Annotated in this window: 49 protein-coding genes and 1 pseudogene; 25 read left to right on the top strand and 25 right to left on the bottom strand. The window is 65.2% G+C overall.

Annotated elements, in window-relative coordinates; genetic code table 11:
• Positions 1-834 precede the first annotated feature (834 nt).
• Positions 835-1,467 (bottom strand): metal-dependent hydrolase, encoded by a 633-nt coding sequence (locus ACJYUO_RS05690; protein ID WP_494344409.1) that lies wholly within the window; start codon positions 1,465-1,467, stop codon positions 835-837.
• A gap of 221 nt (positions 1,468-1,688) precedes the next feature.
• Between ACJYUO_RS05690 and ACJYUO_RS05685 the strand changes: the two genes are divergently transcribed.
• The 4 genes from ACJYUO_RS05685 (at position 1,689) to ACJYUO_RS05670 (ending at position 4,031) form a co-directional block, all read left to right on the top strand.
• Positions 1,689-1,910 carry a hypothetical protein gene (locus ACJYUO_RS05685; protein WP_494344408.1) on the top strand — a complete coding sequence of 74 codons (222 nt, stop codon included), beginning with the start codon at positions 1,689-1,691 and terminating at the stop codon, positions 1,908-1,910.
• Between the two features lie 43 nt (positions 1,911-1,953).
• Complete coding sequence (hisD, locus tag ACJYUO_RS05680) at positions 1,954-3,249, top strand: histidinol dehydrogenase (RefSeq protein ID WP_494344407.1); 1,296 nt, start codon at positions 1,954-1,956, stop codon at positions 3,247-3,249.
• A gap of 89 nt (positions 3,250-3,338) precedes the next feature.
• Complete coding sequence (locus ACJYUO_RS05675) at positions 3,339-3,560, top strand: hypothetical protein (protein ID WP_494344406.1); 222 nt, start codon at positions 3,339-3,341, stop codon at positions 3,558-3,560.
• Between the two features lie 96 nt (positions 3,561-3,656).
• Positions 3,657-4,031, top strand: a complete 375-nt coding sequence (locus tag ACJYUO_RS05670; RefSeq protein WP_138245200.1) for a HesB/IscA family protein — start codon at positions 3,657-3,659, stop codon at positions 4,029-4,031.
• 145 nt (positions 4,032-4,176) lie between these two features.
• Here ACJYUO_RS05670 and ACJYUO_RS05665 read toward each other — a convergent pair whose 3' ends face one another.
• The 4 genes from ACJYUO_RS05665 to ACJYUO_RS05650 all read right to left on the bottom strand — a co-directional run bounded on the left by ACJYUO_RS05665 (position 4,177) and on the right by ACJYUO_RS05650 (position 6,813).
• On the bottom strand, positions 4,177-4,377 hold the full coding sequence (locus ACJYUO_RS05665) for a dodecin (protein WP_006180927.1): 201 nt from the start codon (positions 4,375-4,377) through the stop codon (positions 4,177-4,179).
• 86 nt (positions 4,378-4,463) lie between these two features.
• A complete protein-coding gene (locus tag ACJYUO_RS05660) occupies positions 4,464-5,123 on the bottom strand; it encodes a DUF2238 domain-containing protein (RefSeq protein ID WP_494344405.1) in 660 nt (219 codons plus the stop codon).
• Positions 5,116-5,733 carry a hypothetical protein gene (locus ACJYUO_RS05655; protein WP_494344404.1) on the bottom strand — a complete coding sequence of 206 codons (618 nt, stop codon included), beginning with the start codon at positions 5,731-5,733 and terminating at the stop codon, positions 5,116-5,118. Before ACJYUO_RS05655 ends, ACJYUO_RS05660 begins: the two co-directional genes overlap by 8 nt.
• Before the next feature lie 84 nt (positions 5,734-5,817).
• On the bottom strand, positions 5,818-6,813 hold the full coding sequence (locus ACJYUO_RS05650) for a metal-dependent hydrolase (protein ID WP_494344403.1): 996 nt from the start codon (positions 6,811-6,813) through the stop codon (positions 5,818-5,820).
• Positions 6,814-6,950: 137 nt separating this feature from the next.
• On the opposite strand from ACJYUO_RS05650, the gene ACJYUO_RS05645 reads away from it, so the two are divergent.
• Positions 6,951-8,162 (top strand): pyridoxal-phosphate-dependent aminotransferase family protein, encoded by a 1,212-nt coding sequence (locus ACJYUO_RS05645; RefSeq protein ID WP_494344402.1) that lies wholly within the window; start codon positions 6,951-6,953, stop codon positions 8,160-8,162.
• 57 nt (positions 8,163-8,219) lie between these two features.
• Here ACJYUO_RS05645 and ACJYUO_RS05640 read toward each other — a convergent pair whose 3' ends face one another.
• Together ACJYUO_RS05640 and ACJYUO_RS05635 are read right to left on the bottom strand one after the other, a co-directional pair.
• On the bottom strand, positions 8,220-8,528 hold the full coding sequence (locus ACJYUO_RS05640; RefSeq protein ID WP_494344439.1) for a DUF7116 family protein: 309 nt from the start codon (positions 8,526-8,528) through the stop codon (positions 8,220-8,222).
• A 209-nt stretch (positions 8,529-8,737) separates the two neighbouring features.
• Positions 8,738-8,977: a DUF5816 domain-containing protein gene (locus ACJYUO_RS05635; RefSeq protein ID WP_006430164.1), complete on the bottom strand. Its 240-nt coding sequence runs from the start codon at positions 8,975-8,977 to the stop codon at positions 8,738-8,740.
• A 192-nt stretch (positions 8,978-9,169) separates the two neighbouring features.
• On the opposite strand from ACJYUO_RS05635, the gene ACJYUO_RS05630 reads away from it, so the two are divergent.
• Positions 9,170-9,580 (top strand): universal stress protein, encoded by a 411-nt coding sequence (locus ACJYUO_RS05630; RefSeq protein ID WP_494344401.1) that lies wholly within the window; start codon positions 9,170-9,172, stop codon positions 9,578-9,580.
• A 29-nt stretch (positions 9,581-9,609) separates the two neighbouring features.
• Here ACJYUO_RS05630 and ACJYUO_RS05625 read toward each other — a convergent pair whose 3' ends face one another.
• Both ACJYUO_RS05625 and ACJYUO_RS05620 read right to left on the bottom strand, forming a co-directional pair.
• The gene (locus ACJYUO_RS05625) at positions 9,610-10,053 is read right to left on the bottom strand and encodes a universal stress protein (protein WP_494344400.1); all 444 of its coding nucleotides are present in this window, start codon (positions 10,051-10,053) and stop codon (positions 9,610-9,612) included.
• A 159-nt stretch (positions 10,054-10,212) separates the two neighbouring features.
• The gene (locus tag ACJYUO_RS05620; RefSeq protein WP_494344399.1) at positions 10,213-11,223 is read right to left on the bottom strand and encodes a mechanosensitive ion channel family protein; all 1,011 of its coding nucleotides are present in this window, start codon (positions 11,221-11,223) and stop codon (positions 10,213-10,215) included.
• A gap of 140 nt (positions 11,224-11,363) precedes the next feature.
• Between ACJYUO_RS05620 and trmB the strand changes: the two genes are divergently transcribed.
• The 8 genes from trmB to ACJYUO_RS05580 all read left to right on the top strand — a co-directional run bounded on the left by trmB (position 11,364) and on the right by ACJYUO_RS05580 (position 20,162).
• Positions 11,364-12,431 (top strand): HTH-type sugar sensing transcriptional regulator TrmB, encoded by a 1,068-nt coding sequence (gene trmB, locus ACJYUO_RS05615; RefSeq protein ID WP_006430160.1) that lies wholly within the window; start codon positions 11,364-11,366, stop codon positions 12,429-12,431.
• Between the two features lie 277 nt (positions 12,432-12,708).
• Positions 12,709-14,175, top strand: a complete 1,467-nt coding sequence (locus ACJYUO_RS05610; RefSeq protein ID WP_494344398.1) for an extracellular solute-binding protein — start codon at positions 12,709-12,711, stop codon at positions 14,173-14,175.
• Positions 14,165-15,253, top strand: coding sequence for a carbohydrate ABC transporter permease (locus ACJYUO_RS05605; protein ID WP_494344397.1), 1,089 nt, complete (start codon positions 14,165-14,167; stop codon positions 15,251-15,253). The genes ACJYUO_RS05610 and ACJYUO_RS05605 overlap by 11 nt, the downstream gene beginning before the upstream one ends.
• A complete protein-coding gene (locus tag ACJYUO_RS05600) occupies positions 15,253-16,287 on the top strand; it encodes a carbohydrate ABC transporter permease (RefSeq protein WP_494344396.1) in 1,035 nt (344 codons plus the stop codon). Before ACJYUO_RS05605 ends, ACJYUO_RS05600 begins: the two co-directional genes overlap by 1 nt.
• 6 nt (positions 16,288-16,293) lie before the next feature.
• The gene (locus tag ACJYUO_RS05595; RefSeq protein WP_494344395.1) at positions 16,294-17,481 is read left to right on the top strand and encodes an ABC transporter ATP-binding protein; all 1,188 of its coding nucleotides are present in this window, start codon (positions 16,294-16,296) and stop codon (positions 17,479-17,481) included.
• A gap of 160 nt (positions 17,482-17,641) precedes the next feature.
• On the top strand, positions 17,642-18,709 hold the full coding sequence (locus tag ACJYUO_RS05590; protein WP_494344394.1) for a Gfo/Idh/MocA family protein: 1,068 nt from the start codon (positions 17,642-17,644) through the stop codon (positions 18,707-18,709).
• A 94-nt stretch (positions 18,710-18,803) separates the two neighbouring features.
• Positions 18,804-19,049 (top strand): DUF7127 family protein, encoded by a 246-nt coding sequence (locus ACJYUO_RS05585; protein ID WP_494344393.1) that lies wholly within the window; start codon positions 18,804-18,806, stop codon positions 19,047-19,049.
• A gap of 144 nt (positions 19,050-19,193) precedes the next feature.
• On the top strand, positions 19,194-20,162 hold the full coding sequence (locus ACJYUO_RS05580; RefSeq protein ID WP_494344392.1) for a sugar phosphate isomerase/epimerase family protein: 969 nt from the start codon (positions 19,194-19,196) through the stop codon (positions 20,160-20,162).
• A gap of 36 nt (positions 20,163-20,198) precedes the next feature.
• Here ACJYUO_RS05580 and ACJYUO_RS05575 read toward each other — a convergent pair whose 3' ends face one another.
• Together ACJYUO_RS05575 and ACJYUO_RS05570 are read right to left on the bottom strand one after the other, a co-directional pair.
• Complete coding sequence (locus tag ACJYUO_RS05575; protein ID WP_494344391.1) at positions 20,199-20,474, bottom strand: HalOD1 output domain-containing protein; 276 nt, start codon at positions 20,472-20,474, stop codon at positions 20,199-20,201.
• A 165-nt stretch (positions 20,475-20,639) separates the two neighbouring features.
• Complete coding sequence (locus tag ACJYUO_RS05570; protein ID WP_494344390.1) at positions 20,640-22,046, bottom strand: cryptochrome/photolyase family protein; 1,407 nt, start codon at positions 22,044-22,046, stop codon at positions 20,640-20,642.
• 312 nt (positions 22,047-22,358) lie between these two features.
• Between ACJYUO_RS05570 and ACJYUO_RS05565 the strand changes: the two genes are divergently transcribed.
• Entirely contained in the window at positions 22,359-23,519 is a 1,161-nt protein-coding gene (locus ACJYUO_RS05565) for a tubulin/FtsZ family protein (protein ID WP_494344389.1), read from the top strand.
• 144 nt (positions 23,520-23,663) lie between these two features.
• Here ACJYUO_RS05565 and ACJYUO_RS05560 read toward each other — a convergent pair whose 3' ends face one another.
• Positions 23,664-24,104 (bottom strand): hypothetical protein, encoded by a 441-nt coding sequence (locus ACJYUO_RS05560; RefSeq protein WP_494344388.1) that lies wholly within the window; start codon positions 24,102-24,104, stop codon positions 23,664-23,666.
• A gap of 272 nt (positions 24,105-24,376) precedes the next feature.
• Here ACJYUO_RS05560 and ACJYUO_RS05555 point away from each other — a divergent pair, with 272 nt between their 5' ends.
• Positions 24,377-24,562: a hypothetical protein gene (locus tag ACJYUO_RS05555; RefSeq protein ID WP_494344387.1), complete on the top strand. Its 186-nt coding sequence runs from the start codon at positions 24,377-24,379 to the stop codon at positions 24,560-24,562.
• Positions 24,563-24,599: 37 nt separating this feature from the next.
• Here ACJYUO_RS05555 and ACJYUO_RS05550 read toward each other — a convergent pair whose 3' ends face one another.
• The 4 genes from ACJYUO_RS05550 to ACJYUO_RS05535 all read right to left on the bottom strand — a co-directional run bounded on the left by ACJYUO_RS05550 (position 24,600) and on the right by ACJYUO_RS05535 (position 29,550).
• Positions 24,600-25,307: a 6-hydroxymethylpterin diphosphokinase MptE-like protein gene (locus tag ACJYUO_RS05550; RefSeq protein WP_494344386.1), complete on the bottom strand. Its 708-nt coding sequence runs from the start codon at positions 25,305-25,307 to the stop codon at positions 24,600-24,602.
• 298 nt (positions 25,308-25,605) lie between these two features.
• Positions 25,606-26,799 carry a dihydropteroate synthase gene (gene folP / locus ACJYUO_RS05545; protein WP_494344385.1) on the bottom strand — a complete coding sequence of 398 codons (1,194 nt, stop codon included), beginning with the start codon at positions 26,797-26,799 and terminating at the stop codon, positions 25,606-25,608.
• A gap of 66 nt (positions 26,800-26,865) precedes the next feature.
• On the bottom strand, positions 26,866-28,119 hold the full coding sequence (locus tag ACJYUO_RS05540) for an AMP-binding protein (RefSeq protein ID WP_494344384.1): 1,254 nt from the start codon (positions 28,117-28,119) through the stop codon (positions 26,866-26,868).
• 195 nt (positions 28,120-28,314) lie between these two features.
• The gene (locus ACJYUO_RS05535) at positions 28,315-29,550 is read right to left on the bottom strand and encodes a Cdc6/Cdc18 family protein (RefSeq protein ID WP_494344383.1); all 1,236 of its coding nucleotides are present in this window, start codon (positions 29,548-29,550) and stop codon (positions 28,315-28,317) included.
• Between the two features lie 890 nt (positions 29,551-30,440).
• Between ACJYUO_RS05535 and ACJYUO_RS05530 the strand changes: the two genes are divergently transcribed.
• Positions 30,441-31,208 (top strand): RNA methyltransferase, encoded by a 768-nt coding sequence (locus ACJYUO_RS05530; protein ID WP_494344382.1) that lies wholly within the window; start codon positions 30,441-30,443, stop codon positions 31,206-31,208.
• An 85-nt stretch (positions 31,209-31,293) separates the two neighbouring features.
• Positions 31,294-32,246: pseudogene (locus ACJYUO_RS05525) on the top strand (hypothetical protein).
• Positions 32,247-32,303: 57 nt separating this feature from the next.
• Here ACJYUO_RS05525 and ACJYUO_RS05520 read toward each other — a convergent pair.
• On the bottom strand, positions 32,304-32,969 hold the full coding sequence (locus ACJYUO_RS05520; RefSeq protein ID WP_494344381.1) for an HTH domain-containing protein: 666 nt from the start codon (positions 32,967-32,969) through the stop codon (positions 32,304-32,306).
• A 155-nt stretch (positions 32,970-33,124) separates the two neighbouring features.
• Complete coding sequence (locus ACJYUO_RS05515) at positions 33,125-34,075, bottom strand: DMT family transporter (protein ID WP_494344380.1); 951 nt, start codon at positions 34,073-34,075, stop codon at positions 33,125-33,127.
• 180 nt (positions 34,076-34,255) lie between these two features.
• On the opposite strand from ACJYUO_RS05515, the gene ACJYUO_RS05510 reads away from it, so the two are divergent.
• Positions 34,256-34,738 carry an Lrp/AsnC family transcriptional regulator gene (locus tag ACJYUO_RS05510; protein ID WP_494344379.1) on the top strand — a complete coding sequence of 161 codons (483 nt, stop codon included), beginning with the start codon at positions 34,256-34,258 and terminating at the stop codon, positions 34,736-34,738.
• A 30-nt stretch (positions 34,739-34,768) separates the two neighbouring features.
• On the opposite strand, the gene gatE is transcribed toward ACJYUO_RS05510, so the two are convergent.
• From gatE to btuC, 3 genes are all read right to left on the bottom strand, one after another.
• The gene (gene gatE, locus ACJYUO_RS05505; protein WP_494344378.1) at positions 34,769-36,685 is read right to left on the bottom strand and encodes a Glu-tRNA(Gln) amidotransferase subunit GatE; all 1,917 of its coding nucleotides are present in this window, start codon (positions 36,683-36,685) and stop codon (positions 34,769-34,771) included.
• Between the two features lie 67 nt (positions 36,686-36,752).
• Positions 36,753-38,117, bottom strand: a complete 1,365-nt coding sequence (locus ACJYUO_RS05500; RefSeq protein WP_494344377.1) for an ATP-binding cassette domain-containing protein — start codon at positions 38,115-38,117, stop codon at positions 36,753-36,755.
• Complete coding sequence (btuC, locus tag ACJYUO_RS05495; protein ID WP_494344376.1) at positions 38,114-39,211, bottom strand: vitamin B12 ABC transporter permease BtuC; 1,098 nt, start codon at positions 39,209-39,211, stop codon at positions 38,114-38,116. The genes ACJYUO_RS05500 and btuC overlap by 4 nt, the downstream gene beginning before the upstream one ends.
• 60 nt (positions 39,212-39,271) lie before the next feature.
• Here btuC and ACJYUO_RS05490 point away from each other — a divergent pair, with 60 nt between their 5' ends.
• The 4 genes from ACJYUO_RS05490 to ACJYUO_RS05475 all read left to right on the top strand — a co-directional run bounded on the left by ACJYUO_RS05490 (position 39,272) and on the right by ACJYUO_RS05475 (position 42,152).
• Positions 39,272-40,333 carry a PGF-CTERM-anchored ABC transporter substrate-binding protein gene (locus ACJYUO_RS05490; RefSeq protein ID WP_494344375.1) on the top strand — a complete coding sequence of 354 codons (1,062 nt, stop codon included), beginning with the start codon at positions 39,272-39,274 and terminating at the stop codon, positions 40,331-40,333.
• 115 nt (positions 40,334-40,448) lie between these two features.
• Positions 40,449-40,727 (top strand): signal recognition particle subunit SRP19, encoded by a 279-nt coding sequence (srp19, locus tag ACJYUO_RS05485; RefSeq protein ID WP_494344374.1) that lies wholly within the window; start codon positions 40,449-40,451, stop codon positions 40,725-40,727.
• Positions 40,727-40,981: an H/ACA ribonucleoprotein complex subunit GAR1 gene (locus tag ACJYUO_RS05480; protein ID WP_494344373.1), complete on the top strand. Its 255-nt coding sequence runs from the start codon at positions 40,727-40,729 to the stop codon at positions 40,979-40,981. The genes srp19 and ACJYUO_RS05480 overlap by 1 nt, the downstream gene beginning before the upstream one ends.
• Positions 40,982-41,105: 124 nt before the next feature.
• Complete coding sequence (locus ACJYUO_RS05475; protein WP_494344372.1) at positions 41,106-42,152, top strand: presenilin family intramembrane aspartyl protease PSH; 1,047 nt, start codon at positions 41,106-41,108, stop codon at positions 42,150-42,152.
• Positions 42,153-42,198: 46 nt separating this feature from the next.
• Here ACJYUO_RS05475 and ACJYUO_RS05470 read toward each other — a convergent pair whose 3' ends face one another.
• The 3 genes from ACJYUO_RS05470 to cysS all read right to left on the bottom strand — a co-directional run bounded on the left by ACJYUO_RS05470 (position 42,199) and on the right by cysS (position 45,705).
• Positions 42,199-42,906: a DUF6517 family protein gene (locus ACJYUO_RS05470; RefSeq protein ID WP_494344371.1), complete on the bottom strand. Its 708-nt coding sequence runs from the start codon at positions 42,904-42,906 to the stop codon at positions 42,199-42,201.
• A gap of 89 nt (positions 42,907-42,995) precedes the next feature.
• Entirely contained in the window at positions 42,996-44,129 is a 1,134-nt protein-coding gene (locus ACJYUO_RS05465; RefSeq protein ID WP_494344438.1) for a PAS domain-containing sensor histidine kinase, read from the bottom strand.
• Positions 44,130-44,190: 61 nt separating this feature from the next.
• Positions 44,191-45,705, bottom strand: a complete 1,515-nt coding sequence (gene cysS / locus ACJYUO_RS05460; protein ID WP_494344370.1) for a cysteine--tRNA ligase — start codon at positions 45,703-45,705, stop codon at positions 44,191-44,193.
• A 359-nt stretch (positions 45,706-46,064) separates the two neighbouring features.
• Here cysS and ACJYUO_RS05455 point away from each other — a divergent pair, with 359 nt between their 5' ends.
• Positions 46,065-46,457: a helix-turn-helix domain-containing protein gene (locus tag ACJYUO_RS05455; RefSeq protein WP_494344369.1), complete on the top strand. Its 393-nt coding sequence runs from the start codon at positions 46,065-46,067 to the stop codon at positions 46,455-46,457.
• A 12-nt stretch (positions 46,458-46,469) separates the two neighbouring features.
• Here the strand turns inward: ACJYUO_RS05455 and ACJYUO_RS05450 are convergent, their stop codons facing one another.
• Positions 46,470-47,030, bottom strand: coding sequence for a DUF7523 family protein (locus tag ACJYUO_RS05450; RefSeq protein WP_494344437.1), 561 nt, complete (start codon positions 47,028-47,030; stop codon positions 46,470-46,472).
• A gap of 106 nt (positions 47,031-47,136) precedes the next feature.
• On the opposite strand from ACJYUO_RS05450, the gene ACJYUO_RS05445 reads away from it, so the two are divergent.
• On the top strand, positions 47,137-47,460 hold the full coding sequence (locus ACJYUO_RS05445) for a NifU family protein (protein WP_494344368.1): 324 nt from the start codon (positions 47,137-47,139) through the stop codon (positions 47,458-47,460).
• The last annotated feature ends 9 nt before the right edge of the window (positions 47,461-47,469 follow it).

Below are 47,469 nucleotides of genomic sequence, written 5' to 3'. Positions count from 1 at the left end.
CGAGCGGGCGTCACCGAACTACCAAGGCTAACATCAGATCCCATCTGTACGGCGGACCGCAGGGGTGGAATCCTCATCTCGTGCGGATGTATTCGTAGGCCGTCTGGGGTACATAACCCCTTCGGACCGGAACCATCCGGGATGACGGGACGAGTTGAACGTCCCGTCGATCACATCTTCTTTCGCGTCTGTATCCAACTGCCCTCGTACATATAAGGGCGTCGGATCAAGACCACGCCGAAAACCGCATCCGGCGAGGACTTTCGCGTGATTCACAGTACGAGCCCAGATCATATAAGGGCATCGTACTGCAACGCCGTCGTCCGGCGTCGGTCACGACGATCCGAGTACCCTCGAGAGAGGATATCCGAACCGAATCGGGTCCTCGACGAGAGATGGATACAGTGCCTACCCCCGCGCCGGGTTGCGGCCGGAGGGAACGTGGCGGCGAGCGCCACGTCGTTCGCATTACTGTCGAAAGCCGGGTGAACACATAAGGCCGTCGTCTCGGCTGCGCATTGCTCTACGTTGGGCATTCACGTGAGGGTGAGCTCCTACACGATGACCACGAGTGGGTGCTGTCGTCAGAGTGTGCTCGAGCGGGACGCTCGAGCGCTACCAGCCGCTGATAGAAAGTCCCGTGCGCAGCTGTCCTCTTCGTTCGACGTTTTCGGTGCCACCATGGATGAAAAGAGACGGGTAAAACGAGGTTCCGGATTCGCGAGACGAAGCTAACCCCGGACGACTCGTAACTGCCGGGCCCCAATGAGCAAAACGACGTCTGCTGGCTCTCAATGGGTGGATGGGTGAGAAGGGTGTAGCGAACTCGCTGTCCTATCGTCGATTCGGCTCGTTCTCCCTCGAGGCGGTCGTCTCTCGTCCCAATAGTCCACTGATGGCTTGGTGACTCACTTGCAGGCACTCACGGAGGACCGGTGCTCCATCGAGGAGCCAGACCAGCGCGGTGAAGCCGGCGAGGCCGATCTGGATCCACAGGTACGTCGAGAGGTTTCCCGCGACGATGTCGTCGGCGTAGCGGCCGAACAGCAACAAAAAGGCCTCGATGACCCCGGGCCCGGGCGGCTGTCCCTCGACCGTTTCGATCGGCCAGAGCGCGAGTTCGATCAGGAGATAGCCCTGCCGGAACGCGGTATCAGCGATGTCGGCGGGGATGTGCGACAGGTATCCCAGTCCGAAGGCGAGGCCCGCTCGCGGCCGTGCGCCCGCGTGTGCGATCGTTCCGATGAGGATCACCAGCGGGACTGCGAAAAAGATCGAGTGACCGATCCCGTAGCCGACGTCGAAGACGCCATACTCCCACGCGAGCGGCTTGTCGATCAGGTCGGGGAGGACGGCAGCGAAGACGACGGCGAATGCCTCGAGGCCGCCCGGCGACTCGCGGAAAACGGTGTGACAGCAAAGCGAGTAGGCAAGATAACCGACGATAGCGTGTTCCCACGGCCACATACTCGAAGACTCCGGCGTCGGACGAATAGTTATGACTTGCTTGCACCGTCGACAGCGGAACAGACCGGCCTCTCGGTCTCTGATCGCTATCTCTGTGCCCGGTAGCAATCGATTACACCACGGTTTCGACGGTCGTCGGTCGTTGCACAGTCGGGGACGGCAATCGATACCGGCGAGGCGACGACCGACACGACTTATGTACCGTAGTCGTAGGAGTAGCCATGGATCGATCGGGATTCGTCAAGCTCGCGGTCATCGCGTTCGCGCTCGTGATCGTGAGCTTCTTCGTACGCGGGATCGGCCGGATCGTTCTCGGGACGGAAACCGCAGAGATGCTGCAGGCACCGCTTGCGGTCATCGGCTTCGCACTGCTCGTCTACCTGTTCGTCAGGGCGACCCTCGACGCCGCCGGGATCTGGAACGTCGAGGACCCCGATACGTGAGCGGAAGGAAACCGTTTTTCGCCCGCCGCTCGAATCTCGAGGCATGACAATCGACGTGCAGACGATCGCCGACCTCGGGCCGGACGACCGCGTGGCCTTCTTCGAGCGCGACGCCGGCATCGAGGCGGTGCGAGGAGACGTTCGCGAGATCGTCGACCGCGTCCGCAAGGAGGGCGACGTCGCCGTCCGCGAGTTCACGAGCGAGTTCGACGACGTCGAGGTCGGGAACCTCGAGATCACCGACGAGTGCGAGCGGGCCTACGAGGAGATCGACGCCGAGATCCGGGACGCAATCGAGACGGCCGCGGTGAACGTCCGCGAGTTCCACGAGGCCCAACTCCCCGAGGATTGGCGGCGGGAGTTCGAGACGGGACGGGAACTCGGCCGCCGCTTTCGGCCGCTCGAGCGCGTCGGCGTTTACGTCCCCGGCGGCTCGGCGGCCTATCCCTCGAGTGCGATCATGGGCGTCGTGCCGGCGGTCGTGGCTGGCGTCGACCACGTTTCGGTCGTCACGCCGCCGGCCGAGGAGCTGAATCCGGTGACGCTGGCGGCGATCCACGCCGCGGGCGCGGACGCGGTCTTCAGCGTCGGCGGCGCGCAGGCGATTTCGGGACTGGCCTACGGTACCGAGACGATCACCCGCGTTCAGAAGATCGTCGGCCCCGGAAACAAGTGGGTAACCGCGGCCAAGGCCGAGGTTCGAGGTGACGTCGAGATCGATTTCCTCGCGGGACCGAGCGAAGTGGTCGTCGTCGCCGACGAGAGCGCGGCCCCCGACCTCGTCGCGTCGGAACTCGTCGCGCAGGCCGAACACGACCCCAACGCGTCGGTCGTGGCTGTCACCGACGACGAAGACACCGCAAAGGCCGTGGCCGCAGCCGTCGACGAACAGGCAAGCGCACGCGAGCGCGAAGACGTGATCCGGGAGGCGCTCGCGAACGACGCGAGCGGCGTCCTCCGCGCTCGGTCGATGAGCGAGGCGATCCTCTTCACCGAGGAATACGCGCCGGAGCACCTCTCGATCATCGCCGACGACGATGAGTCGATCCTCGCGCGCATCGACAGCGCGGGCAGCGTCTTCCTCGGGCCGAACACTCCCGTTGCGGCCGGCGATTACGCCAGCGGAACCAACCACGTCCTGCCGACCAACGGCGGCGCGCGCGTCGCCGGCGGGCTGTCGGTCGAGACGTTCCTCCGATCGACGACGGTCCAGCGCCTTTCGAACGAGGGACTCGCCGATTTAGGCGAGACGATTACCACGCTCGCGGACGCCGAAGGACTCGAGGCCCACGCCGAGAGCGTTCGAACCCGACTCGGGGACGGAACGGGACAGCAGTAATCACCAACGAAACCGTCATTCGCCGGCAGTTTCAGGTTCCGGAGTCGCGAATTGGTTTTACGTAGCTGGAGGACGCAGTGACTACTGAGATGGAACCGCGTGTCGACCCGATGGACCGGCGCGTCCTCGAGCGCAACTACGACTACGCACAGCGGAACGTGCGGCTCCTCTCGATGTGGTACGACTGCGACCTCGAGCGGATGCTCGAACTCCTCGCGAAACACGACATCGAGCTTTCGCGAAACGACGAACAGCAGTTCGGGACGTATTACCGGTCGCGTCGCGGCCGCTCGAGTTGCTACGGCGAGTGAATCTACGCGGCCGAGACGGCGTGTAACCGGATTCAGCTAGTCCGTTCGGGACCGAATGGCGTCACAGTTAACATCGTCGCGCCGAAATGAGTGGGTATGAGCACGGACAGTATGGATGGCGGGGAGGCTGACACGCGTCCGAAGATCGAAGTCACCGAAGACGCGGCCGAGCAGGCGCTGTCCCTGCTCGAGGGCGAGAATCTCGACGTAACGGAGGCCGGCCTGCGGCTGTTCGTCCAGCAGGGCGGCTGTGCCGGTCTCTCCTACGGAATGCGGTTCGACGACGAGCCCGACGAGGACGACACCATCTACGAGCACCACGATCTGCGGGTGTTCGTCGATCCGGCGAGCTTGAAGTACATCGAGGGCAGCGTTCTCGATTACGAGGACGGCCTGCAGGCCGAAGGGTTCCACGTGGACAACCCGAACGTCGTCAGCGAGTGTGGCTGCGGCGAATCGTTCCGAACGTAACGCGCCGAAGGCTCGGGCGCGCCTCACCGCCGTCGCCGTCATCGGTTTTCGCTGTTGTGGCTCGTCACTCCGTAGTCACGACTCGCGAGCGACGGGTTCGAAAAAGTTGAGCCGTGGGTCTCGAGTCGACACGGAGACCGTTTGCCTACTCCTCGAGTTCGAAGGCGACGGTGACCTCGGCTTGGTACTCCCGGTCGTCGGCGCTGGCGACTTCGACACCCAGTTCGTCGACTTCGATCCACTGGACGTTCTGGAGGGTCGCTTCCGCGCGGTCGATGGCGTCGTCGGCCGCGGCGTCGAAGCTTTCGGGACTGGTACCGATGAGCGTGATCTTCTTGAATACCATGGCTCCCGATCCTACGTACTGTGGGAACGTAAAACACGGCGTCCGTTCGGGCCGAAATCGCGACGATTGCCCACGAGACGTGACGATCAGTCGGACCGCGTCTCGAGACGATCCCGGATCGCACCGGTGACGTCGGTAAGGTAGGCACCGCCCCACAGCGCCACGACGAGGCCACCGATCGAGTTGAAGACGAAATCGAGCATCGTGTCGGCGAGTCCGTACTGTGTGAGCACCGCCCTGATCCCCAGTGCCTGCGCCGACAGCGCGATGGCGAACTCGAGGATCTCCCAGAGGACGCCGAAGGCGATGACGAACAGGAGGATGAACACCGCGATGAACTTCCCCGGGAGGTGGACGCCATCGGCGTGTTCGTCGAACGCGCGGACCGTGGCGTACCCCACGCCGGCGACCAGCGACGCCGACAGCGCGTGGGTCATGTGATCCCACCACCAGACCTGACTGTAGAGCGTTCGGGTGGCACCCGGCATGCCGACGGTTCCGAACGCGTGGAGGAAGACGGCGGTGGTGATCCAGAGGGTGAGCCGCGGATCCATCGGAATCTCGTAGTCGCGCTCGAGGATCGGGGGGAGTTGGGTGACGGCCAGCGCCACCGCGGTGTTGATCACGATCCCGCCGTTGCCGCGCTCGATGCCGACGAACAGCATGCCGATCAGTCCGATCTCCATGAGGTAGGTGAGTTGGCGCTGGCGGTGCTGGGACGGGAGTCGGCTCGCGAGGTTACGCATCGTCCACCTCCGCGGGCGGCTGGATGTCCTCGGGAAGACGGTGTTCGGGGCGGACGAACCGTCTGAAGTACAGTTCGAAGACTACGCCGGCGCCGAGCCCAGCGAGGGCGGAGTAGACGAACTCCCACATCACCGCGTCGTGATCGGCCGTAAACGGGATGCCGAGCAGCTGGGCGGCGCTCCACCGCAGCAGCGCCCACAGCCCCGCGGCGGCCGTCGTCGTCACGACGACGAAAACGATGGCGAAGCCGGGGGTCATCTCCACGGGCGTAAACGACTGCAGTTCGACGGCGAGGACGAGCGCGATGGCCGCGACCGAGAGGTACGACGCGAAGTGGCCGGTCAATCGGCTCGCGCCGATGGCCATGCCGAGTACGGGCAGCGCGGCCAACAACAGCACTTCCCAGGGAAGCATCGCCAGCGACGACCGGAAGGCGATCGGCGGGAGCAACGCGAGGGCGACGAGGACAGCCGCGAACGTCGCCCACAGAACGCCACCGGTTACGAGTTCGCCGACGCCGATAGCCGCGATCGCGACGACCAAGAGCCACGCGACCGCCGCGTTCGTTCGGCCGTCGGCGATCAGTTCCTCGAGTGAAGTCTGAGACACAGTGACTGGTATCGCCCGTTCTCACTAAAACGTATGTAGTCGACGGATGAGATACCGCTGTCGCCGACCGAAACGCGCCGCCGCTCACGCGGGAACGACGAACAGGTAGACCAGGGCGTACGCCGCGAGCGCGACGGTCACGGCAGTCACCGCGGTGAGCGCGACCTCGAGCGTCGAGTCGATCGACGGACGCGGGAGCGTTCGGGACCACAAGTCGGGGTAGGTCGGCGCGGATGGCCCTCGAACGACACCACAGAGGAGGCCGACCCCGAGGATGGAGAAGACGAAGTGATAGGAGACCTCGAGGGTCGGCGGCGTCACCGCGAGCGCGGCGACCCCGTAAGCCGCGCCGACCGCGGCTCGGCGGTCGACGACCGCGGGAAGCGACCGGTCGGTGAGCCGGCAAATCGTGACGAGCGCGAGCCAGATCGCGGCGAGTTCGATCGCGAACGCGCCGAGCAGGTGCAGCGTCGGGTCGGCGTGGAGAACGACCCGCGACTCGAGGACGGGCGAGGGGAATGGGAAGAACAGTTCCGGCGGCGAACCGGTGACGAGATCGCCCCACGGATGCGACCAGAGCCCCCAGAGCGCCGCGACGCCGACCGTCGCCGGCGACACACTCGAGCGACGGGCGATCAGACGAGCGATAACACTGCCGCTGATGATGAACAGACTCGTAACGAGTGCGGCGATAGGGCCGCCCCAGACGAACGCGATGGCGACGAGCGCCACGAGGACGGCGACCCCGACGGATCGAACGAGCCGTGTTCGACGGGAGTAGCCGCGGACACCGAGCAGGCCGAACGCCGGCGCAGCGATCGCGCCGACGACCAGCGAGTGGGTGACCGAGCGGTGGACGCCCCGGCTGGCGTCCCAGAACGCCGTCGACGCGCCGAGCGCGCCGTCGCCGGCCTGCCACTCGAGGAGGCCGACGAGGGCGTACGTAACGTCGATATCCGGAATCGTCGCGAACGCGCCCGCGATGGCTCCGACAAGAAGCGCCTGTCGGCGCTCCCAGCCGCGCCAGTCGGCGACCAGTGCTGCGAGGGCGAACGCGAGCAGGGCGTGACCAATAAACACGACGTATCGGCTACGTGATGGGTGGTCTTATACTGATCGCTGCCTCGAGTGAGTGTACCACACAGTCGGCGGCAGTCGCGGGCCGATACTTCGCCGCTGCCGGTAGGTCTTTGCGAGTGGCACTCGAGCACACGCCCATGGCACAGGAAGCGCCGAACGAGACGGCTCGCGCGCCATCCGTTGGCGAACTCACTCCGCCGGACCGAACCCTGATGGGGCCCGGTCCGAGCGACGTGAATCCGCGCGTGCTTCGGGCGATGAGCACGCCGCTCGTCGGGCATCTCGACCCCTCGTTCATCGAGATCATGGACGAGGTCCAAGAGTTGCTGCGGTATACCTTCCGGACGGACAACCAGTGGACGATCCCCGTCTCGGGGACCGGATCGGCGGCGATGGAGGCCGCGATCGGAAATGTCGTCGAACCCGGCGACACGATGCTCGTCCCGACGAACGGCTACTTCGGCGGCCGGATGACCTCGATGGCCGAACGCGCAGGCGGCGAGGTCGTCGAGATCGACGCGCCGTGGGGCGAACCGCTCGACCCCGACGATGTCGCGGACGCGCTGGCCGAACACGACCCCGACGTCTTCGGCTTCGTCCACGCGGAGACGAGCACGGGCGTCCTCCAGCCCGACGTGCCGGAACTGACCGCCGCGGCCCACGACCACGACGCGCTCGTCATCGCCGACACCGTCACCTCGCTGGGCGGCGTGGAGTTGCGAGTCGACGAGTGGGACATCGACGTGGCCTACTCCGGTCCGCAGAAGTGTCTCTCCTGTCCACCGGGCGCGAGTCCGCTGACCCTCTCGGACGAGGCCATGGAAAAGGTCCTCTCCCGAGAGGAGGACCCGCGCTCGTGGTATCTCGACCTCTCCCTGCTCGAGGGCTACTGGGGCGACGAACGGGCCTACCACCATACCGCGCCGATCACGAACGTCTACGCGATCCGTGAGGCCCTGCGACTGGTCGCGGAGGAGGGAATCGAAGACCGCTGGGCGCGCCACGAGCGACTTGCCGGCGCGCTGAAAGCCGGCATGGAGGCGATGGGTCTCGAGATGAACGCCCCTGACGAGTACTGGCTGCCGAGTCTCAACGCCGTCCGCGTCCCCGACGGCATCGACGACGGCGAAGTCTGTGACGCCCTGATCGACCAGTACGACCTCGAGATCGCCGGCGGGCTGGGAGACCTCGCCGGTGAGATCTTCCGGATCGGCTGTATGGGCCACTCCGCACGACCCGAGAACGTCATCTACGTGGTGACGGCACTTGGTGATGTCCTCGAGTCGATGGGCGCGGCTGTCGATCCGGGTGCCGGTGTGACTGCGACGCGACGCGCGCTCGAAAAATAAGGAATTGCCGCGACGGCCGATTTTGGGGCCGTCCGTTCGACGCCGTTCGACGCTGTTCTACGCTGTTACTCGTGGTCCTGGTGGTGCTCGTTCGACCTGATAGTCCTCGCCGTCGACGACCATAATCGCCCACTCGTAGTTCGGATTCGCGTGTTCGAGTCGCGCCTCGAGGTCGTCGGCGTCGTCCGGTTCGGCGACGAAACAGTGGAACTGTCCCGACGCCGACGACGGGAGTTCGCCCGTCTCGAGGACGGTGTTGACGTGGACGACTTTCCATGCTCGTTCGGCACGGAACTCGGGGCCGTTGCCTTCGACGGTGTAGCCCAGCTCAGCGAAGATCGACCTGGCCTGCTCGACGAGTCGCATGTTAACAGGACCCATTCACTACGACCTATGTCGGCATCCACCATAAATGTTAGTACGTGACGAGAATATCGGGTTACGCCTCACTGATCGAGACCTATCCGTGGCTTTCGATCCGTCAATATCCGCTCAAAACGGGAAACCGACCAGTAATCGTCTCTTATGCTCTGTCCGATCAATGGGCGCGGAGTGGGGTCGAGGGGCCGACAGGCTCACTCGTGGGCGGCGTCCCACTCGGTGGGCTTGCGGAAGTTACCACACCGGTTGCACTTGATTCGGCCCATCGAGTCCATCGCGTTATCCAGACTCTCGCAGTTCGTACAGAACCAGCCGTATCGGCGCTCCGCGTCGGAGGATTCGAAGGCGACGAGAAACGCCCCCTTCGATCCCCTGTCGCCGTCCGTCTCCGAAATGTAGACGGTTTCGCCGTCGTCGGTCGACAAGGTTTGCATGCTGGCCGTTCGTACGCTCGCTCCCGGTAAATGACTGTCTGTCCGGGTCGGATTCGCCGCCACGAGCAGCAAACTGTACCGATGACACCGATCGAATTCGACCAGTGGTACTGGTAACCATATGAGACAAGTTCGCAGGGTAGACTGTCCGTACTGAAAGGTTTACCCGGCCGGAAAACGTTCGAACGGCTAATGTCGTTGGTCGTGGTTCCCGTTCGGTATCCGTTGTCAAAGCACTCGCGGCGAACGCTCGAGCAGGCTATCGAGGTCGCTCGCGAGCGCGAGGCAGCGTTGACGGTCCTCCACGTCGACCTCTACCAGAACGGGAAGAAAGTGACGCGTATCGACCTGAAAAATGCCGTCGAAAACGCGTTCGGCCGCCTCGAGCGGGCTCGCTACGTCGTCCGAACCGGCTTTCTCGTCGAGGAGAGCATCCTCGACGAAGTCGCCGCGGAGCGGGCCGACGCCGTCGTTATTGGCAGCAAGCAGGCGAGTCGTCTGCGGCGGATCTTCCAGCGCTTTACAGATAACCCGGATATCGACAGCTACCTGCGGAGCCACCTCGACTGCGAGGTCATCACGGTCGAAAGCGCACGCGCGTAGTCTCTGGGCGTTTCGGCTCCCCGTTCTACTTACTCGGTTTCGCCCGCGTTGCGGACGACGAACACCGGGATCGAGGCGTTGTCGACCACTCGCTCCGAGACGCTTCCCAGCGAGGTTACCTTCTCTCGCGGGCTCTTGCCCCGCGTCCCGATGACGACCAGGTCGATTCCCTGCTCGTCGGCGTACTCGAGGATCGCTTTCGAGGGAGTCCCCCGTCGCACGTCGCCGACGGTCTCGAGGCCCTCGGCCGCCGCCCGCTCCTCGACGGTGGCGACGGCCTCCCGGCCCTCGTCCTCGAGCGAGCGCTCGAGGTCGGTACTGGTGTCTTCGTCGGCGGCGGCGGTGACGCGACTGTCGACGACGTACAGCGCGTGGACCGTCGCATCGTTGTCCGCGGCGATCGACAAGCCGTGGGCGAGCGTCTCGGGCACCGTCTCGCTGCCGTCCGTGGGAATGAGAATGTCGTCGTACATCTGTCGGCTGACTTCGAATTGAATCGGCGGTGGCATAAAACACCCCCACGAAATCGGACGCGATCGAACTCGAGCCACGGTGTTCGAGGGGACCGTTCGATCGGGAGGAGATAGCCGTCCGCAGACAGTCGTCATCGGACGGCCGTCACCGGGTCGCCGTCAGCGATCGGCCGGATCGGTGGGGCTCTCGCTCGGATCTACCCGGTCGCCTGGCTCGACGGGCGAGCCCGCCGCCGGTCGCTCGAAGCCGGAGTCGTCGACGGACACCCGTGCGACGCCGCTCGAGTCGTCGAAGACGTGGTGGCGACGCGGGTAGGCGAACTCGACGTCGAGGTCCGCGAACCGCTCGCCGATAGCCGTTTGGACCGCAGATCGGACGACTACCTGCTTGTAGGGGTGGTTCATCCAGAAGTAGACCTCGAGGAGGACCCCGTTATCGCCGTACTCGTTGATGACGCAGTTCGGTGCCGCGGCGTATCGCGCGCTCCCGATCCGGATATCTGGGCCACCGGAGATAACGTTATCGACGCCTCGAGCGGCCCGCTCGGCGGCCTGTCGAGCGGCCTCAAGGTCGCTGTCGTAGGTGACTTCGAAGGCGACCGAGATCCGCGTGCGTTCGTCCTCCGCGGAGTAGTTGATAACGTCGCGCGAGTGAATCTCGGAGTTGGGGATGACGATAAAGGAGTTCTGCAGCGTGAAGATCTTGGTGTAGCGGATCGTGATGTCCTCGACGAACCCGCGGTGGCCGGCGTCGGTGACTTCGATCATGTCGCCGATCTCGTAGGGGCGATCGGCCAGCACGTAGAGGCCGTTGATGAGACTGCCCACGAGCGGCGCGAGGACGATCGCGATCACGGCGGAGATGACGGTCACTGACAGGAGAATCTGGGTGCTGCCGACTCCGATGATCCCGGCGGCGACGGTCCCGGCCCAGACGAGGACGGTCACTTTGATCCCGCGCAAGACGGTTCTGGTGACACTCGGCCGCTCGATCCGGCGAGCGACCGTGCGGCCGGCGAGCCGAACGGCGAGTTTCGAGAGGTACCAGCCGACGACGAGGACGACGAGTGCGAGGACGATTTCGACCGCCTGTTGGGGGACCCACGTTGGAAGTTCATTCGTGATGTCCTCGGCGATCGAGCGTCCGTCCGATTGGAGGACCCCGCGCATACCAACAGGCTCAGGCCCGGTGTGGTTAAGAGTTCTGACCGTCAGGCTCAGGCACCGATACCGAAAACAACCTGATTTCGAAAACGCGTGCTACTCGATGTATAATAAATCATTTAGCGGTCGGGGGCATACGGTCCCATATGGCACCAGACGAACTTCGCTCGACCGTCGAACGCGTCGGTGATCGGTTCAATCTCGGCGAGTACGAGATCGACGCCTACCTCACCGTGTTAGAGCAGGGCCAGCTCACGGCGAGCGAGATCGCGGACCGAACGGATATTCCCCAGCCGCGAGTCTACGACACCGTCCGCAGTCTGAGCGACCGCGGACTGGTCGAACTGCGCGAGTCCCGCCCAATGAAGGTCGTGGCGATCGATCCCGGCGAGGCTTTCGACGACGTCCAGACCTCCTTCGAGCAGATGATCTCCGAACTCGAGGCCCGGTATACCGCGCCGGCTCGCGATACGGAGGCCGTCTCGCTGGTCAAATCGCGGTCGACGATCCTGCGCTACTTGGAGGAGGTCATCGACGCCGCGGAGTTCGAACTCTCCCTGTCGCTGACACCGGACCTGCTGACCCGGTTCGAGGCGGAGCTTCGCGCAGCCGTCGAGGCCGGCGTGAGCGTCGACCTGATCGTGACGCCGGCGACGGAGGCACCCGACCCGTCGGAGTTCGAATACGGCGAGGTCGCGTCGACGGCCCGCGCCCGGCGGGGGATCACGACGCCGGTCATCGCCGTCGCCGACGGTAACTACTCGGTCTACGCCACCCAAGACGCGCTGCGCGACGATCAGGACCGATACGGCGTCATCTTCAACCGATCGGCGCTCGGCTTTCTCATCTCCGGCTTCTTCGGGACCGTCCTCTGGACGACCGCCGAGCAACTGCTCGGCGAGGACGACACCGCCCGGACCTACCCCCGGAAGTACGCGTCTATCCGGCGTTGCGTGAAAGACCTCCTTGACGAGGGCGGCGAGTTTTACGCGACGATCGACGGCCGGGACGTCGAGGTCGGCGGCCAGCGGATCGTCCGCGGGCGCGTCCGCGACATCTCCTTCGAGGTCAGCGAGGAAGTCGCCAGCCTGACTATCGAAACCGAGGACGGCGAGGACGTCTCCGTCGGCGGTCGCGTCGCCGCCCTCGAGGATGTCGAAGCCCACGAGATCCGCATCGGTCGGAACGAACCGCCGGCACTCGAGGACGACTGATCGCCGCGTCGGAACCGCTCGCCGGAAGGGCACTCGTTCGAAACGCCCGTTCTCATTCGAGCCGTCGAATCGTAGGCCGTCGGCCGGCAGCTGCCGGCCGCGATCGGCAATCAGCAATTAGCGACGTGTTCACACATCTTACCGTGTGCGAGCCGACGGCACGCTTCGCCGCGCTCGGCGATGGGTGACCGTAACCGAAACGATAGTCGAACAGTCACATTTTATTACCACATTTATAGATAACAATTAAGGCAGAGAACGTGGTCCGTTGCTGCGCATGGAACGCGATACCGCCGGCCGACACGACCGCTCCCGTCTCAGACGGCGGTCGTTCCTGAAAGCTGCATCGGCGTCGACAGCGGGAGCGGTCGCCGTCACCGGCTGTCTCGGTCGGGGTCGCGAACCGGGGACCATCGTGATGACCGCTGCCACGGACATCGAGGGGATCATGCACAGCGACGGCGACGACCCCTCGATTCAGCAGGCACTCTGGGATGCCGGCCTCGACGAGGACATCAGCGTCGAGATCCAGACGGTCGTCAGCGACTCCGCACAGCGGATGCAAGACGCACAAGCGACCCTGCAGGCCGGGCGCGCTCCGCCCGATATCCACATGATGGACAGCGGGTGGACGATCCCGTTTATCCTGCGCGAACAGACCCTCAATCTGAGCGAAGCGCTCCCCGACGACGTCGTCAACACCGTCGAGGACACCTACCTCGAGGCGATCCTCGAGACGGCCCAACATCCACAGACGGGGGACATCCACGCGATTCCGCTGTTCCCGGACTTCGGGATCATGCTGTACCGGCAGGATCTCATCGAGGACGCCGGCCACGACACCAGCGGATGGGGGAGCGAGCCGCCCTCGTGGGAGACGTTCGCGACGGCAGTCGACGACGCGATGGGCCAGTCCGACGTCAACTACGGGTTCACGACGCAGGCGGCTGCCTACGAGGGACTGGCCTGTTGTTCGTTCAACGAGGTGATGACGACGTGGGGCGGCGCATACTTCGGTGGCACCGAGAATCTGTTCACCGCCGGCGACCGTCCGATCACCGTCGACGAGCAGTCGACGATCGACTCGATCCGGATGATGCGTGCGTTCATCGACGGCGACGACCCGAACGGGCTCGATGGCTTCCCCGAAATTTGTCCGTCAGCTATCGTACAGTGGACCGAACAGGAATCGCTCAACCCATTCGCGGACGGCAACGCCATCGCCAACCGCAACTGGCCGTTCGCGATCGCCGAGACCGGCGGCGAGGACGGGTTCGGCGAAGACCTTGGCGTCATGACCCGACCCAGCGCGATTTCGCAAGACGAGGCCGAATACGAGGGCGTCGGCGGCACCGCCGCGGCGCTTGGCGGGTGGAACCTCGCCGTGAGCCCGTTTACGGAGCGCCGCGAGGAGGCCCTGCAAGTCCTCGAGGCGTTTACCGCCGAGGAGGTTCAACTCACGATCTTCGAACTGGGCGGGTTCCTGCCGCCGAACATCGACCTGATCACCGAAGCCGATCCCGACGAGATCGGGCCGTCCGCGCGGTACACGGAGCAGCTCCAAGCGGCCGGCGAAAACGCGATTCCACGGCCGGTGACCGATCTCTGGCCCGAGCAGTCGGCGCTGATCTATCAGGAGGTCAACGCGGCCTACCGCGGAGAAAAAGCCCCCGACACCGCGATGAACGACCTCGCGGAGCGACTCGAGCGAAGCGAAGCGGAGGTATCCGAGAATGACGACTGATCCCGACACCGAGACCGAAACCGAGATCGCGCCGTCGCTCGTTACCGACGGTGGCGCGATGGCCGGCGAGACCGGAACGGGCCGGGAGCGCGACCGGGACCGAACCGGCAACGCCGCCGTCAACTGGATGGAAAACCTGAGTGAAGGGGCCTACGCCTATCTCCTGTTGCTCCCGGCGTTTGCGCTGCTCGCGCTGATCGCGTTCTACCCGTTGCTCCGGACGTTCGTCATGTCGCTGCGCGCCGACGAAACGCGCGGGATGGAGCCCCTCGGGCAGTTCGTCGGGATCGACAACTACGTCGACATCCTCACCGGGAACGCGAGACTCGCCCGGCAGTTCCTCGATGTCTCGGTATCGGGGTCGTTCCCGTTCCTCGAGTTCGGCGTCCCGTTCTTCCAGCAGGCGCTGTTCGTCACGCTCGCGTTCGCGGTCATCAGCGTCGTCGTCGAGACGGTGATCGGCTTCGGGCAGGCCTACGTGCTCGATCAGGACTTCCGGGGCCGGCGATGGGTCCGCGTGGCAATCATCCTCCCATGGGCGGTGCCGATCGTGATTCAGGGAATGATTTTCTTCCTGATGTTCCAGCCGACGGTCGGCTTCGGCACCGACATCATGCAGTGGCTCGGGATCTTCAGTTCGGCCCCGCTTGCGAACAGCCGGGACGCGTTCATCATCATCCTCGTGGCCGACATCTGGAAATCGTCGGCGTTCATGGCCTTACTGATCCTCGCAGGGCTCCAGAGCGTCGACCGGAGCCTGTACGATGTCGCGCGCGTGGCCGGGGCCTCACCGTGGCAGCGGTTCAAACTGATCACGCTCCCGCTCGTGATGCCGGCCCTGCTGGTCGCGATGTTGTTCCGAACGATGGACGCGATGCGGGTCTTCGGGCTGATCGAATCGACCGCCGGTTGTACGACCGTCCCGTCGCTGACCTGCCTCGTCGTCGAGGCGATGTTCGGCGGCACGCGCATCTACGCGACGGCCGCCGCCGTGGCGTTCGCGACGGCGCTCGTGATCGGCCTGATAATCGGCGGCTACGTGGTCCTGTTCCGCGACACCGAGGGAGGAATGTACTGATGACCGATCCGAGAGACTCCACCGATCCGACCGACGCTGGCGATATCGAGACCGAACCACCCCGTGACCCGACGCTCCGCCAACCCGACGGCGGCACGGCGATCCTCGAGGACGACCGCGACGCGGAGCTCGACCGCGGTCCACTCCAGCAGTGGGTCGCCGATTCCATCTCCCACCCCGAACGGGTCTACCGGGCGATGTTCTACGTCGCTGCGATTTTCTTCCTGTTCACGACGCTGTTCCCGTTCTACTGGCTGTTGATGGTCGCGCTAACGCCAGAAGGCCAACTTCAGGACATCATCTTTACGCCCAACGGCTTCAATCCGGGTGCGTTCGTCGAGGTCTTCGAGGTCATCCCCTTCCACGTCTACATGTTCAACAGCTTCGTGATCGCGCTGGCCTCGACGGTCGTCGTCCTCGTCGTCGCCAGCCTCGCGGGCTACGCTTTCGGCCGCCTCGAGTTCCCCGGCCGGACGCCGCTCATGTTGCTCGTACTGGTGATTTCGTTCTTCCCGCCGGCGGCGTTCTTCATCCCGCTGAACGACCTGTTTAACACCTCGTTTTTCTTCCTCGAGCCGATCACCGGCGACGGCACCCTCTACAACACGCCGTTCGCGCTCGTGACCCCGCTGTCGGCCATCTTCATGCCGCTGGCGATATTCATCCTCACGACGTTCTATTCCCAGATTCCGGACGGATTAGAGGACGCGGCTCGCGTCGAAGGGACGACCCGACTGGGCGCGCTGTTCCGGGTCATCATCCCGCTGTCGGCACCCGGCGTCGCGACCGCGGGCGTGTTGACCTTCATCGCCGTCTACAACGAGTTCTTCTTCTCGTTTCTGATGACCGACGGGCAACCCGAGAACTGGGCCCCTATCCTCGACGGCATCCTCGCCTATCAGGGGCAGTACGAAGTGATGTACCACCTCATGGCCGCCGCGAGCATCCTCGGGGTGATCCCCGTCGCGATCCTCGTGGTCATCGCACAGGAAAAGATCGTCAGCGGACTGACCGCAGGCGCACTCAAAGAGTAAACCACAATGGCACGAGTACGACTCGAAAACGTCACGAAACGCTACGGAGAAGAGACCGCGGTCGACGACATCAGTATCGAGGTCCACGACGGCGAGTTCGTCACGCTGGTCGGCCCCTCGGGCTGTGGAAAGTCCACGACGATGGAGACGGTCGCGGGGTTGACCCAGCCCACCGAGGGCCGGGTGTACATCGGCGACGACGATGTGACGACCCTCGCACCCAAAGACCGGGGCGTCGCGATGGTCTTCCAGAATATCGCGCTGTTCCCGCACATGGACGTCTACGAGAACATCTCCTTCGGGCTCCGCCTCCGGAAATACGACGACGAGGAGGTCAGACGCCGCGTCGAGCAGGCGGCGGACATCGTCCAACTCGAGGGAATGCTAGACCGGATGCCCGAGGAGATGTCCGGCGGCCAGCAACAGCGGGTCGGGATCGCCCGGGCGATCGTTCGCAATCCGGACGTGTTCCTGATGGACGAGCCGCTGGCGAACTTAGACGCGAAGCTGCGGGTCCACATGCGGACGGAGCTCCAGCGGCTCCACCGGGAGCTCGACGCGACGGTCATCTACGTCACCCACGACCAGGCCGAGGCGATGACGATGTCGAACCGGATCGCGGTCTTGAACGACGGCAAACTCCAGCAGATCGCGCCGCCGCTGGTCTGTTACAACGAGCCCGCAAACCTGTTCGTCGCGGGCTTTATCGGCTCTCCGTCGATGAACTTCGCCGAAGGCCAACTGGTCGAGAACGGCCTCGAGACGAACAATTTCACCGTGACCTTCGATCCGACCCAGGTGCCGGGGGTCACTGTCGGCGACGACGTAACGCTCGGAATTCGACCCGAGGACGTCCATCTGTCGCGATTCGCCGAGACGATCGGCTCGCCGACGGATCCGATCGGGGCTCGAACCGACGTCTTGGAGCCGATGGGCGACGAGGTCTTCGTCTACATCTTGCTCTCCGAGGCCGCGACGGGGTCGATGGATCAAGACCCCGCCACGGCGGCGAACCAGTTGCTGATGAGCGTTACCCCCGACACGGACATCGAGGCGAACCAGGAGATCAACGTCGTCCTCGATCGATCGAAGATCCACCTCTTCGAAACGGCCACCGGCGACGCGCTGGTCCACGGGATCACCGACCTCTCGGAGCAAGAACCCGGCACGGCGCCGACGGAAGCCGACAGCTGAGTCGCCACGCCGCTCGAGCGCTCGAGTCCTCTCTCGAGTCGCCCCGCCCGCCTCGTTTGGCGACGGACGGAAGTTGCTCGAGTCAAAGGATTCGATATAGCGGTCACGGGTGTATCAGTCGGAAACGAAACGGCCCCGGCAGTTCCAGACTCACAGGGAAATGACAGTGAACCGATCCGAAATCGAAACCGGAATCGTTGGCCTCGGCAACATCGGCCAGTACCACGCCGAGCGGCTCGTCGACCTCGGCGTAACGCTCGCCGGTGGGATGGACGTCGCCGCCGAGGCACGAACGCGCTTTGCCCGACGGTACGACGTCGACGTCTACGACGACCACCGGGAACTCTACGACACCGTCGACGCCGTCATCATCACGACGCCCAACAAGTACCACGAGGAGTACGCGCTCGACGCCTTCGAGCGGGGGTTACACGTCCTGCTCGAGAAACCGCTCGGGCACTCGATCGAGAGCGCCGAGCGGATCGCCGAGGCGGCGGATGCGTCGGACGGCTACGCGATGGTGGGGTTCAACAATCGGTTCGCGAACACCGTCCGGATCGTGCGAAACCGGATCGAACGGGGCGACCTCGGCGACGTCTCTCACGTCGAGGCGAACTACGTCCGGCGGCGCGGTATCCCGGGCCGGGGCTCGTGGTTCACCCGCCGGCAGATCGCCGGCGGCGGCGCGCTGATCGACCTCGGCGTCCACGCCATCGATCTCGCGCTCTACCTGCTCGACTACCCCGAGGTCGAAGAGGTAAGCGGCGTCGCCCGCAGCGAGTTCGGCTCCCGTGAGGAGTACGCCTACCTCGACATGTGGGCCGACGACGCGGGCCCCGCCGGGTTCGACGTCGACGACTCCGCCAGCGCCTTCATCCGCTGTGCCGGCAACCAAACCATCTCGCTCGAGGTGGCGTGGGCGACCAACCGGCCGGCGACCCACGAGTTCGTCGCCCGCGGCACCGAGTCGGCCGCCCGATTCGACCTCCTCGAGGGTGATCTCACCTTTCACTCGGCGAGCAATATCGGGCCCGACCACCTCGAGGACACGTCGATCGAAACGAAACAGAACGACACCCACTCCGACGAGCAACGGGAGTTCTTCGACCGGATTGCCGGCGAGGAGGATCGCGGCAACAGCGTCAACGAGGCGCTGACGGTCCAGCGGGTCATCGACGGGATCTACCGCTCGAGCGACGAGGGTCACACTGTTTCGATCACCGAGTAAGAGCGCCAACGGATCGGCTGCTGCCGGGCCACCGCGTCTCGAGCGGGCAATCGCGCGCACGACGTTTACGGCGGGGAGTCACGAACGTCCGACCATGGAAACACCGCCAGAACTGCGACACGCGGCCGGCGACGAGGACGATATCACGATCAGCAACCGCGAGTACGAAGACGAGAGCATCATCGCGGTCGACTTCGGCCCCACCGGCGAGAAGCCGACGGTCGACGTCGTCGACGAGACGGCGATCGTCACCGTCGGCGAGAACCAGTTCGAGTTCGATGTCCCAGCGGGAGCGACCGAAATCACCGTCAACGACGGCATTCTGACGATCAGGGGCTGACGGTCCCTCGAGCGCGGTCGGCTCGAGTGTCCCACACTCGACGGCCTCGAGTCCGAACCCGACGAACCCCGACCGGCGCTCGATGACTCATCATTAGCGAACGCACCCCGCGTCTTTACTTGCCCGGCTGTGGACGCTGTTGCCATGGAGATCGGTGTCCACACCCCGCCGCTAGCCGACGAACCGCTCGAAAGCGCGCTGCCTTATCTCGACGGGCTCGGCGTCGACGCGATCGAACCCGGCGTCGGCGGGCATCCGGGACAGGACCACCTCGAGCGATCCGAGCACCTCGACAACGAGAGCGAGCAGGCCGAACTCCACGATCTGCTCGAGGAGTACGACATGGAGATCAGCGCGCTCGCGATCCACAACAACCCGCTCCATCCCGACGAGGAACGAGCCGAGACGGCCGATACCGAACTCCGCGAGGCGATCCGGCTGGCGTCCCAACTCGAGGTCGGAACCGTCACCTGCTTCTCGGGGCTGCCCGCGGGCGGACCGAACGACGAGGTGCCGAACTGGATCACCGCGCCGTGGCCGCCGGAACACGCGGACGCGCTCGAGTACCAGTGGGAGCGGGCGATCGACTACTGGGGCGAAATCGCTGACCTCGCCGCCGAACAGGAGGTCGATATCGCCATCGAGATGCATCCGAACATGCTGGTCTACGAGCCCCACGGGATGGCGGGGCTGCGCGAGGAAACCGGCGAGCGAATCGGCGCGAACTTCGACCCCTCGCATCTCTATTGGCAGGGGATCACGATCACCGACGCGATCCGGTATCTCGGCGAGCGAGACGCAATCCATCACGTCCACGCCAAGGACACCAAGATCTACGACGCACAGGCCCGCGAGAAAGGCGTCTTGGATACGACCGCCTACGACGACGAGCAAAACCGCTCGTGGCTCTTCCGCTCCGTGGGGTACGGCCACGACGAAACCCACTGGAAGGACATCGTCTCGACGCTCCGGATGGTCGGCTACGACGGCGCGTTGAGCATCGAACACGAGGACTCGCTGACCAGTCCGCGCGAGGGACTCGAGAAGGCGATCGATCTGCTCGAGCGGGCGGTCTTCGAGACCCAGCCCGGCGAGGCCTACTGGGCCGAGTGAGCCGACCGTCGGCTTCCCGACGAGTCGGTGGCCCGGTCACAGGAGGGGATGTACCTCGATGTCGCTTCCGGGGCGGACGACGACCTCGTACCCCTCGTACTCGAGGCGGACCACCACGCCGCTGGCGGTCCCGGTAGTGGTGTGGAACAGTTCGTCGAGCGCCTCCGGGTTGACGACCGTAAACAGCGAGTCGTAGGCCGGCGGCTCGACGTCGGTGACGTCGACGCCCTCCTCGGCGGCGATCGCCTCGATGATTGCCTGGGTTGGCGGCACCTCCCCATCGGGCGACGACGTGTTGTCCGAAGTGGACATACCGCTATCTAGGATAGTCTAGCAAATAAGGGTGATGGCAAATATAATGAACATATTCGCACGCGTAATCTCAGGGGCCAGAATCGATTACTGCACGGGTAGCAACGGATATCGAACCCCTCGTCTCGGTCGACGCGACGACCGGGCCGGCGTTCGGACGCGCCACTAGGATCCCTCGCCGCGTGCGCGTTCGAACATCGCGATGGCCTGCTCCCGGCGGGTGCCGTGGTCGACGATCGGGGCCGGGTACTCCGGGGCGATCCGCTCTCGGTCGTCGTCGGGCAGTTCGTGCCAGTCGTGGATCTCTTCGGCGGTCGCGTCGGCGAGTTCGGGCACGTACTCGCGGATGTACTCGGCCTCGGGGTCGTACTCCCGGCCCTGTTTCATCGGGTTGAACACCCGGAAGTACGGCTGTGCGTCGGTCCCCGTCGAGGACGCCCACTGCCAGCCGCCGACGTCGTTGGCGGTGTCGTGATCCACCAGCGTCCGTCGGAACCAGTCGTAGCCGGCCCGCCAGTCGAGCAGGAGGTCCTTGGTCAGGAACGCGGCGACGAGCATCCGCACGCGGTTGTGCATCCACCCCTCGCGTCGGAGCTGGCGCATCCCGGCGTCGACGATCGGATACCCCGTCTCGCCGGCCTGCCAGGCCGCGAGCCCGTCGGGATCGTCGCGCCACTCGATCTCGTGCTCGTAGCCGCTGAAGTTCTCGGTGACCGTCTCGGGGTTGAACGCGAGGACGTGGGCGTAGAACTCCCGCCACGCGAGCTGGCGCTGAAACTCCCGAACGCTCTCGCGGTCGCCGTCGCCGTCGGCCCGCTCGGCGGCCCGTTCCGTCGCCGCGTACAGCTCCCGCGGACCGACCGTCCCCCACTTCAGATGCGGCGAGAGCCGGGAGGTCCCGCTCTCGGCAGGGAAATCCCGCTGCTCTGCATAGTCGTAGATCGGTCCCGAACAGAAGTCGGCGACCCGCTCTCGAGCCGCCGCCGTCGTCACCGTGGGTGGGGTCGCCGCCGGTTCGTCGAAGCCGAGGTCTGCAAGCGTCGGGATCGGATCGCCCGAGACGGTCGCGAGGTCGTCCGCGGCGGGTTCGGGTGCCGGATCACGCTTGTCTCGGTCGCGCCACTTCTTCCAGAAGTAAGAAAAGACCGAGTAGTGCTCGCCCTGGTTCGGCGTGATCGAGCCCGGCTCGTGGTGGATGGCGTCGTGGACCGACTCCGCAGCGATGCTCTCCTCCTCGAGGGCCGCCCGGACGGCCCGGTCGCGCTCGCGTGCGAGTCCGCTGTAGTCTTCGTTCCAGACGACCCTCGTCGCGTCGTACTCGGCCGCGATCTCGGGAACGACGGCGCTTGCCTCACCGCGGACGACAAGCAGATCACTCCCCTGCTCTCGATACCACGACCGCAGCTCCTCGAGCGCCTCGAGCAGGCACGCGACCCGGACGGGCGAGGCGTGCTCGAGGACGGTCGGATCGAAGATGAAACACGGGACGAGAGGCTCGTCGGCAGCGGCAGCGCGTGCGAGCCCTCGATTGTCGGTCGCCCGGAGATCCCGGCGATGCCAGAAGACGTTCACGGTCGCAGTCGGGACTCCAACACCGAAAGAATGGGGATGCCGGCGAGTGAGAACGAACCGTGTCGCCGACAGGGAACCCAGCGACGGTCCCGCCGAACACTCACGAATCGATTACTGTGATCTATTGCTGAATGTACTCACTACCGAATAGTAACGATTCGATGAGTGTCTTTCCATCACGTATACGGCGACCATAACAATAGACGCGATCGTCGACCCTCGAGTCGTGGAACCCGTTCCAATCCCGGTCCGGTCGCCCGGTCCGCACCGATCGGTCGCGGTCGCGCCGGGGAACGGCCACGACAGACAGCTATGAAACTCGCACTCATCGGCTTCGGTCAGGCAGGCGGGAAGGTAGTCGACGAGTTCCTCGCGTTCGACGCCTCGATCGGTGGCGGCTTCATCGAATCGGCGATCGCGGTCAACTCGGCGACGACGGACCTCAAAGGACTCGAGAACGTATCGGAGACGAACCGCGTCCTCATCGGACAGGCCCGGGTAAAGGGCCACGGCGTCGGCGCGGACAACGAACTCGGCGCGGAAGTCGCCGAGGAGGACATCGACGAGATACAGGGCGCGATCGATCGGGTCCCGGTCCACGAGATCGACGCGTTCCTCATCGTCGCCGGCATGGGCGGCGGTACCGGGAGCGGCGGCGCGCCGGTCCTCGCGAAACACCTCCAGCGGATCTACACCCAGCCGGTCTACGGCCTCGGCATCCTCCCCGGGACCGACGAGGGCGGCATCTATACGCTCAACGCCGCCCGGTCGTTCCAGACGTTCGTCAACGAGGTCGACAACCTGCTCGTCTTCGACAACGACGTCTGGCGCAGCGCTGGCGAATCCGTCGAGGGCGGCTACGATCGCATCAACCGCGAAATAGTCGAGCGCTTCGGCCTCCTCTTTGCCGCCGGCGAGGTCGATCAGGGCGACCACGTCGCCGAGAGCGTCGTCGACTCGAGCGAGATCATCAACACCCTCTCGGGCGGGGGCGTCTCCACGATCGGCTACGCCAGCGAGGTCGTCGAGACCGACGACGGCCTGCTCTCCTCACTGACCGGCGACGACGGCTTCGACGAGGGCGCGGCGACGAACCGGATGACCAGCCTCGTCCGTAAGGCCACCCTCGGCCGCCTCACGCTGCCGTGTGACGTCGCCAGTACCGATCGGGGACTGGTCGTTGCCACCGGCCCACCGGGCCAGCTCAACCGCAAGGGCGTCGAGCGCGGCCGCCAATGGCTCGAGGACGAGACCGGAAGCATGGAAATCCGCGGCGGCGATTACCCGATCCCCCACCGGGACGAGGTCGGCGCGATCGCCCTGCTGTCGGGTGTCACGGACGTGCCGCGAATCGACCAGCTCCAGCAGGTCGCGATCGAGGCCCAGGAGACGACCGAAAACGTCCGCGCAACTGCCGAAGACGACTTCGCGTCGCTGATGGACACCGGCGGCGAACTCGACGCACTGTTTTAGACCCGCGGTTGACGTGTTCTTTGCCTCGGTGCCATCGAAACGGCCGGCCCATACCTCGCGATACCGAAACACGAGCACGCAGATGCTCGCGTATTCTGATGTGCCGAGACGCGGAGACGCGGACCGGGAAAACGGGATCTCGAGTCAGTTCCGCGTCTCGGACGGGCCGACGAGGGTGTCGACCGCCGAGCGGAATTCGGGACTCTCACGGTACCACAGCCAGCAGCCGACACCGGCGGTCAGTAGCGATCCCGCGATCAGTCCGAGTGTCGACATCAGAAACGCGGCCGACCCGTCGCCCGAGACGGCGAAGACGTTCGCTGGGTTATCGTGAATGAGAAAGAAGTACGTGACGAACCACGCGTTCGTGAGCATCGTCGAGACCAACACCGGCGCGCCGTACGCGTAGTTTCGCGCCCAGATCAACCCGATTGCGACCAGCGGGCCGACTAACCCGACGATAGCGATAAACGCCGGTTGGCCCTGTGTAAGCGGGACCGCGACCGTCGACTGGGCGAGGCCGAACAGCGCACAGAGCGCCAGATAGACGAGAAACGGCGTCGTGACGATGATTCGTTGATCCACGTCGTATCGTGGTGACCTGTTCGTCTTAACTGTTATTCCCAGCTACTCGAGGAAGCGCGGCGGTCTCGGTCGGCCGAGACGGAAACCGGTCGAACGAACAGCCGACGACCGACTCGAACAGCCCACGAACGGCAGCAAGCACGTGTCACACGGATATCGCGAGCGGGCACCGTGATTATAGGGTTCGATTACCACGGTCGCGAGTGATCAGCGCTCGTGTCAGTACTGATAACGAGACAATAACGAATTGTGATATTCCCAACTGAACGGCCATGAGGGGTCACACGAACGACACCACGTCGCAGTCGACGGTGCGGAAAGCGCTCGAGGCGGTTCTGTCCCGAGGGACCGATCGGACGATCATCGAGGAGTGCCGGCGGTGTGGCACGACCCTCGAGTCGACGACGGAATGTCCGTCCTGTGGCGGCGACGATATCGTCGAGTATCGGATTCAGTAAGCAATTCCATCGGATCCGGCAGCCGCCGACCGTCGGCTCACCGCGACTCGAGTGGAATCGGGCTCGTCTCGATGGCGTCCCGTCGCCCGTCGAGTACGCCAAAGCGCTCGCCGCGGCGCGACTCGAGCCAGTAGAGGAGCCGCTCGGCCCACTCGAGTTTGCGCGCTTTCAGCGGGTCGACCGCGGGGTCGTCGAAGTCCCACCCGACGAAAACCAGCCGGGCCGCGCCGAGGTGGTCGGCGAGAAACGCGGCTCGGTCGCCGTCGGTAAAGCCGCCGAGGTTGCAGACCGGCCCGCGCGGTGCGGCCTGCGTCGTCGGCAGCACCGACCCGTGATCGCAGTCGGGGACCACGTCGCGAATCGCTTCACGGTTGTCGCCGTGGGCGTGAACCGCGACCGGAACCCCTCGGTTCGTGAGCCGGACGACGGTCTCCGGGTTCTTGTCGAGGTCCGTCACCATGCAGTCGGCGTCGATTCCGTGGCTCGCGAGGGTATCGACCGCAGTCGAGGCGGCGACGACGGCGTCGGCCTCGCGGGCACGCTCGAGGTCGCCGTCGGTCTCGAGGGACGGCCCGGCACCCGCGACGGCGACGGTCGCGTCGGGATCGATCTTCAGGTCTGCGGGATCGAGCGAGTCCTCGAGTAGCGATGCGAGGAGGTCACGCCCCCGCTCGTCGCCGGCTCGATCGTAGCCGAAATCGCGGAGAATCGCCTCGTAGACCGGTTCCCACTCGTCGAACCTCATGGCAGATACCCGTACTCGACACTCGAGCCGTTTGTGTGTTCGGTGTCGGCGGTGGCCTCGTCGCTGCTCGAGCGCGTTCGGATTGGTCGGCAATGGAGTCGCGTTGGGCCCGCCGACAGCACCGGCTCGTTTGGTTCGATAGCCGTCAGTTCCTCGCGAGAGACCCAGTCGTCACTGGGCAATGTAGCACCACAATAATTCCGTGTTATGGGCCGGGGGTCGCCTCCAAAGTACCCCTACCCGGGAGGCCGCCCGGCGTCCACTCCCACTTTTCGAAGCCTCCGGCATAAGCTTTCTCTTAACGCAGCAGCTTTGACAACTTCGCTCCGAGACCGCCGAAGCGGTCGTTTTCGCCCTCGAGACGTTCTGATACGTCTGAAATACTCCTCGTCGAACCCATGAGAAGGAGATCGGCGTCAGACGCACGTTGGACATCCGCGCCGTGTTCTGCCGCGACCGCGATCAGCCGCTCGCTCGCATCGGCCTCGAGGCCCTCGACCTCGAGCAGGTGGGTCCGCCAGTCGTCGGCGAACGCGGGATCGATGCCGCGCTCCCTGAGCTGAGCTCGGAACTCGCAGGTCGAGTGGACCTCGAGTTCGGAGACCGCGACCCCGTCCCCGGCGACGCTCGCGCGCTCGGTGAAGGCCTTGCCGATCAGCGCCGCGTCCCGCGTCTCGGCGACGTCGTGGGTTCGAATCACGTGTGCGCCGCGCTCGACAGCCATCGAGGTCGCGGCGAGGCTGACCGGCAGCCGCTCGTCGGTCTTGCGGCCCGCGATTTCGCCGAGGAAGTTCTTCCGATTGATCGAGACCAGCATCGGGCACTCGAGGGCGCGGAACTCCCGCAGTCGCCGGAAGGTCTCGCGGTCGTCCTCGAGAGTCTGTGTCTCGCTCCAGCCGCCGAAGGCGGGGTCGACGATCGTCTTGTCCGTCAGCCCGTTCTGTTTGAGCGCCTCGTAGACCTGCTCGACGTAGCCCGCTTTCGATGCCCACTCCGGGGACTTCCGCTCAGCCCAGTCTGTCTCCTCGACGGCACCCGGCCGCGCTATATCCGGCGGGCTCGCCATCTTCGCGACGGCGACGTCGTGGTCCTCGCAGACGGTCGGCATCTCGGGATCGGCGAAGCCGCAGATGTCGTTGACCATGTCGAACCCCCGCGAGAGCGCCTCGTCGGCCACCTCGGCGTAGCGCGTCTCGATCGAGAAGATGGCATCGCCGGAGACGCTCTCGATGGTCTCAAGGGCGACGTGGAGCCGCTCGAGTTCCTCCTCGGCCGAGAGCACGTCGAAGCGCTTGTTCGCCGACTCGAGGCCGATATCGACGATGTCGGCACCCTCGCCGATCAGGGACTCGTCGACGTACCGTGCCGCCTCGCCGGGGTCGTCGTAGACGCTCGGATCGTAGGGGGACTCCTCGCTGACGTTCAGGACGCCCATGATCCGAGGCGGATGGTCGTCACCGATCCCCAAGCCGGCGGCGTCGACGCTGTTCATACCCCGAGTGAGGAAGCGAGACAAAAAGGCACCGCGGTTCCGGCGAACCGGGAACCCCCGGCGCGGTCACCGCGTCGACGCGGCTCGAGCGGATTCCGTCTCCGGTGCGAGGGCGATCCCGTCGTTCCGGGACCGCGCCGAGATTCCGGGCACGATCCAGCGATCGCCGTCGATCGTCTCAGTCACCTCGTCGGTCAGGGCCGATCGCTCGAAGTAGCCGTCCATGAGCGCTGGACCGGTGACCGCGAGTTCGTCGCCGTCGGCGCGCTCGAGGACTCGCGCTCGGCCGTTGGCGATCGGGGATCCGATCAGCCCGGCCTCGAGGTCGGCCGGCGTTTTGCGGTGGGTGAGTCCGGTCTCCGGGAGTCCGAAGAGTCGGACGGCATCGCCGACGCCACCGGTATCGCCTGACTGTCCGCCGATCGCGGCCGACGCGGAGCCAATGACGGTGAGATCGTAGTCGTCGGCCGGCAGGTCACTGTCCCGGAGATCACGGTACTGCTGCGGGGTGAGAAACGTCCGGTCAACGTCGGCGGTCACGAGCAGCGAGCGAATCGTCTCCGACTCCGGCTCCGCGGTCGGGTGGTAGCGCCCGCCGTCGGCGAGCGTCGCGTTCGCTCCGTACATGAATTCGATCGGGTTCGAGAGCGGGAGTCCGCTACAGTGAGCGGCGAAGTCCCCGGCCCCGTCGTCCGTGTCTACCTGGCCGAGCGACGCTCCAGCGGTCGCGGCGGCGGTCACCGTCGCGTGGGTGTAGACGACGGCGAGCGGCGCTTCGCCGTCCTGATCGATGGCTGTCGCGGTATCCCGATGGACGTACGCGATCAACGCGGGCGCGTCGTCCGGTCGACGCACTACGTCGATTCCGGTCCGGGAATTCGAGCCGTTCATGCTCCCGTCATCGAGCAGCGACGAGAGCGAGACGCCCATCCGGGTGTCGGTACCGACGGTGACGGCGACGCGCAGTGACTCGCTACTGGTCAAAAGCGACATGATCGGACTCGAGTCCGTGACGAGGGCCTTCGAATCGGTTTCGCTCAGGACCTGTCTGACCGTCCTGTTCTCGTAGCTTGCGGGCAGCGTCACCGGAACGCAGCCGGCTCGAAGCGCGCCGTAAACCGCGATGAGAAACGAGCGCGGATCTGACGTGTGAACCGCAACCGCGTCTCCAGTGGTGATCTCCCTGTCCTGCAAACCGCCCGCGAACGAATCCGTCGCTGACCAGAGCTGTGAAAACGTCATCGGCTCCTCACAGGCCACCGCCGTCTCACCCGGCACCTCCATTGCTACCGATTGTAGCTCTTTCACGAAGTTCGACATTAGTTTATAGTCCGCTATTGGGTTAGTCAGTTATAAAATTTCACTCGTTCAAATATAACTGGACATACATAGTATTCTCTAGAAGGAGTCCGTTCGATCTGAGACGGTCTTCGGAACGACCGGGCACAAACACAACGAGAGAGAAGAACACGGAGAGGAATCGGAAAGAGCGGTCGGCAGGCCGGAATCGAACCGTTAGTCTTCGCCTTCGTCTTCGAGGACGGCCAGCCGCGAGTCCCGCAAGAGCACTTTCCTGACGATCGAGGGGTTCTCGAGCAAGCGGTGTTTCGCGTGTGCGCCGCGACCGCGACCGCGACCCTCGCGTTCGGACTGGATTACGTTGAGGAAGTTCTGTTCCTGGAGGATTTCCTGAACGCGGCGTTCCGAGAGCACGTCGAAATCGAGCCGGCTGGCGACCTCCTTGTACTGGTTGTAGATGATCTTCGTCGGGAACTCTTTTTCCGAACTGTTCTCGGTCAGCAACGTCAGCGAGTAGAGGATCGCCTTGGCCTGCTGTGGCGACCCCTCGATCAACTCGTTGAACCGGTCGGCTTCGGTCTTCTCCTTGGCGTCGCGGACGTGGTCCGCCGTGACCCGCGTGTCGTTTCGCTTCTTCGCGATGCGCCCCGCGTTCCGGAGGATGTCGATCGCCTTGCGCGCGTCGCCGTGTTCCTGAGCCGCAAGCGCCGCCGTGAGGGGGATCACGTCGTCGGAGAGCACCCCGTCGTGGAAGGCATCGCGGCGCTTCTCGAGAATTTCGACGAGTTGATTTGCGTCGTACGGCGAGAAGACGAGTTCGTCCCGCGAGAGGCTCGATTTGACTCGTTCGGAGAGATGGTCGGGGAAGTCGATCTTGTTCGAGATGCCGATGATGCCGATACTCGAGTCCGAGATGCGCCGGTTCTCGCCGGCCCGGGAGAGCTTCCGGAGAACCTCGTCGTCCTCGAGCATGTCGATCTCGTCTAAGATAACGATGGTGACGTCGGTACAGTGATCGACGGCCTGCCAGAGGCGCTTGTAGTAGTCGCCGGTGCCGAGGCCGCGGTCGGGAACGGTCACCCCGCTCGCGTCGGGTTCGTTGACGATCTGGGCGATCGTCTTGACGATGGACGCCTCGGTATTCTGCTCGCCGCAGTCGATGAAGGCGTACTTGACCGTGATATCGTCGTGGCCGGCTTCGGTGATCACTCGCTGTGTTACCGACCGCGAGATGAGCGACTTGCCGGTGCCGGTCTTGCCGAAGATGAACAGGTGGTTGGGCTCGCTCCCGAAAATCGCCGGATTCAGGGCGTCCGCAACCCGTTGCATCTGCTCGTCGCGACCGACGATCCGATCCGGACCGGGCAGGTGCGTGATCTCGAGCAGGCGCTCGTCGGCGAAGACCGGATCGTCGTACCGAAAGAGCGGGTCTCGATCGTCGTTGGCGGACATTGCAGTACCCGCCTCCTTCCAACTGGATTGAAATAAAGATGTGGGGATCGATCGCGGGTGTAAACCGCCCGTCTCAGCGACTCGAGTGAGGGACAACGGCGGCGTAACCGATACGCATCCCCATCGCCTCCCTCGCGCTTCTAACCGTCGATCGGGACGGGATCGGAGACGGACACCCCCGTCGCGAGTGTAATTCTCGCGGTAAGAGGTCGTTGGTGGGCATCATAGCTCCGTTTTCGGGAACAGATGTCCGCGGTATGAGCGATGGCGGCTGCCCGCGACTCCAACGAGAGTCGACTCGAGAACGGAGCGAGCGAGCGATCCGCCGATCCCACGGGGGACACCCACCCCCGTCGCGTTTGTAACGGCGAGAGGGTGGGGGTTGGAGCGATTCATCCCGGAATATTCAGCAATTGATGCCGGTTTCGAGGCGATCTTACAACCGCGACAATGGTGTGTTCCAAAACAGTACCCCCACACATTAGTCGCCTTACAAACGCGACGGGGGTGTGTCCCTCTCCCACGTATCGCTCAGCGACCACGACTCGAGCAACAATGTCGAGAGTACGCGACAGCTGCCTTCTAACTGGGATTACGTGTTCTCTATTCTACCAACCCATCGACTAACAGACAATAACATCTAGAAACTAGTTACTAGTATATTCTAGTACGGAAACAAGAACAAGAAGTATAGAGAGATAAAGACTAGCACGAACAGTTGGCGACTCGAGAAGCGAACGCGCTCCTTTTTGCGTTCCCGCTCGGTACTCCGGCTATGAACACACATCGTCGGGTCATCGCGGGTGACCGTCACCACCATCTCTGTGCCCGGTATCAAACCGGTACCGACCGCTCGAATACGACCGTCGAGTCTACCGCACTCTCGACCAATGAGTGACGAGTCGTCCGATGCCGATCGTCCTGCGGATCGAACGCCGCCGGCTGTCGTCGTCGTCGACGCCCAGTCGCCCGGCAACGTCGGGACGATTGCCCGCGCGATGAAAAACTTCGGCTTCGAGGAGCTCTTGCTGGTCGATCCGCCAGAACTCGACCCCGACGGCGAGGCCTACGGCTACGCGGGCCACGCTCGAGAGGATATTCTCCCGAACGCCGAGGAGATCAGCTTCGACCATCTCGCCGAGAACTACCATACGATCGGCTGTACGGCGGTGACCAACGAGGACGACCGCGGCCATATCCGATTTCCCTACTCGACGCCCGCCGATCTGGCCGACCGACTGCCGACCGTCGACGCACCGACCGCGCTCGTCTTCGGCCGCGAACGCGTCGGCCTAACGAACGAGGAACTCTCACGGATCGACGAGATCTGCTCGATTCCCGCAAACGCCGAGTATCCCGTCCTCAATCTCGGGCAGGCAGCGACGATTACGCTCTACGAACTCCGCGGACTCGCCCTCGCGGACGACGACACGCAGTTGCCCGACCTCGAGCGCGTCCGCGCTCCAGAACCCACCGTCGATCGGCTCTACGACCAGTGGGCGGCACTCCTCGAGGAGATCAACCGTCCCGAGGAGAAGCGGGACAAGACGATGCGGATGCTCCGTCGGGTGTTCGGACGGGCCGATCTGACCGAGCGCGAAGCGAACACGCTGCTGGGACTCCTTCGGCGGGCAACCGAACGGCCGGCCGAGGACTGACTGCGATCGAGACCTGTCAAACCCCTCAAAACAGCCGCGCTCGCGGCCAGTACAGTAATACGATCGCAGTAACCAGCACCACTGAATGACTGACCTTCGCCGACGGAAAGCACTAGGTCTGTTGGGCGGCGGGATGGCACTTCTCGCCGGTTGCTCGGAGGCGTCCGACGATACCGGGAACGGAGCGACCGACGAAGACGACGGCGCGATCGACGTCGGGACGATGACCACCCTCCTCGAGGACGAGGGTGCCGAGGCGGGCGAGGAGCCGACGGACCCGCTCGTCGGGAATCCCGTCGTCGTCGCGCTGCTCTGTTCGTTCGCGATCCAACAGCTCAGTTCCTCGGCCGGCCGGGACGCCTACCTCGACAACAACGAAACGCCCGACGGCGAGAGCAGTTCGTCTACGCCGACGGCGTATACGCCTTCGTTGGCTCGTACGAGCGCGACGGCCTCAGCGCCGACCTCGAGAGCGCGAGCTACACCGTCGCGGCCGAGACGGACGCGTACTCCGTCTACACCGACGACGGGAGCAACGAGGTGGTCGGCGTCGCGGACGATGTCTACGCCTATTCGTATCCGAACGGCAGCGACGCCGACTTCGATCCGGTCGCGGCCGTCGAACGAACGGTCGCGACGGCGACCGGCGACCGGGAGCCGAAACACGAAGGCGACGCGAAATTCGAGCGCTTGCTCCGGGCCGGCGAGAACGGCGGGATCGCGTGCTGTCTGTACACCGACAGCGAGGAATTCGCCTCGGAGACTCTCTCGGACGACCAGGCGACCGACGAGGAGAGTCTGCAGTTCGAATTCGGGGGACTCGATGGCGCATTCGGTATCCACCAACAACTCGCGGTGACCGGCACCGACGCGGCCGCGACCGCGAGCGCCGTCGTCACCTACGGCAGCGAGGCCGCTGTCGACGAAGCGCGCCTCGAGTCGGCGCTCGGCACGCAGGCGGAAACCGTCGACTTCGTCACGACCGGATCGACGGTCGAAATCGACGCCGAGTACGGTGGGGAGTTCGCTCGAGAGTAGCCCAAAAGAGTACCTGCGAACTCAGCGAGTTCGGTACGTTCGCACACCGACGACCGTCTACCGCGATTCGGCGACCGACTGCTCGCGGTCCTGTTCTCGCTGCTCTGACCGCGACTCGTACCGGCCGGTTTCGGTGACGGTTCCGGCCCACCCGCAGTCCCCGCAGGCGAACAGCCCCTGTCCGTCGATCAGGGAGCCGCCGCAGTCGGGGCAGGCGCTCGAGGCCGCCTCCTCGAGTCCGTCGTCCGTCTTGTCAGCGGAGCCAAAGGGCGTCGGGAGCTCGCCGGTTCGAAGCGTCGCGATCGCCTCGTCGGTAGTGTAGGTCTCCTCGGTGCCCTCGTCGGAGTGCGGGAAGACGCCGACCAGTTCGTCGCCGGCGTAGAGCTCGAGACACACGAGCGGCGTCACGAGCAGCTCGCGGGTCGTCCCGGTGACCTGCGAGGTCGTCGAGCGCTCCCGGAACGGCGGGCGAACCGTCACGCCGCGCTCCTCGGCCCACCCCAGGAACCGCTCGTAGTTCGCGAGGACTTCCTGGTGGGGACTCTCTTCGGACAGCGCGACTTCCTTTGGCCAACTCCGGAGCAGCAGGTCGTCGATCGCTCCTTCGGATTCGCAGGCCTGCAGGGTCTCGATTTGCCGGTCGACCGGCTCGAGCAGCAGCGGTGCGCGTACGTGACAAACCGCCGTAAGTGCCGCCGAGTCGGTGTCTTTCGTTGCAGTCATCGGTCACGTGAGTCGGCAATGTGTATCCGCATAAATGTTTTCGACGACGCAGATATGGCAGCGTCCCAGCCGGCGTGACCGTCAGGGAGAGTAAAGTCAGCCGAGCGGCGAAAGCGGTGCCGTCGTCTGGCCGACCGCAACAGCGCTGCCCGCGATCACGATGTCGTGGTCGAGTGCCCCTCGAGCGCCGAGCGAAGCAGAGAGCGAAGCGCGGTGCGTTTGATAACGACGAAGCCCGCGAGGATCGTCAGCAGGCCGACGAGCGTGAGCGAGTCGACGAGATAGCCCACGACGACCCAGCTCACGCCCATCGCGACCACCGGCTCGGCGTAACTGACGAGGACGACCTGCGTCGCCCCGGCCTGCTCGAGCAGTTCGAAGTAGAGGAAGAACGCGAACGCGCCCGAGACGAGGGTCAGGTAGCCAAAGGAGAGCAGCATCTCGTGGGTCAGTTCGACCGAGGCAACCGATTCGCCGCGGAGGATCGACCAGCCCAGCAAGACGCCGGCGCCGACGAGCATCGCCCACGCCTGCAGCGTCTCGATCGGCAGGGCCGAATCGAGCGGGCGAACGAGCACGCCCCCGAGCGCGAACGCGACGGCCGAGGCGAACACCAAGACGGCACCGATGGCGATCTCGCTTTCGAGCCCGACCGACGAGGGTTGGACGACGGCGATCACGCCGACCAGTCCGAGCACGAAGCCCGCGACGCCGGCGGGGGCCAGCCGCTCCTCCGGGAGCAAGACGCCGGCGAACGCCGCCGTCAGTATCGGGGCCGTGCTGACGATGGTCGCCGCCACCGCCCCCGAGACGTACAACTCGCCGAGATACAGGAGACCGTGATAGAGCGCGATGACGAAGACGCCGGCGATGGCGACGGCCGCCCACTCCGCCCGACCGACCGGTCGGAGTCGATCGCTCGCCACGGCCGCGTATCCGAAGACGATAGCGCCCGCGATCGCGTACCGAGCGCCGGCGAACAGCAGCGGCGGGACGTACTCGAGGCCGATCTCGATCGCGACGAACGAACTACCCCAGCACAGTGCGAGTATCGAAAAGAGCACCGCCTCGCGGTACCCGTCTGGCAGTGAACGCAACATTGTCATACTTCCTTCGAAACTGCTGGCTGTATTTACATCCTTCTACGAAAGGCCGCTGTTTGCCGAATTGAAAATCATACATATGGATGTACTTCGAATACCGATCTACAACCGATGTGTGTCTTGTAGAAAACTCCAATTACATCGGTCGACGAACATATATGTGCCGCGGTCGTACCCGCCGCTATGGACGACCGCGACGTGCGCCTGCTCAAGGCGATCGCCGAACGCGAGACAGGGAGCCCCGAACGACTCCACGAGGCGACCGGCATCCCGATCTCGACGATCCACTACCGGCTCAACAACCTCCGCGAGGAGGGCATCATCGCAAACGACCGCTACGATATCGACCTCGAGGCACTCGGGCTCGGCGTCACCGTACTGGTCGAGATCCACGCCGACTATCAGGGCTCTTACGAGGAGTTCGCGGATCGGCTGCTGACCGTCGAGGGCGTCACGAACGTCTACTTCACGATGGGCGAGACGGATTTCATCGTCATCGCCCGGCTCAGCGATAGCGGGATGGTCGAGCGGCTGATCGCCGAGTTCGAGCAACTCGAGGGCGTCGAGCGAACCGACTCGACGTTCGTCATCTCGGCGGTCGAGGAACGCGATGCACTCCAGAGCTACGAGCTAGAGACGCTGCTCGAGGAACTGACCGACGAGTGAAAACCGATACTGGCCCGATCGCGACCGGCGTTACGCTCGCTTCTGAATCTCTTCGCGCAGGAGTTCGCTCACGAGGTCGCCGTCGGCCTTCCCGCGCAGCGCACCCATGCACTCACCCATGAGCCCCGAAAAGGCCTGCATCCCCTCTGCTTCGACCTGACTCTCGTTTCGGTCTACGACCTCGGCGATCGCCTCCCGGACCTCGGCCTCGTCTGCGCCACCGAGCCCGGCGTCTTCGGCCGCCTCCTCAGCCGTCCGCTCCGGCTCCTCGGCAAGCACCGTGAGTAGGTCCGGCACGCCCTCGTTGGGAAGGTCGCCGTCCTCGACCATGCGGAGGACGCCCTCGAGGTGGTCCCGCGTCAGTTTCTCGACGGGAACGTCGTCCCGGCGCAGTTCGGTCAGCGTCGACTCGAGTGTCGATGCCGCGAGCGTCGGGTCGACACCGTCGGACGAGTCCGACGAGCCTCCGCTCGCGTCGCTCGCGGAGATTCCGTCGGCGACGACGTCCTCGAACAGCGGCATGTACTCGCCGTAGGCGACCTGCTCGGCAAGCCCCTCGCCGAGGTCGTACTCGTCCTGATAGCGGTCGACCTTTGCGGTCAGCAGTTCCGGCTCGGGCACCTCGCTCGGGTCCGGCTCGACGGGCGGTACGTCCGTCTCGGGGTACATCCGCGCCGCGCCGGGCAGCGGCCGCAGGTATCGCGTCGTCCCGTCGTCGTTCGCGCCGCGGGTCTCCTCGGGGACGCCCTCGAGTGCGGTTTCGGCGCGCTCGGCGGCGGCCTCGATAGCCGATTCGGCCACCTCGGTGTCGGCGGCGACGATGGCGACGGCGTCGTCGGGACCGGCCCCCACCGCGTCGCGCAGGGCCGCGACCTCCCCGTCAGTCACGCCGTAGGCCGGCAGTTCGTCGGTGTGGAAGATCCCGCCCGCGCCGTGGCGCTTCGCGTGATCCGAGAGTTCGGTGCCGAGCCGCCGATCCGGGGCGATCTCGCGGCCCACGATGCCGTCGAAACCGTACAGCGGCACCGCCATCACGGAGCCGCCCGAACTGAGCGCGCCGCCGATGACGCCGCTCTCGGTCCCCTCGAAGACCGCAGTCACGTCCTGTACGTCGCCGACCGACGCCTCGCGCGTCTCGAGTTCGTCCCGAATCTCGACGAGTTCGGCCTGCCGGCCGACCTCGTTGCGCACGATATCGTCGATATCGTCCAGGCTCTGGACACCCTTGATCTCGACGCGAGCGCCCTCCTCGATGGAGACGTTGACGTCCTGTCGGATCGTCCCCAGCCCGCGCTTTACCTTCCCGGTCGAGCGCAGGAGCATCCCGATCCGCTCGGCCGCTTCGAGGGCCTGCTCGGGGCTCGAGATGTCAGGACTCGTCCCGATTTCGACCAGCGGAATTCCCAGCCGATCGAGGCTGTAGCACACGCCCTCCTCCGTCTCTTCGACGCGCTGGGCGCTCTCCTCCTCGAGCAGCATGTCCTCGATGCCGACGGTGCCCTCGCTGGTCTCGATTTCGCCGTCGGTGGCGATCAGCGACGAGCGCTGGAAGCCCGTCGTGTTCGAGCCGTCGACGACGATCTTGCGCATGACGTGGGCCTGATCGACGGGGCTCATGTCCATGAGCTGGGCGACCTCAAGGGTCGTCTCGAGGGCTTCCTCGTCGAGCTCGTGGGGCGGTTCGTCGTCTTCCTCGACGAGGCAGGTCGTGTCGTAGGCGAGATATTCGAACTCGCGTTCGACCTTGCTCTCCTCGACGGCGGCGTCGTCGAGTTCGCCCAGTTCGCTCCGCGTCGGGTGCAGATAGCGCGTGAACGAACGCGACGACGCTTCGGGTTCGCGGAGCTCGGTCGGACACTGGCAGAACAGCTTCGTCGCCGTATCGAGTTGCTGGTGGATCTCCAGCCCGGCGACGAGTCCGAGGGACTCGTAATCGTACTCGGTCATTGGCGGCCACTCGGTGGCGGAGGGGTAAAAAACCGTCCAGTCCGGCTGTCCCCGTCGATCGGTTCCGTTAGTCCTCGGCAGGGTCGGCCGAGTCGGCCGAGGACACTGACTGAGTCCACCGCGCGGCCGCTTCGGAGACCACCGCCAGCACCGTCTCCGGCGTCGCCTCGAGCGCACGCTCTCCGTTCCGAGCCCAGCGCTGGTCTCGGCTGGCGGCGTCTCCTATCACCGAATCCGAGCGCGACGAGTCGGCGGCCGACCGGTCTCGGACGACGACAAGCGGTACCGTTCCGTCCAGTCGCTCGAGGATTCCCTCGCCGGCACCGCCGACGCCCGCAGCGACCGCCACATCGGCCTCGCGAACCAGCCGTTCGGATTCGGCCCGATCCGCGGGGGAAAGCGGCGTGAACGGCTCGAGTTCGAGCGCGTCGATCTCGAGCGAACGGGCCGTCTCGGCCGCCGCATCGCCGCTCGTGACCGGACCGAGCGTCGTTTCGATCCCCGCGGCCTCGAGGCGGGCGACGACGCCGGAAGCGGCCGAGCCGGACCCGAGTACGTGTACTCGATCCGGAAGCGACACCGCCTCGCGGTCGGTCGCGAACGCGGTCACCGTCTCGGTCCCCGTCACCGGGTTCGGCGTCACGACCGCGTTCGCGTCGAACGACTCCGCGAGCGCGCCGCTGGTCACCACTTCTGACGGCGGGCCGTCCCGGGCGACCGCTCCGTCGGCGAGCAACACGATCCGGTCGCAGTAGCGCGCCGCCAGATCCAGATCGTGGATCGCCGCGACCACGGTCCGGCCCTCCCCGACCAGTTCGCGGACCAACTCGAGGGTCTCGACCCGATGGTTGATGTCGAGGCTCGCCGTCGGCTCGTCGAGCAGCATGACCGGCGTCGCCTGGGCGATCGCTCGCGCCAGCACGACCCGCTGGCGCTGGCCGCCGCTGACCTCGTCGATCGGCCGGTCCGCGAGGTCGGCCGTGCGGGTCCGCTCGAGGGCGCGTTCGACCGCGGCGCGGTCCTCGGGCGACGGCGAGGAAAACCGCGAGCGGTGGGGATGGCGCCCCATCTCGACGACGTCCCGGACGGGAAACGAAAACGAGAGCGACGTGTCCTGTGGCACGACGGAAACGAGCCGGCTCGAGGCCCGCGAGGACGCGTCGTGAACGTCGACGCCGTCCACCGCGATCGTTCCCGAATCGGGATCGAGCGCGCCGCTGATGAGCCGAAGCAGCGTCGTCTTCCCGGCCCCGTTCGGCCCGACGAAGCCGACGAGTTCTCCGGACTCGATCTCGAGGGAAACGTCCTCGAGCACCGAGAGGTCACCGAACGATAGCGAGCAGCCGTCGACGGTGATCGTCGCCGAATCGCGGCCGGTGATTTCGTTCCCGTCCCCGTTCCCGGATTCGGATTCGGAGTCGGGGTCGCTCACAGCGAGTGCACCTCCCGGCGGGTGAGCAGGAACAGGAAAAACGGCGCGCCTAGCGCGGCCGTGATGATTCCGACCGGGACGACGGCCGGTCCCGCCCGGGCGAGGGTATCCGTCGCGACGAGGAAGGAGGCCCCCGCGAGCGCGCTCGTCGGCAACAGGATACGGTGGTCAGGGCCGACGATCAACCGCATGATGTGCGGGACGACGAGGCCGACGAAGCCGATGACACCCGCGACCGCAACCCCGGCAGCGGTGACGACGCTCGCGAGCGCGAGCAAGAGCAGTTTGGTCCGCTCGACCTCGATCCCGAGGTGGTGGGCGTCCTCCTCGCCGAGCAGGAGGACGTTCAGTTCCCGCCGGAACGCACAGAGGATCAGCACGCCGATCAGCGCGATCGGCAGGGCGAAGCGCACGTCGCTCCACTGGCTGTTGTTGAGATGGCCCATCATCCAGAAGACGGCCTCCCTGAGCGAATCGCCGCTGTGGACGAGCATATAGGAGATCATCGCGCCGAGAAAGGCCTGGACCGCGACGCCGGCGAGCAACAGCGTCGCGACCGGCGTCCGACCGCCGTCGGTCGCGATCCCGTAGACGAGAAACGCCGTCCCGAGCGCGCCGACGAACGCCGAGAGGTGGAGGCCGCCGAACGGAATCAGCGCCGGGAACGCGATTGCGGCCACCGCGCCCGCGGCAGCCCCCGACGACACGCCGATGATCGACGGATCGGCGAGCGGGTTCCGAAAGAACCCCTGCATCACCGTCCCCGCAGCGGCGAGTGCGAGCCCGACCGTCGCCGCGAGCGCGATGCGCGGCAGCCGGATGTCCGCGACGATGATCTGGCGGGTCGCCGGAACGTCGAACGAGAAGACCGTGGCATACTCGAGTCCTGGTACCGGAACCGAGACCCCGAGGAGCGGAACGGAGGTGCTGCCGACGGTCACGCTCGTGGGGACGACGATCGCGTTCAGCATCGCCATCGCGACCGTCACGAGGTCGATCCTGACCGGGCCGAGCGCGGCGCTCGTGAGGGTAACGGCGACCAGCAAGATGAGGAGTCCGGCCGACCACGCCGCCGTGCGGGCCGGTCGATACATACACGACAAGCAAGCTTGCAGCAGTCAAATATTTGTTGAAGTGGGGTGGAAGGGGAGACGATGCGACGACAACTTGCCGTCCTCTTGGCCGTATTACTCACCGTTTCCGCGTTCGCGCCCGCCGCAGCCGGGCAGTCGGACGGCGGCGAATCGACCCCCGACTGCGAGTTTCCTCTCGAGATGACCGACGCCACGGGCGAGACGATCACGCTCGAGGAGCGACCTGAGTCGATCGTGGCGCTCCAGCCCAGCGACGCCCAGACGGTGTTCGAGATCGGTGCCGAAGACCGGCTCGTCGGGATGCCCGACAACCCCGCGACGAGCGACCTCGAATCCGGCGATCGAACGGCGATCTCGGACAACTACCAGCTCGTTCCCGAGCGGGTGGTCGATCTCGATCCGGATCTCGTCTTGGCCGCCAACTCGACGGACAGCGAGAACGTCGAGCAACTCCGCGACGCCGGCCTCACCGTCTACCACTTCGACGACGCCGAGTCCCTCGACGACGTTCGCGACAACGTCCTGACGACCGGCGAACTCACCGGCGAGTGCGACGGTGCCGAGGCGACCGTCGACTGGATGGACGAGCAACTCGAGATCGTCGAGACCGCACTCGAGGACGAAGAGCGACCGCTGGCCTACTACGCGATGGGTGACGGCTACACCGCCGGGACGGGAACGTTCATTCACGAAGCGATGACGACGGCGGGCCTCGAAAACGTCGCGGAACGAGCCGGTATTGAGGGATACGGGACGATCAACGCCGAAACGGTGGTCGACGAGAACCCCGAGTGGATCATCCATCCCGACGACAGGGAGGAGCCGCCGATCCACGAGTCGGTGCAGGCGACGACGGCGTATCAAGACGGCAACGTCCTCGCCGTCGACGCGAATCAGATCAGCCAGCCCGCACCCGGAATCGTCGACGCGATCGTGAATATCTTCGAAGCGGTCCACCCTGAGGCCTACGAAGAAGTGAGCGACGAACTCGAGGCGGGTAATGAGAGCGACGACGGATCTGACGACGATGCGAGCAACGAGAGCGCTATCCCCGGTTTCGGTATTACCGCCGCGTTAGTCGCCGTGCTGGCCGCCAGCGCGGTCGTCGCGCGTCGACGATAACCCGAAATCCGATACCCGATACCGCTCGGTTTTCGCGTTTGCCGTTCGAACTCGCGGTGAACCCCGACGTATCGTTTTGAAAAGGGTTTACTCGCCGGCCCTCCCAGCAACGCGCATGGTCGAGAACGTCATCTGGCCCGCCTATCTCGATGCGGCCCTCTCGCGGGCCGAGGGACGGCGCGTGGCCGAGGATCTGGCGGTCGAGGAACCGACGGTCGATGAGATCGCGAAGGCCGTCCAGCAGATCGGGTACGACGCCACGATCGAGCGGGACAAAGCCTACTCCCGAGAACACTGGGCCGACCGAGGCCGGGTCGTCGTTCGCGGGGCCGACGACTCGAAGAACGACCTCGTCCAAGCCGTGGCGGCGTACGTCGTCGCGATGCGGGACTGATGCGCCGAGTTGGGTCCGTCGTCCGCACCGCACAGGGCCTCGCCGTCCTCCGAGCGGACGACTCCGACGGGGACGACGCCGATACCGACGCGTTCCGCGACGAAATCGGGACGATGGTCCTCGACGACAATCTCGAGAGCGTCGGCCGCGTCGTCGATGTCTTCGGCCCCGTCTCCAGACCGTATCTGGCAGTGACGCCGGACGACGGCGTCCACCTGCCATCGCTGGTAGGATCGACGCTGTACGCGCGGTAGCCACAGCCGTTCGGGACTGGCACGGTCGCACGGTCTTCGCCCGCGTAGGCCGGTGGCTCGCCGCTCGATTCCCGACGAATCCGGAGTGGAAAAGCCAATACGAGCGGGGTGCAAACGCCGCGGCATGAACGACCGAACCCGGATCCTCGCCGCCGTCGGCGTGACGGTCCTCCTGTTTCTCGGCGTCCAACTCGGGGCGCTCGCGCTGCTCGAGCCCTTCACCGAGTCGGAACGACAGGCCGTCGAGAACCCCCAAGATCCAACCAACAGCATCCTCTACGTCGGCGTCATGCTCGTCGCGACCGGGCTCATGCTCGCCGCGTTCAAGTACGATCTGGACAACCTCATCAGGCTCTTGCTCGTCGGCGTCAGCGTGATGATCTCGTGGTACGTCTTCGCCGAACTCGTCCCGTCGCTGGTCGGCCCCTTCGTCTCCGATGGAGTCGCAGACGCCCTCGCGATCGCCGCCTCGCTTGCCGTCGGCGCGGCGCTGCTGTGGTACCCCGAGTGGTACGTCATCGACAGCGCCGGGATCGTAATGGGTGCCGGTGCCGCCGCCCTCTTCGGGATCAGCTTCGGCGTACTCCCCGCACTGGTCTTGCTCTCCGCGCTCGCGATCTACGACGCCATCAGCGTCTACGGCACCGAACACATGCTCGACCTCGCCGAGGGCGTTATGGACCTCAAGATTCCCGTCGTCCTCGTTGTCCCGATGACCCTCTCGTACTCCTATCTCGCCGCCGGCAGCACCGACGACGTCCTCGAGGACGGCGGCGACGAGCCCGATGAGACCGAGTCGGACACGGAAACCGACGCGACCGGGTCGGACGCCGCCGAACCAGACCCAGACACTGCTGAAACCGATGCGGACGCGCTCGATCGCGACGCGCTGTTCATCGGCCTCGGCGACGCGGTCATTCCAACGATTCTGGTCGCCAGCGCAGCTGCCTTCCTCGATGTTGGTACGCTCCCGATTCCCGGTATCGCGCTCAACCTGCCGGCGCTGGGCGCGTCGCTCGGAACGATCGCCGGCCTGCTCGTCCTGATGTGGATGGTCCTCAAGGGGCGAGCCCACGCCGGATTGCCGCTGCTCAACGGCGGCGCGATCGGCGGCTATCTGCTCGGCGCGCTCGCGAGCGGGCTCTCGATCGCCGCCGCAATCGGGCTCTAGCGCCCACGAATCCAGCAAGCGAAAATTATCTTTTCGACGACCGCGGTCAGTTACTGGATCTGCCCCAGCCGTCGCTTTCGACGATATCGACCTCGAGGTCGTCGTAGCTCTGCAGGCCGCGGATCAGCGCGTCGATCCGCTCCTGTTCTGACTCCGTCGGGAGCACATCCTCAAGCGGATAGATCGCGGCGACCACGATGTGGTCGTCCTCGTGCTCGCGCTGGACGATATCGAGGGCGACATCGACCTCGAACTCGCCCTGTAAGGTCGCGGTCCCCTCGTAAGACTCGAGGGAGAATCGCACACCCAGTCCCTCGAGTGCCCGACCGCCGACGGCGCGGACGATCTCGAGGCCCTCGTACTGTCCCTGAATGCGGGCCGCAATGTCCCTGTTCGAGAGGTCGCTGATCGGGTTGAAGTCCTCGCCACCGACGCTGACCTGCGGCGTCGTACCGACGCCGAACGCGCCGGCCCGGACCGGCTCGTCGCCGAACCGCCCGGACGGCAGATCGATCGATCGGTCGTACGTGCTGAGGTAGCTCGTCGCCTCGACGTCCTCGCCGCCGACCTGTCGCTCGTCGACGCGCTTTCGCGTGCCCCGATACTCGTAGCCGGTTTCTGACGCCGCATCCTCGGAGACACGTGCCGGTGCCGCGGTAAACGTCGTTGCATCGTCGGCGACCCCGCTGAGGCAACCGGCCGCCGTGCCGACGCCGCCAGCCGCGAGCGCGCCGAGGAACTGCCGTCGGTCCATGTCACTCACTCCGACCAGCGTCGGAGAAATAAGCACCGCGGTGGTCTTCACTCCCTGATGACGGTCCCTCGAGATCACAGGTCCGTCGCCTACACGCCGATCATCGAGACGCCCCGGACTTCGAATCTGGCACCGCCGTCGCTGCCCGTCGTCACCGAAACCGACCAGTCGTGTGCGTCGGCGACCGTCCGAACGATCGCGAGGCCGAAGCCCGAGCCACCGTCGCCCGAGTATCCCGACTCGAACACCCGGTCGCACCGATCGGTCGGAATTCCCGGCCCATCGTCTTCGATATAGAACCCGTCGAACGCGGTCTCTTCGCCCGACCAATCCCCGACCTCTTCCCCGATGCCGTCCTCTCCCAACATCGGGGCGGAGGTACTATCGGCTCTCGTCTCTCGCTCGAGCGCCCCGATCTCGACGTGGGGGTGATCGCCGGCGTGTTCCACGGCGTTTCGGAACAGGTTCTCGAAGAGGTGACTCACGAGCGAGGCGTCCGCACGGATCGCGACATCGTCGCGGATCGAAACGGTCGCCGACCCGGTTCGGACGGTGGTCCACGCGGTTTCGACTGCGGTCGCGAGCGGAATCAGTTCGGTCTCCTCGACCACGTCGACGGTGACGAGCACCAACGCATCGTCGATGATCGACTCCATGCGCTCAAGCGACGACCGCAACGGACTGGGGCCGTCGTCGCCATCCCGCTCGAGGGCGACATCGTCGTCCAACTCGAGCATCTCCGCGTGTGCCAGGGCGACCGATAACGGATTGCGGAGGTCGTGTGAGAGCAGTTTCGCGAACGATTCCATCCGTTCGGCCTGCTCTCTGTTCCGTTGCTCGGCCAGTCGTCGCTCGGTGATATCGACGTGCATCACGAGGACGTACGTGTCGCCGTCGTGTTCGTACGGCGTCGCCTGCATCAGATACCAGCCCTCTTCGCCCGGCATGTGGCAGGGATACTCGAGGCAAAACTCCTCTTGTTCGCCGGCTGTGACTGCCCGAATGCCCCGCGCCGTCGCCGTCGCATCGGCGTCATCGCTGGCATCACAGACGGCGAGGTAGTTACTGCCGATTCCGCCCGCGCTTTCGATCAATCCCTGTTCAGCGCCAAAGGAATCCCACGCTCGGTTCGTGTAGACGATTTCCCCCTCGTCGTCGAGAATAGCGGTGCGTGCGGAGAGGGCGTCGAACCCGGCCGCGACGAACGAGTCAGCAGTCATGATGCTCTCTATGAGCGCAATCTACTTGAGACGTCTTGTCGCCCGACCGTGTCGGACCGAACCGTCACTCACTGGACGGCAACCGATACGCCGACCCGTCGTCCGTGTCCTGTACTTCGATTCCGAGCGCCTCGAGTTCATCGCGCAGGTCGTCGGCGCGCTCGTAGTTACCGGCTTCGCGTTCTTGCTCGCGCACCTCGAGCACGAGATCGACGACGTCGCCGGCGAGTTCCGCCGATCCCGTCGTCTCGCCCGCAAAGGAGAGTCCGAGTACGCCGCCCAGTTCCTCGAGCGTCTCGACGGCGCGCCGGAGCCCGCGGTAATCGTAGCCCTCGAGAGCGTCCCCGTCTCCGCTCGCGGCCTCGAGATGGCGGTTGATCCCCGTCGCGACCGACAGCAGCGCCGACTGGGCCTCCCGCGTGTTGAAGTCGTCGTTCATCGCGGTCGTAAACGCCTCGCGCGCGCCGTCGATTTCGTCGCGGAACGACTCGTCCGTGACCTTCGAACTCGCATCCGGCGAGTCCAGCGCCTCGACGGCCGCCTCGTACCCTCGCTCGAGTTGGTCCCACCGCTCCTCGGCCTCGGCGATCGTCTCGTCCGAGTACAGCTGCTTGCTGTTGTAGGAGCCGGCGGTCAGGAACGTCCGCATGATATTGGTGCCCCAGCGGTCGATCGCCTCCTCGACCGTGACGAAGTTGCCCAGACTCGAGGACATCTTCTCCTCGTCCATCTGGAACAGTTCGCAGTGGAGCCAGTAGTTGGCGAACTGCTGGTCGGTCGCGGCCTCGGACTGGGCGATCTCGTTTTCGTGGTGGGGGAAGACCAGATCCCGGCCACCGACGTGGATATCTAAGGTTTCGTCCAGGTGGGTCATGCTCATCGCCGAGCACTCGATGTGCCAGCCGGGGCGGCCCTCGCCCCACGGGGAGTCCCAGGTCAGGCCCGCCGGCGGGTCGTCGCCGTGGTCGACTCCCTCGTGGCGATGTTCCGCGACCGCGCTCTCGTCGACGCCGCCGGCCTTCCAGAGGGCGAAGTCCGCCGGATTGCGCTTTTCGGTGCGCTCGTCGGGATCGCCCTGTGACTCGATCTCGCCGAGTTCCTGATTCGAGAGTTTGCCGTATTCCTCGAAGCTGGTGACGTCGAAGTAGACCGAGCCGTTGGACTCGTAGGCGTAGCCCTTCTCGATCAAGGTCTCGACGAGATCGATGATCTCGGGGACGTGCTCGGATACCCGCGGATAGACCTCCGCGCGCAGGAGGTTCAGCGAGCGCATGTCGTCGATCGTCCGCTGGATATAGGTCTCGGCGACCGCGCTCTCGTCTTCGCCCAACTCGTCCTCGCCGACGCGGGCGACGATCTTCTCGTTGACGTCGGTGAAGTTCTCGACGTGACGCACGTCGTAGCCGAGGAACTCGAGCCAGCGGTGCATGACGTCGACGTGGACCCACGACCGCGCGTGGCCCAGATGCGGCGGATCGGAGACCGTCAGGCCACAGTAGTAGAGGAGAACGTTCTCGGGGTCCCGTGGCTCGAACGGCTCTTTTGCGCCCGTCAACGTGTTCGTCACGTGCAGGGTCATTACGCGCACTTCCTCCGGACGAAAGTTAAAGCGTGTGATGACACGTGGACGAGGCGCTCGCGGAGGATCGCCGCGAGAACAGATCGCCATTCAACGCGATACTGCCGTCGCCGGCGTGGACGACACCGAAGACGGCGCGACCCCGACGGAATCCGGCGAGCGAAGCCGACCTCGACAGCTAACCGTCATTGATCGAGCGACTCGAGGTCGCTGAATCGCTCGCGGTTCATCGTCGTGAGGACGAACCGTCGGACCGTCTCGATTAACCCGAATACCGTCTTATAAAGAAGGGCGCTTTCAGTAGATCCCGGCCCGCAAACGACTAAGAAACGAAGGGTCGTACGTTACGGTGGGATTCGATGAGGACGGACCACACGCGAATTGACGATCCGGACGACCTCCTCCCGGAGCGAAGCGTCCTCTCACTCGAGGAGTACCTCGAGATGCAGGCCGCGATCGGCAACCGGACCCGCTTCGAGATCGTCTACCGGCTCTCCCGGACGGACGAACTGACGCCCACGGAACTCGATTCGATGATGGACGTCGACGACAGCACCCTCCACTACCATCTCGGCAAACTCCAAGACGTGGGGTTAATCGAAAAGCGCGTCCGGACCGAACGGGACAGCGAGGGGCTGTACACGTACTACAGGGCGACGATCCTCGGCGAGGTCATCCTCGAGCACGGCGTCGAAGAACTCCTCCGCCGCGAGTGGGCGTTCAGCGAGGCGTACGACAGCAGCGAAGACTGAGACGGAAATCCGTCACGCCCTCTCGACATCCGCTCGCTCGAGCGCCTCTTCGACCGCCCGAAGCGCGTTCGCGCCCTCGAGTCGATCGACCACGACCACCATCGTCCCGTCGGCGACGCCCGCCGCGGCCGGGGAGATGTCCTCGAGCGAGAGTCGCGCCAGCACGTCGGCGAGCGCCGTGGTATCGACCTCGCCGGCGGCGATGATCGCGGTCCAATCCCCGTCACAGGGACCGACGGCCGTCCCGCCGACGCGGAGGAGCGGCTCGTCGGTCTCGTCGTCCGCGCCGGTTCCGGCCGCTTCGTCCGTCCCGCGCTCGAGCCGTCCGATTCCGCTCTCCATGCGTACGCGAACGTCCCGCGACTCGGTCTCGTAGGCCGGTAATTCCTCGGCGTACCGGCGCAGCGCCGTCGCGATGGCGTCGGTCTCGCCGTCGACCGCGAGGGTACGGGCAGCGGCGGTGTAGTTGACGACGCCGGCTCGCAGCGCGGTCCGGAGGAACGGGCGGCGGTCGACCGCCCGGCGCGTCTCGGCTGCCAGTGACATAGCGGGGACGGCGTCGCGAGCGGGCATAAAGCCGACGCCATCGCGGCTCGAGTTGCCGTGTCCGTCCGTCCGCGATCCCGGCAAGAATCGGTTCGCCCGACAGTATATACCGTTCCGGACCCTTGGCTCACCCATGAGCCAGTCCGAGCCGGAGCAGTCGGCCGAGGACGCCGTCCGGGAAGACGTATCGCTGTTCCTCCGCCGAAACTTCCCCCAGATCGAGGCCCACGGCGGTGAGTCCGCGATCACCGAGGTCGACCTCGAGGAGGGACGCATTTCGATCGCTCTGTCCGGGGCCTGTAGCGGCTGCGGCGTTAGTTCGATGACGACCCAGGTGATCCAGCAGCGGCTGCCCGCCGAGATCGATCCGATCGACTACGTCGACGTCACCACCGGGTTCGACGGGATGGCCGGGGGATCGTCGGGACGCGACGTGCCCGACGACGTGCCGTTCTGAACCGGGTAC

The sequence above is a fragment of the Natrinema sp. CRL1 genome, assembly GCF_059162405.1.
The sequence above is the reverse complement of the archived record's forward strand: the minus strand, read 5'-3'. Positions and strand labels throughout refer to the sequence as shown.

Bases quoted from the DNA above. Each gene is read 5' to 3' on its own strand.
- ACJYUO_RS05690 (WP_494344409.1), bottom strand. From the start codon at position 1,467: ATGTGGCCGTGGGAACACGCTATCGTCGGTTATCTTGCCTACTCGCTT.
- ACJYUO_RS05685 (WP_494344408.1), top strand. From the start codon at position 1,689: ATGGATCGATCGGGATTCGTCAAGCTCGCGGTCATCGCGTTCGCGCTC.
- hisD (WP_494344407.1), top strand. From the start codon at position 1,954: ATGACAATCGACGTGCAGACGATCGCCGACCTCGGGCCGGACGACCGC.
- ACJYUO_RS05675 (WP_494344406.1), top strand. From the start codon at position 3,339: ATGGAACCGCGTGTCGACCCGATGGACCGGCGCGTCCTCGAGCGCAAC.
- ACJYUO_RS05670 (WP_138245200.1), top strand. From the start codon at position 3,657: ATGAGCACGGACAGTATGGATGGCGGGGAGGCTGACACGCGTCCGAAG.
- ACJYUO_RS05665 (WP_006180927.1), bottom strand. From the start codon at position 4,377: ATGGTATTCAAGAAGATCACGCTCATCGGTACCAGTCCCGAAAGCTTC.
- ACJYUO_RS05660 (WP_494344405.1), bottom strand. From the start codon at position 5,123: ATGCGTAACCTCGCGAGCCGACTCCCGTCCCAGCACCGCCAGCGCCAA.
- ACJYUO_RS05645 (WP_494344402.1), top strand. From the start codon at position 6,951: ATGGCACAGGAAGCGCCGAACGAGACGGCTCGCGCGCCATCCGTTGGC.
- ACJYUO_RS05640 (WP_494344439.1), bottom strand. From the start codon at position 8,528: ATGCGACTCGTCGAGCAGGCCAGGTCGATCTTCGCTGAGCTGGGCTAC.
- ACJYUO_RS05635 (WP_006430164.1), bottom strand. From the start codon at position 8,977: ATGCAAACCTTGTCGACCGACGACGGCGAAACCGTCTACATTTCGGAG.
- ACJYUO_RS05630 (WP_494344401.1), top strand. From the start codon at position 9,170: ATGTCGTTGGTCGTGGTTCCCGTTCGGTATCCGTTGTCAAAGCACTCG.
- ACJYUO_RS05625 (WP_494344400.1), bottom strand. From the start codon at position 10,053: ATGTACGACGACATTCTCATTCCCACGGACGGCAGCGAGACGGTGCCC.
- ACJYUO_RS05620 (WP_494344399.1), bottom strand. From the start codon at position 11,223: ATGCGCGGGGTCCTCCAATCGGACGGACGCTCGATCGCCGAGGACATC.
- trmB (WP_006430160.1), top strand. From the start codon at position 11,364: ATGGCACCAGACGAACTTCGCTCGACCGTCGAACGCGTCGGTGATCGG.
- ACJYUO_RS05610 (WP_494344398.1), top strand. From the start codon at position 12,709: ATGGAACGCGATACCGCCGGCCGACACGACCGCTCCCGTCTCAGACGG.
- ACJYUO_RS05605 (WP_494344397.1), top strand. From the start codon at position 14,165: ATGACGACTGATCCCGACACCGAGACCGAAACCGAGATCGCGCCGTCG.
- ACJYUO_RS05600 (WP_494344396.1), top strand. From the start codon at position 15,253: ATGACCGATCCGAGAGACTCCACCGATCCGACCGACGCTGGCGATATC.
- ACJYUO_RS05595 (WP_494344395.1), top strand. From the start codon at position 16,294: ATGGCACGAGTACGACTCGAAAACGTCACGAAACGCTACGGAGAAGAG.
- ACJYUO_RS05590 (WP_494344394.1), top strand. From the start codon at position 17,642: ATGACAGTGAACCGATCCGAAATCGAAACCGGAATCGTTGGCCTCGGC.
- ACJYUO_RS05585 (WP_494344393.1), top strand. From the start codon at position 18,804: ATGGAAACACCGCCAGAACTGCGACACGCGGCCGGCGACGAGGACGAT.
- ACJYUO_RS05580 (WP_494344392.1), top strand. From the start codon at position 19,194: ATGGAGATCGGTGTCCACACCCCGCCGCTAGCCGACGAACCGCTCGAA.
- ACJYUO_RS05575 (WP_494344391.1), bottom strand. From the start codon at position 20,474: ATGTCCACTTCGGACAACACGTCGTCGCCCGATGGGGAGGTGCCGCCA.
- ACJYUO_RS05565 (WP_494344389.1), top strand. From the start codon at position 22,359: ATGAAACTCGCACTCATCGGCTTCGGTCAGGCAGGCGGGAAGGTAGTC.
- ACJYUO_RS05555 (WP_494344387.1), top strand. From the start codon at position 24,377: ATGAGGGGTCACACGAACGACACCACGTCGCAGTCGACGGTGCGGAAA.
- ACJYUO_RS05550 (WP_494344386.1), bottom strand. From the start codon at position 25,307: ATGAGGTTCGACGAGTGGGAACCGGTCTACGAGGCGATTCTCCGCGAT.
- folP (WP_494344385.1), bottom strand. From the start codon at position 26,799: ATGAACAGCGTCGACGCCGCCGGCTTGGGGATCGGTGACGACCATCCG.
- ACJYUO_RS05540 (WP_494344384.1), bottom strand. From the start codon at position 28,119: ATGTCGAACTTCGTGAAAGAGCTACAATCGGTAGCAATGGAGGTGCCG.
- ACJYUO_RS05535 (WP_494344383.1), bottom strand. From the start codon at position 29,550: ATGTCCGCCAACGACGATCGAGACCCGCTCTTTCGGTACGACGATCCG.
- ACJYUO_RS05530 (WP_494344382.1), top strand. From the start codon at position 30,441: ATGAGTGACGAGTCGTCCGATGCCGATCGTCCTGCGGATCGAACGCCG.
- ACJYUO_RS05520 (WP_494344381.1), bottom strand. From the start codon at position 32,969: ATGACTGCAACGAAAGACACCGACTCGGCGGCACTTACGGCGGTTTGT.
- ACJYUO_RS05515 (WP_494344380.1), bottom strand. From the start codon at position 34,075: ATGACAATGTTGCGTTCACTGCCAGACGGGTACCGCGAGGCGGTGCTC.
- ACJYUO_RS05510 (WP_494344379.1), top strand. From the start codon at position 34,256: ATGGACGACCGCGACGTGCGCCTGCTCAAGGCGATCGCCGAACGCGAG.
- gatE (WP_494344378.1), bottom strand. From the start codon at position 36,685: ATGACCGAGTACGATTACGAGTCCCTCGGACTCGTCGCCGGGCTGGAG.
- btuC (WP_494344376.1), bottom strand. From the start codon at position 39,211: ATGTATCGACCGGCCCGCACGGCGGCGTGGTCGGCCGGACTCCTCATC.
- ACJYUO_RS05490 (WP_494344375.1), top strand. From the start codon at position 39,272: ATGCGACGACAACTTGCCGTCCTCTTGGCCGTATTACTCACCGTTTCC.
- srp19 (WP_494344374.1), top strand. From the start codon at position 40,449: ATGGTCGAGAACGTCATCTGGCCCGCCTATCTCGATGCGGCCCTCTCG.
- ACJYUO_RS05480 (WP_494344373.1), top strand. From the start codon at position 40,727: ATGCGCCGAGTTGGGTCCGTCGTCCGCACCGCACAGGGCCTCGCCGTC.
- ACJYUO_RS05475 (WP_494344372.1), top strand. From the start codon at position 41,106: ATGAACGACCGAACCCGGATCCTCGCCGCCGTCGGCGTGACGGTCCTC.
- ACJYUO_RS05470 (WP_494344371.1), bottom strand. From the start codon at position 42,906: ATGGACCGACGGCAGTTCCTCGGCGCGCTCGCGGCTGGCGGCGTCGGC.
- cysS (WP_494344370.1), bottom strand. From the start codon at position 45,705: ATGACCCTGCACGTGACGAACACGTTGACGGGCGCAAAAGAGCCGTTC.
- ACJYUO_RS05455 (WP_494344369.1), top strand. From the start codon at position 46,065: ATGAGGACGGACCACACGCGAATTGACGATCCGGACGACCTCCTCCCG.
- ACJYUO_RS05450 (WP_494344437.1), bottom strand. From the start codon at position 47,030: ATGCCCGCTCGCGACGCCGTCCCCGCTATGTCACTGGCAGCCGAGACG.
- ACJYUO_RS05445 (WP_494344368.1), top strand. From the start codon at position 47,137: ATGAGCCAGTCCGAGCCGGAGCAGTCGGCCGAGGACGCCGTCCGGGAA.